Origin of the sequence: Sphingomonas sp. G-3-2-10 (assembly GCF_012927115.1) — a bacterium.
Taxonomy (GTDB): Bacteria; Pseudomonadota; Alphaproteobacteria; order Sphingomonadales; family Sphingomonadaceae; genus Sphingomonas.
In genome coordinates this window covers 219,868-274,208 of record NZ_JABBFY010000002.1, presented here as the reverse complement: position 1 = coordinate 274,208, position 54,341 = coordinate 219,868, and the positions used below count along the sequence as shown (strand labels likewise).

The window sequence follows — 54,341 nt, the reverse complement described above, 5'->3', positions numbered from 1 at the left end:
TCCTTCCCCAGCGCCCGCATCCTCGCGCCGTAATCGGGATGCTCGGGCGGCGCCGTCCGCACGAGTTCGGCGCGGGCGCGGAAGAAGGCGGCGAAGTCGCCCGGGACCAACGTCGTCAGCAGGACCGTGTCGGACGCGGTCAGATTGCCCTGCGCATGCGGCGTTCCGCGCGGGATGAAGACATAATCGCCCGGCCCGAGCGTGATCGTCCTGCCGTCCGCGTGAAAGGTGAGGCTGCCCGCCAGCACATAGAAGCTCTCGTCTGTCCGTTCATGGACGTGGAGCGGGGTGCGATAGCCGGGGTGCTCGACCAGCTTTATCTGCGCGATCTTTTCGGCGGACGAAGGGGAGAGTGGTACGATGTCACCCACGCCGAGCGACGTGCGGTCGCCGCCAGCGGCTCGTACTATGGTGGATTGCGCACAGGCCGGCGTCAGGTTGGCCAGAAGCAGTGCTGCACACGCTATAAGGATCGGCCGCATCCTACCGCGCCTTTTGCGGGTAGATCGTCTCGCCGCGCCGGAGCATCTCGACGAAGCTCTCGATCTTCTTCTTCCGGCCCGCCTCGGTCTTCATATTGTGGGTGCGGAAGGCGAGGGCGAACCGGTTCTGTTCGGTGAGTTTAGCCAGCATCGCCTTTGCCTCCGGCACGCCATCGATTGCGGCCTGAAGGTCGTCGGGGATCTTCATGTCCTTGCCGCTGCCATAGGCGCGGTCCCAGCGACCATCGGCCTTGGCGGCATCGACTTCGCGCAGGCCATGCTCGGTCATGCGGCCCTCGGCGATGAGCCGGGCGACATTGTCGATGTTGATCTTGCTCCAGATGCTCTTGCGCGTGCGCGGCGTGTAGCGCTGGAGGAAGCTTCTTTCGTCAAGGCTCTTGCGGATCGCGTCGATCCAGCCCCAGCACAGCACGACGTCGATCGCTTCCTTCGGCGTGATCGATTCGAGGCCCGAGGCGACCTTGTGGATCTTGATCCAGACTTCGTCCTCGCTGGCGTGATGCTTGCCCAGCCAGTCGTAAAAGGCCGCCGCATCCGCGAATTCGCGGACCTTGGCCGGATCGACGATCACCGCCGCCATGTCAGCGCCGGACCCAGAGCTTGAGCACTACCCAGGCGGCGAAGGCGGCGACGATGCCGGCGGCCGAACTCACGCCGAGCGCGACGGCGATCTGCGGCCCCATGTCCGGCATCCAGCCGTAATAGCCGATCACGAGCAGGACCGACTGCAGCCCGGCACCCGCGATGCCGGCGGTGAGGCCGGCCGAGAGCCAGCGGACCAGCCGCAGCGCCGGATCGCGCAGGCGCTGCATCGCAAAGGGCATGACGATCCCGGTCAGGACGAGCGCGGAACTGGCGCTGCTAATCCCGACGCGCAAGCCGAGCTCGAGCATATTGGGGTCGCCATAAGTGGCGAGCATCCCGAAGATCGAGAAGGGCACGGCAAGGAACAAGGTGCCGATCACGATCGCGGCGGCGAGCTTTACCGGATCGAGGGGTTCGGCGGGCTGGGTCATGGCGGCGAGGATGCGGCGCGGCTGGCGGGCTGGCAAGCGTTCAGAGGCTGAGGATCATCACCGCGCCGGCAAAGATGCCGAACACGCTGAACGCGCGCAGTCGCGTCACCCGTTCGTGCAGGAACAGCGCCGAGATCAGCAAGGCGGTGATCATCCCGGTCTCGCGCAAGGCGGCGAGCGGCGCGGTGGGGCCGAGCGAGAAGGCGTAGAGCGCGAGGCCATAGGTGACGATCGACAGCGCCCCCGCCACCACGCCTGGCCGCCATTGCGCGCGGGCGGCGGAGAAGATCCGGCCGCGCGAGATGAGCCCGAACAGGGTGACGATCGCGGTGCCGGACGCGACGAACGACCAGACGATATAGCTGGCGGGGACCGGGGCGGCGCGCACGCCGTTCGCATCGGTCACGGTATAGCAGCCGATCATCGCGGCGGTCAGCAGCGCCCAGCCGACGCCCGCCCGGCCGATATGCCTGCCGAAGACCAGCGCGGCGACCGCAAGCCCGATGACCGCGATTCCGGCAAGCTCGCCCGTGCTTGCCGCTTCGCCGAACAGGCCGATCGCGAGAATCGCGGTGAGCAGCGGCGCCGCGCCGCGCATGATCGGATAGGCGGCGGAGAAATCGCTCGTCTCGAATGCGCGAACCAGCGCGTAGAGATACAGGCAGTGGATCGCGGCGCTGGCGGCAAGCCAGCCCCATGCGCCATGCGGCAGCGGGACGAACAGGGTCGCCGGCAGCAGGATGACCGCGCTCGATCCGTCGATCATCGCGCGCCCGGCCATCTTGTCCTTGCCGCCCTTGAGGATGGCGTTGACCACGGCGTGGATCGATCCCGAAGCGATCATCATGGCTGGCGCGAGCCAGAGTGCCGGCTGGCTCATTCGGAGTCGGTCTCCAGCGGCAAGGCAAGGCTGAACTTGCGCTTCCGCTTGACGAAACTGGTCTCGTAGCGGCGCACCACCGGATCGCCCGCGAGCTGGGCATCGGCGAATTCGTTGAACGCCTCCATGCCCGTCACGGTGACCAGCAGGACCAGATCGAACGCGCCGGAAATCTCCATATAGAGCTGGACGTGCGGGCTGGCGGTGAGGCGGCGGCGCAGCGCCTCGACCGCGGCCAGCGCGTGCCGATCGAGCTGGATATGGATGAAGGCCGACAGGAACGGGCCGACCGAATCGGACAGGACCGCAACATCGCCCGCGATCACGCCGGTCTCGCGCAGCTTGCGGATGCGCCGGGCGATCGCGGAGGCGGACAGCGGCAGCTCGGCCGCCAGCTCGTCGGCGGTGAGCAGCGCATTGACCTGAAGCCGTTCGAGGATGCGCAGATCCATCTTGTCGCGCGTTGCGCTCATTTGCTGCCGTCCCCTGCTCGATATGCGCCAATATTATGCGCATCTGTCGCCAACAATGCCTCCGGGATGCGCATCGCGCCAGCCTAGATTGGTGCCGAGGGGCGAAGCCGGGAAACCGGCGCGTTGGGAGGACATGAATTGAACAGATTTGCCTGGCTGATCGCGGCGGCGCTGGCCGTCGCACCATCGGCATCCGCGCAGAATGCGCCGCCTCAGGCGGCGGCCCCGGTGCAGGGCCGGACGGTCGCCGAGGAAGCCCGCAAGGTGCTGGCCGCCAATTACGTGGTGGTCGATCGCCGGCCCGCGCTGGACAAGGCGCTGGCCGACGGGATCGCTTCGGGCCGGTACGACAATGTCGGGCCGGGCGAACTGGCCGAGCGGATCAATGCCGACCTGACAGCGGTGGCGCACGACAAGCATCTGAACCTGCGATACGATCCGCCGCGCGCCCCGCCGCCCGGCGCGGGGCCCGCGGCGCGCGGCGGTCCGCCCGACGAAGCGGCTTTCCTGGCGCAGGCCCGCAGCCTCAATCACGGCATTCGGGACCTGCGCGTGCTGCCCGGCAATGTGCGGGTGATGAATTATACCGGGTTCTTCTGGACCGGGCCGGAAAGCGCCGAGGCGCTGGACGGCGCGATGAAGTTCCTGATGGGCGGCGATGCCGCGATCATCGATCTGCGCGGCAATGGCGGGGGCAGCCCCGAGGCCGTGCAGCATCTGGCGCGCTATTTCGTCCCGCCGAATACCGAACTGGTGCGCTTTCACATGCGCAGCGATCCCGTCACCTCGTCGAGCACGGGGGCGGCGGCTCCCGCGCTGGGCATGTGGCCGAAAGACAAGCCGATCTACGTCCTGATCAGCGGGCGCAGCGCTTCGGCGGCGGAGGAATTCGCCAGCCATGTCGCGCGTTTCAAGTTCGCGCCGCTGGTGGGCGAAACCACCGCCGGCGCGGCGTATCGCAACGAATTGTTCCGGCTGCCGGGCGGCTTTGCGCTGAGCGTGTCGGTGGGGCGGCCGGAGATTCCGGGCGTGGGCGACTGGGAAGGCAAGGGCGTGCCGCCGTCGATCGCGGTTCCGGTCGATCTGGCACAGGCGCGGGCGTTGCAGGAGATCTACCGCGCGATGGGAAAAGCGAAGCCCGAACGCAGCGCGGACTATGAATGGATGGCGGCGGCGCAGGGCGGGCTGATCGCACCGGCGCCGCTGGCGCGCGCGCCCGAAGCCTATGCCGGGCGTTACGGCGTGCGCACGGTGAGCGTCGAGAAGGGCGGTCTCGCCTTCCGCCGCGACGGCGCGATGAGCGTGGTGCTGGTGCCGCTGGGGCCGGACCTGTTCGGCCTGGAGAATGAGCCGTTGCAGCGGATCCGGTTCCCGGTCGAGGGCGGCGTCGCGACGGGGATCGAAGTGCTGAATGCCAATGGATCGGTGGCGTCCTATCCCAAGGGGCCGGCGCGGTAGTCAGGTCGCCAGGTTGCGCAGGCCGGCCACCGTGTCGGCCTCGCTTGCGGGCTTGTCGGTGCGGATGCGGCTGATGCGGGGGAAGCGCATCGCGAGGCCCGATTTGTGGCGTTTCGATTCGTGGATCGAATCGAACGCCACTTCGAGGACAAGGCTCTTCTCGACTTCGCGGACCGGGCCGAAGCGGTTGAGCGTGTGGTTGCGCACGAAGCGATCGAGCCATTTCAGTTCCTCGTCGGTGAAGCCGAAATAGGCCTTGCCGACGGGGAGCAGCTCGCCCTCCTCGGTCCATGCGCCGAAGGTGAAGTCCGAATAGAAGGACGATCGTTTGCCGCTGCCGCGCTGGGCGTACATCAGCACGCAATCGGCGTTGAGCGGATCGCGCTTCCATTTGTACCACAGCCCCGCGCGGCGGCCCGCGACATAGGGCGATGTGCGGCGCTTGAGCATCACGCCCTCGATCGCGGCATCGCGCGCGCCGGCGCGGATTTCCTCCAGCGCGGCGAAGTCATCGGCTTCGATGATCGACGAGACGTCGAAATGGTTCGGGTCGAGCTGGGAGGAGAAGGTTTCGAGCCGGGCGCGGCGGTCGCTCCAGGGGAAGGCGCGCAAGTCTTCGAGGCCGTCGAACAGAATGTCGTAGAGCCGGACGAAGGCGGGGTATTCGGCAAGGGTCTTCGCGCTCACGACCTTCCGCCCAAGCCGCTGCTGGAGCGCGTTGAAACTGCCCGCGCCGCCTTCGCCGCCCTGCGCTTCGCCCTTCACCAGCAACTCGCCGTCGAGCACACCGGGGGTGCGGTATGCCGTCGCGACTTCGGGGAAGCTGTGAGTGATGTCGTCGCCCGCGCGGCTGTATAGCCTGGTCTCGCCCGCGACATGGACCAGCTGGGCGCGGATGCCGTCCCATTTCCATTCGGCGGCATAGTCGGTCAGGCTGACCTGCGCCTCCTCCAGCGGGTGCGCGAGCATGAAGGGGCGGAAGACCGGGATATTCTCGGCGGTGGGCTGCGCGCCCTTGCCCTCGGCCCAGTCGAACAGGGGCGCATAGGGCGGGACGAGGCCGTGCCAGACTTCCTCGACCGCATCGACATCGAGATCGAACGCCTGCGCCAGCGCGGTCTTGGCGAGGCGGGCGGAGACGCCGACGCGCAGCGCGCCGGTGGCGAGCTTGAGCAAGGCGAAGCGCTCGTCGGCGTCGAGCCGGTCGAGCATCGAAGCGAGGACGGCGGGGGCATCGGATTTGGAAAGGGTGGAGAGGGTGTCGACGACCTGGGAGACGGTGAGCGGTTCTGTTTCCTTCGGCGGCACCGTCGGCTCGGGCCAAAGGAGGGCGATCGTCTCCGCCGAATCGCCGACGAAATCGCGGCTCATCGCGAACAGCACCGGATCGACGCGTTCCTCGACCATCGCGCGGATCAGTGCGGGCTTGATTGCGGGGAGATCGAGTCCGCCGGTCAGCGCGGCCATCGCCCAGCCGCGATCGGGATCGGGCGTGGCCTTCAGATACTCGCCGATGCGCCGCAGCTTCGCGTTGCGCGAGCGGGTGTAGATCAGCCCATCGAGCAGGTCGGCGAAGGCGCGCATTATCGGAAGATGGCCGTCATGGCTGCACTACGCTAGTCTGGAGGCGATGTTCCTCCGCATACTCGGCTTCGTCTTCCTCCTGATCCTGGCGCTGGCCGGATGGGGCTATGCCAATTCGGCCGCCGATCCGGTGCTGCACCGGATCGAGGTGACGATGCAGGACTGGCCGGCGGAGACCGGGCCGCTGCGCGTCGCGCTGCTCAGCGACCTGCACGTACAGGGGCCGGACATGCCGCCGGCGCGGCTGGCGCGGATCGTGGAACAGGTGAATGCCCAGCATCCCGATCTGATCCTGATCGCGGGCGACATTGCCGGGGACCGCGAGCTTTCGACGCGGCAATATTCCGACGCCGAGCTGGCCGCGCCGCTGGGCAAGCTGCTTGCGCCGCTCGGCACCTTCGTCGTGTTCGGCAATCACGACCATTCGCGCGACGTGAAGAAACTGCGCGCGGCGCTGGAGGCGGTGGGCGTGCGCGTCCTTTCCGACGAAACGACGCGGGTAGGCGTGGTTACCCTGCTCGGCATCGACGACGGGCCGAGCGGGCACAGCAACCTGCGGCACGTCCTCGAACTGGGCAAGCGCGCCTCCGGTCCGGCGATCGCGCTGGTCCACAGCGCCGAAGTCGCGACGCGGCTGCCGAGGAATGTCAGCGTCGTGCTGGGCGGGCACACCCATTGCGGGCAGATCATGATTCCCGGCCGCGACAATTTCGATTTGCCGGGCAAGGGGCGGTTCCGGTGCGGCGCCTATGTCGATCGCGGGCGCGCGGTGATCGTTACCGGCGGGCTGGGCACCAGCCTGTTGCCCATGCGATTCGGCGCGCCGCCGGACTGGTGGATGATCACGCTGCGCGGGCGCTGAATCCGCCTCGCGAGCGCCACGAATCGAGGGTACGACTCGCGGTGCGTGGGGCGGGGGCTCCACATGATTGGAGAGATTCCCGATGAAGCTCGTTCTTGCCGCCGCAGCGGCTCTCGCTTGCCTGATTCCCGCCGCCGCTTCGGCCCAGAGCGCGCCTGCACCCTCGCCCGCCGCCGCAGCGGCTGCGAAGTTCAACCTCGACACGCCGATCGAAGCGCTGGTCGCCGACGAGAAGGCCAAGGCCGTCGTGACGGCCGGGCTGGGCGGGGACCCGAGCCAGCATCCGTCCTACGAGATGTTCAAGGGCATGAGCCTGCGCCAGGTGCAGCCGATGTCGGGCGGCGCGATCACCGAGGAAATGCTGACGACGATCGAGAAGGGCCTCGCCGCGATCAAGTGAGCGAGCCTCGACGAAGAAGGAAAGGGCCGGGGCGCGATCCCCGGCCCTTTTCCGTATCAGCCCTTGCGGCTGGCTTCGAACAGGAACCAGGCACGCTCCTCTGCCTGATCGGTCCAGTCGTCGACGATGCCCGAAGTGGCGTTGTCGCCGGCCGAATCGGCAGCCTCCTTCACCGCGCGGAAGCTCTCGACCAGCTTGAGATTATCGTCACGCAGTTCGGCCAGCATGTCGCCGGGGGCGACATAATCGGCGTCATTGTCCTTCAGCGTCTGGTGCCGCGCGATGTCGCCGATCGAGCGGAGCGTGACGTTGCCGGTCTTGCGCACCCGCTCGGCGATGGCATCGGTGATGCCGAGGATCTGCGCGGCCTGATCGTCGAGCAGCAAATGATAGTCGCGGAAATGCGGGCCCGAGACGTGCCAGTGGAAGTTCTTGGTCTTGAAATACAGCGCGTAGCTGTCCGCCAGCGCGCTGTTGAGCGCTTCGGCGACGGACTTGGTCGCGTTGCGGTTCAGGTCGGTCGGCGTCTGGAGCGCCTTGCTGTCTGCCATCGTCATTCTCCGTGCGAATCGGTTCGCCTTCACAACGACGAGATAGGGTGTTGGCTCCGCGCCAACTCGCGACGAATCCCGATCACAGCAATCGAACAAAGCTATTGTTGTCACGGTATCGGCCCGCTCCCCCACCCGGCCACCCATAGAATAGGCTGCCGTTGGGTGGCCGGGTGGGGGAGCGGGCCGGTACCATGATATCAAATAAGTCGCAGCGCCCCCGCGCCGATCACGGCGCCCGCGACGATGAAGATGGCGGCCATCAGCCAGCGGAACGCGCGGAAGGGGATTCGCGCCCACATCGCCTCGCCCAGCACCGCCGCGACGAAAGCGACGCCGAACGCGCCGGCAACGGCGCCGGCAAAGGCGAACCAAGGCTCGCCGCGCACCGCGAAAGCGAGAGTGAAGAACTGGGTCTGCGATCCCAGCGCGAGGCTGAACACGCCGAGAAAGGCAGTGAAGAACGATCCCAGGCCCCAGCTTTCGAGCCGGTCGGGCGTCTTTGCCGGGAACAGCGCGCCGATTCCGCCGACCACCAGCGCCACTGCGAGGAACAGCGCCTGCGCGTTCGGCGTCAGCGTCGGCGCGATGACGATGGCGCCGAGCGCGGCCAGCGCGTTGAGCCCGGCATGGGCCAGCCCCGCCGCGAACGCGACCGTCAGCGGCCGTCCGTAGCGGTCGGCGAGGATCGCGGTGAGGATCGCGGGCCGCTCGCCAAGCTGGGTCAGCAGCGCGGCGATGAAGGCGGGGACAAGGGCTTCCATGACAAGTGCGAGCCTAACCCAACATTGTTAAGGGCGCATGAGGCCCATTCGCCTTGACTTTTGGAGTCGTCTGTCGCATCCGCCGCGCCTGATAGCGGTGCGCTTGCGCGCCGCTTTTCCTTTTTACCAATTCAAGGGTTTCGGGTCATGGCCAAGCCGACCACTGTCAAGATCAAGCTCGTCAGCACGGCGGAGACCGGCTTCTTCTACGTCACCAAGAAGAATCCGCGCAACACGACCGAGAAGATGTCCTTCCGCAAGTATGACCCGGTCGTGCGCAAGCATGTCGAGTTCAAGGAAGCCAAGATCAAGTAAGCCAGCGCGCTTCGGCGCGACGGCTCTGCGGCGAATCGGCCGGGATGCGAATCCCGCCGCGCTGACCCTCTTCCCGCGCGGGGAGAGGGTTTTTCAGTTTGCGGGTGGCGTTTTCGTTCCGCTGACGTGGAAGCGGTACGGCCCGCACCCAGCGAAGCTGAATTCAGCCGGCAGGCACCAGCCCGCGCACTTCCTCCATGAAACGCGCCAGGCTGATCGGTTTGGAGACATAGGCGTTGGCGCCCGCGGCGCGGATGCGGTCCTCGTCCTCATGGCCGGCATAGGCGGTCACCGCCATGATCGGGATGCGGCGCAGATCGGCGTCGAGCTTCATCTGCTGGATCAGCTCCAGTCCGGTGACGTGCGGCATCTGGATATCCATCACCACCAGATCGGGCGCGAACTCGCGCGCGCGCGCCACCGCTTCCCGCCCGTCGGTCAGCGGCGACACTTCGAACTCATGTGCGCGCAACAGATCGCAGAAGAGCTTCAGATTGAGTTCGTTGTCCTCGACAACGAGCACCCTTTTTGCCACGCGCAGAACCTCATGATTTCGGGGACGTTCTAGGCGATGGCGGCGAGCGAGACAAACTCTGACGCCGAGGCGCTGGCGCTTTCCGCGCTGGTGTGGACGCTGGGCGATACGGCGCGGGCCAACCGGCTGCTCGACCTGACCGGGCTGAACCCGTCCGAGCTGCGCGAACGGGCAGGCGATCCGTCGCTGCTGGCCGCGACGCTGGGCTTCCTCGAATCCTACGAACCCGATCTGATCGCCTGCGCCGACGCGCTGGGCGTGAAACCCACCGAACTCGTCGCCGCGCGCGCGACGCTGGAGCATGTATGAAGCCCCTGCTGATCACCGATTGCGATGAGGTGCTGCTGCACATGGTCCGCCATTTCGGGGTGTGGCTGGACGAGGCGCACGAGATCGACTTCGCGATGGAAGGCGGTCATTTCGAGAATTCGATGACGCGCCGCGCCGATGGCAGCCGGGTGGTGCGCGAGGATATGTGGGGCCTGATCAACGGCTTCTTCCCCGCCGAGATGGGCCGCCAGACACTGGTGCCGCATGCGCGCGAAGCGCTGGCGGCGCTGGCGGAGGTGGCGGATATCGTGGTGCTGACCAATCTGGGCGATCATTGCCGCGAGCATCGCATCGCCCAGCTGGCGACGCATGGCATCGCACACCGGGTGGAGTGCAACCAAGGCGGCAAGGGCGATCCGGTCGCGCGGCTGATCGCCGAATTCTCGCCCAGTGTCGCGGTGTTCGTCGACGATCTGCCGGTGCATCACGAATCGGTCGCGAAGCACGCGCCGGAAGTGTTCCGGCTGCACATGGTATCCGAACCGGATCTGGCGCCGCACGTGCCGCCCGCGCCGTTCGCCCATGCCCGGATCGACGACTGGCAGGATGCGCAAGGCTGGATCGCCGCACGGTTCGCAGCGGGGTTGACCGCCGACGCGCAGGATGGTTGACCGCTGACCATGACGACCCAGATCGATGCGAAGCTGGCCGAACTCGGCCTTACCCTCCCCGAAGCCGCCGCGCCCGTCGCAGCCTATGTTCCCGTGGTGGAGATTGGTGGCCTGCTCCACGTCTCCGGCCAGTTGCCGTTCAAGGACGGTGCGGTGATGACCGGGCGCCTGGGCGAGGACCGTGACGTCGAGTACGGCGTCGAAGCGGCGCAGCGCTGCGGCCTGATGCTGCTGGCGCAGATCCGCAAGGCGCTGGGCGGCGACCTTCACCGCGTCGAGCGAATCGTGAAGCTGGGCGTGTTCGTGAATTCGGCGGGCAGCTTCTCGGATCAGCCCAAGATCGCCAATGGCGCGTCGGAGCTGATGGTCGCGGTGTTCGGCGAATCGGGCAAGCACGCGCGCAGCGCGGTCGGCGTGCCGGTTCTGCCGCTCAACGCCGCGGTGGAAGTGGACGCGATTGTGGCGGTTCGCCCGGTCTGAGAATGGACGAGTCGGGTCCGGCAAGCTGGACCGGCCTATGGAAACGGCCCGTTTTCCAGCCCTGCTATCCCAGGATTGCGGGCGGGAGAGCGGGCCGGCTTCGTTTTGGCGACTGCCGCATACCGGCCACATTCTGTTGCGGTGCCGCAACACTTTCGGGCTTCCTGACGTGGGACAGCATATTTTGTTGTGCGCCGCAGCGCGTTTCGGCAATGTTGCCGTGTCTGCGAAAGCGTCGCAACAAGCCCCCTCGAGGGTGCTTTAGACAGTTCGCATCGCAGGCAGCAGGCGGGAACCATCGAAATCGAACCGAAAGGACTACGATGCGTTTCTCGAAAATCATGCTCGGTGCGCTTGCGCTCGCCGGTGCTACCCCCGCGCTCGCTCAGGACGAAACCGATCCTCCCAGCGAGTTCACCATCGCCGGCGGCGCGACGGTCGTCACCGACTATCGCTTCCGCGGTTTCAGCCAGACCAGCGAAGAGCCGACGATCCAGGGCACTTTCTCGGTCACCCATGACAGCGGCCTTTACGTCGGCGTCTGGGGTTCGGGCATCTCGTTCGCCAACGGCACCGAGATCGATCTCTATGGCGGCTTCGCCAAGGAAATCGTCCCCGGCCTGACCGGCGACATCGGCGCGACCATCTATCTCTACCCGGGCGCTTCGAACAGCACCGTGATCGAGCCCTATGTCGCGCTGACCGGCACGATCGGACCGGCGACGGTCAAGGGTTCGGTGGCCTGGGCCCCGTCGGGCCAGGATTCGCTGGCCGGCTTCAGCGGCGTCTATGCCTATACCGACGTTGCGGTTGCGATCCCGTCGACCCCGCTCAAGCTGAAGGGCCATCTGGGCTATTCCGACAGCGACAGTTTCCTCGGCGGCGCCGATGGCGAAGTGCTCGACTATTCGGTCGGCGTCGAAGCCAGCTACAAGAACTTCACGCTGGGCGTGTCGTATGTGAACACCGACGAGCCGACCGCGTTCGGTTACAAGGATGCGATCGGTGCGGACGGCACCGTGCTGGTCTCGTTCGGCGCGGCTTTCTGAGCCTCGCGATAGCGTAACCTGACAAAGGGGTCGCGGAGCCGGTTCGCCGGTTTCGCGGCCCCTTCGCTTTGTGGTTCGCAGCCGGTGAAGCGGGACGGGAAACGCGGATACGAAAAGGGCCGCCCCCGGGAGGGAGCGGCCCTTTCGATTCGCAGATGCCGACGCTTATTGCGGCGTCGCGGCCTGCGCGTCCTGGCCGTCGCCTTGCGGCGCGGCGACGATGTCGCGGGTGGTCTGGCCCTTGTCGACCACGTTGGTCGTCGGGCTGCCGGCGGTGGTGCGAGCGCCCGGCTCGGCCGAGGTGCGGCCCGCCGCGTCGAGCGTGGCGTTCTCGCTCGGGCTGCGTGCAGCCGAGCCGCCGAACATCGCTTCGAGCGCCTGATTCTGCGCGCTGCCATCCTGCGGGCGCGGCGCACCGGGGGCCGGCGGGACAAGCGCGAAATCGGGCGGGATCACCAGCGGCGCGGCGCGGGCGACGGCGAACTCGTCGGGACGGGCGCGGTCGTAACCGTTCTTGCCGCAAGCCGAGAGCGAAGTTGCGACGCCCAGGGCGGCGACGATCAGAACAGACTTACGCATTGAGATTCTCCACAGGATCCTGGGTCGCACGGGGCTTCTCCCCGAAAAAGAGCGCGCGGATCAACAGGATCAGCACGCCGATGGTAATCGCGGCGTCGGCGACATTGAAGACCAAAAAGGGACGCCATGTTCCGAAGTGCAGATCGGCGAAATCGACCACGAAGCCGAGCCGGATGCGATCGAGGATGTTGCCCAGCGCGCCGCCGAGGACGAGACCGAGCGCGGCGACGTCGGGCAGCTTGCGCTCGCGCAGCATCCACCACACCACGCCGGCGGCGATCGCGCTGGTCAGGGCGACGAGGCCCCAGCGCATCACTTCGTTGCTGGCGCGCATCAGGCCCAGCGACACGCCGATATTCTCGACATAGCGCAGGTCGAAGAAGGAGAAGACCTCCTGATAGGCGCCTTCCCACGACAGGCCGAGCGTGTTCGTGACGAGATACTTCGTGCCCTGATCGATCAGGAACACCAGCACGGCCACGAGCAGCCCGATTCCACGAGTCACGTTCATTCAGTCACCACCCCGGAACAGCGGTCGCACAGAGCGCCGTCGTTCGCAACTTCGGGAAGATGCCGCCAGCACCGGCCGCATTTAAGGCGCTCGGTGGGCTGAACCGTGACCGAATCGCCGCCCTGCGTCACCTTCGAGACGATGAACAGTTCGGCCAGCGCTTCGGCGGAAAGCGGCAGCGCGGGGACGGTCACTTCGGCTTCGAGCGAAGAGCGAATCGTCTTTTCGCGGCGATAGGGCTCGATCGCTTCGGTCACCTTCTCGCGCAGGGCGCGGACCTCGGCCCAGTCGGCGCTGAGCGTGCCGGCCAGTTCGGGCAGGACGGGCCATTCGAGCATATGCACCGAACCGTCCTCGCTGGGATAGCGGGCCTGCCACACTTCCTCGGCGGTGAAGCTGATGATCGGCGCGGCATAGCGGACCAGCGCGTGGAACAGCGTGTCGAGCACGGTGCGATAGGCGCGGCGCTTCGGATCCGTGGGGGCGTCGCAATAGAGCGAATCCTTGCGGATATCGAAGAAGAAGGCCGACAGGTCTTCGTTCGCGAAATCGGTCAGTGCGCGGCTGTAGCGGTTGAACTCGAAATCATTGACCGCCTGCTTCAGTTCGGCGTCGAGCCCGGCGAGCTTGTGGAGCACATAGCGCTCCAGCTCGGGCATTTCGGCGACCGGCAGCTTTTCGGTATCGGTGAAGCCGTCGAGCGCGCCGAGCAGATAGCGGAAGGTGTTGCGCAGCTTGCGATACGCATCGCCGGTGCCCGCCAGCACTTCCTTGCCGATGCGGACATCCTCGAAATAGTCGGTCTGCGAGACCCACAGGCGGAGGATGTCCGACCCGCTCTCGCCGATGATCTTGAGCGGATCGACAACGTTGCCGAGCGACTTGGACATCTTCTTGCCCTGACCGTCGAGCGCGAAGCCGTGGGTCAGCACCGCATCATACGGCGCATGGCCGCGCGTGCCGCAGCTCTCCAGCAGCGAGGACTGGAACCAGCCGCGATGCTGGTCCGATCCTTCGAGATACAAATTGGCGCGGACGCCTTTGCCGTAGCGCTGTTCGACGACGAAGCTGTGGGTCGAGCCGGAGTCGAACCACACGTCGAGGATGTCGTTGACCACCTCATAATCGTCGAGGCTGTAGTCCGCGCCCAGCAGCTGCTGGTGATCGGCCGCGAACCATGCGTCGGCGCCGCCCGAACGGAAGGCGTCGAGGATGCGGGCGTTGACCGCCGCGTCGCGGAGATATTCGCCCGACTTGCGGTTGACGTAGATCGGGATCGGCACGCCCCATGCGCGCTGGCGGCTGATGACCCAGTCCGGGCGGCCCTCGACCATCGCGCTGATGCGGTTACGGCCCTTTTCCGGGACCCAGCGGGTTTCCTCGATCGCGGCGAGCGCGGCCTGGCGCAGCGTCGCGGTGTTCGAGCCCTGACGGGTGAGGATCGTTTCTTCCTCGGCACAGCGCGGGGCGACGCCGTCCGCGACGTTCTTGTCCATCGGGATGAACCATTGCGGAGTCGCGCGGAAGATGATCTTCGCCTTGGACCGCCACGAGTGCGGATAGCTGTGCGCGAAATCGTCCGACGCGGCGAGCAGACCGCCCGCCTCGCGCAGATCGGTGCAGATCGGGCCGTCCGACGCGGTGAACTTCTTGTTGATCACGCTGCCCTGACCGCCCAGCCACAGCCAGTCGGCGCGGTACATGCCGTCGCCCTCGACCGCGAAGACCGGATCGATCCCGTGCGCTTTGCACAGCAGGAAATCGTCCTCGCCATGATCCGGGGCCATATGGACAAGGCCCGTGCCCGCATCGGTGGTGACGAAATCGCCGGGCAGGAATGGGCGGGGCCTGGCGAAGAAGCCGCCGAGATGGTGCATCGGGTGGCGGGCGGTGGCGCCGGCGAGGTCGGAGCCTTTGAAGCTCTTCCAGTCAACTTCGCTATAGGCTTGCAGGCCCGGATTCTCCCGGCTGCACCGCGCAAAGAAGGCGCTGGCCAGTTCCTTGGCGACCAGGAAGTTTCGAGGACTGCCTCCCTCGGGCAACAGCACATACTCAACCTCCGGCCCATAAGCCAAAGCCTGGTTCACCGGGATCGTCCACGGCGTGGTCGTCCAGATCACCGCATGCGCGCCGACCAGTTCGGGGGCGTTCGGCGCCTCGGTGATCTCGAACGCCACGTCGATCTGGGTCGAGACCACGTCTTCATATTCGACCTCGGCTTCGGCCAGCGCGGTCTTTTCAACGGGCGACCACATCACCGGCTTGGCGCCGCGATAGAGCTGGCCGCTCTCGGCGAACTTCAGCAATTCGCCGGCGATGATCGCTTCGCTTTCGAAGTTCATCGTCAAATACGGGTCTTCCCAGTCGCCCATCACCCCGAGGCGCTTGAACTGCTCGCGCTGCACGCCGACCCATTTGGCGGCATAGGCGCGGCATTCGGCGCGGAACTCGGCGGGCGGCACCTCGTCCTTGTTGCGCTTCTTGTCCTTGTACTGCTTCTCGATCTGCCATTCGATCGGCAGGCCGTGACAATCCCAGCCGGGGACATACGGCGCGTCCTTGCCGAGCAGGGTCTGCGATCGGACGACGATGTCCTTGAGGATCTTGTTCATGGCGTGGCCCATGTGAATGTCGCCATTCGCATAGGGCGGACCATCGTGCAGGATGAACCGCTCGCGCCCCGCCCGCTGCTCGCGCAGCTTCTGGTAGAGGTTAATTCGCGCCCAGCGCTCGAGGATCGCCGGTTCCTTGGTGGCAAGGCCGGCCTTCATCGGGAAATCGGTCTTCGGGAGGAAGACGGTGTCGCGGAAATCTGGTGCGTCGGTCATGGAACCGCGCGGATTAGCGGGTGTGCGGTCACATTCAAAGCGCTTGTTCTCAGGAACCTTCACGGTTTCGCGCGTTTGATGTGCCAAAGGAGCCGTGACGATGCACACAGCCAGCCGCGATCGTGGCGATATGCCGAATCTGTGGGTCAACATCGCCGCGCTGGTCGGCGCGGTGCTGATCGGCAATGCGCTGATCTTCTCGCTCGGATTCGATGGCGGTTCGCTGTCGCCCGCGAAGGAAGCATGGCTCCCGCCCGGCCCGCTGGTCGGGATGATCTGGGTGGTGCAGTTCGCGCTGATGGGTGCTGCCCGCTGGCTCTATGTGCGGGATGCGCGCGATCATGGCTGGCGCGGATGGTTGCCGGTCGGGCTTGCGCTGATCTGCCTGGCCTTCCCGGTCTATACGAGCGGGCTGGCCGACCCGGCGACCGGGGCGATCGGTACGCTCGTCACGCTGGTTGCGACGCTGGCGGCGATGCTCACGCTGGGACGCCGATCGAGCGCGGCGGCATGGGCGCTGGTGCCGCTGGCGATCTGGGGCAGCTACGTCGCCTGCGTCTATTATCTGGCTTAGTCCGCCAGCAACTCGCGCGCCTTGGCGGCGTCGGCATCCATCTGGACCGTCAGCGCCTCGAGCGAATCGAACTTCGCTTCGGGGCGGAGATAGTCGATCAGCTGGATCTCGACCGTCTGGCCATACAGGTCGCCGGAGAAGTCGAAGAAGAAGGTTTCCAGCAGTTCCTCGGGCGGATCGAAGCTGGGGCGGATGCCGAGATTGGCCACGCCGTTCAGCACGCGTCCGTCGGACAGGCGGCCGCGCACGGCGTAGATGCCGTAAGCGGGGCGGAGATAATTGCCGAGCAGCATGTTGGCGGTGGGATAGCCCAACGTCCGGCCGAGCTTCGCGCCGCCGATCACTTCGCCTTCGATGGCGAAGGGGCGCGTGAGGAGATAGGCGGCTTCGCGTGGGCGGCCCTCGCGGAGCAGATCGCGGATGCGGCTGGACGAGAAGGGCACGTCGCCTTCGCCGACCGGCAGCACGGTCTCGGCGGTGAAACCCAGCCGGCTCCCAAGTTCCGCCAGTACCTGCGGATTGCCGCCGCGGCCCTTGCCGAAAGTGAAGTCGCCGCCGGTGACCACGCCCGATGCGCCGATCAGGCCGGCGAGCCGTTCCCGCGCAAATGCCTCCGCCGTCAGGCTGGCGAGTTCGGCGTCGAAGCGGAATACCAGCATCGCCTGCGCACCCGCCGCCGCGAACAGGCGCTGGCGCTGGTCGAGCGTGGTGAGACGGAAGGGCGCGGCGTCAGGCTGGAAATAGCGGCGTGGATGCGGATCGAAGGTCGCGACGATCGCGGGCACGCCGAGGGTGCGCGCACGCGCCACGGCGCGGGCGACCACCGACTGGTGCCCCAGATGAAACCCATCGAAATTGCCGAGCGCGACGATCCCGCCGCGAAGATGCGCGGGGACCGCCGAGCCGCCGTCCAGCCGCTCCATGAGCGGGGCTATAGGGGCAGCGAAGCGAAGCCGAAAGTCCCTCTCCCATTGGGAGAGGGAGGGAGCCGCCAAAGGCGGCGGGAGGGGTGAGGGCGACTGGGCGGTTCCTCCACCCTCACCCTTCCCACTCGGCTTCGCCGAGCGGGCCCCTTCCCTCTCCCAATTGGAGAGGGAAATTACATCGGCGCCAGTCCCGCGCGCAGGACGCGGAGGACATTCCCTCCCATCACCTTGCGGATCTCGTCCTGCTTGAAGCCGGCGTCCACCAGCGCTTGCGTGATCGCGATCAGCTGCGACGTGTCCCAGCCCGTCGTCACCGCCCCGTCGAAGTCGGAGCCGAGGCCGACATGATCGATGCCGACCAGCGCGCGGACATGGGCGATGGCGCGGACCACGTCGGCGGGTCTGGTCCCGCAGACGGCGGCGTCCCAATAGCCGATGCCGATCAAGCCGCCGGTCCTGGCGATGCCGCGGATTTCGTCGTCGGTCAGGTTGCGGTTGACGTTGCAGGTCGCCTGCACCCCGCCATGCGAGGAGACCAGCGGGCGGCGCGCGACGCGGAGGATGTCGGCCAGTGCGGCATGGCTCGAATGCGCCACGTCGACGACCATGCCGAGCTTTTCCATCCGCGCCAGCACCTGAAAGCCGAGCGGGGTGAGGCCGGTCTTGGCTTCGCCATGCATCGATCCGGCGACATCATTGTCGAAGAAATGTGCTAAGCCCGCCATGCGGAAGCCTGCGGCGTAGAGCTTGTCGAGATTGCCGATCTGTCCTTCGAGATCCTGCAGCCCCTCGATCGACAGCATCCCGCCGACCAGCTTGCTGTTGGTCGCGCGCGCGGTGAGCAGGTGATCGAGATCGGCCGGGGTGCGGATCACGCGAAGCTGGCCGCCCGAGCGTTCGGCGGCGCTGTGCAGCTTCTGCGAATGGTAGAGCGAGCGTTCGAGCAGCGAGTTCCACGTGCGCGGTGGCTGGAGCTGGGCGACGGTCAGCAGGGTTATATTGTCGGTCTCGCCGCTGTTCGCGTCGTAATTCTGGCCCTTGGGCGTCTTGGTGACCGACGAGAAGATCTGGAGCGCGACATTGCCTTCCTGAAGGCGCGGCAGATCGACCTGGCCACGGCTGGCGCGGTCGAGCAGGTCGCGGCGCCACATCAGCGTGTCCGAATGCATGTCGGCGATCTGGAGGCTGGCGTGGAGCTTGCGGGTGTCTTCGCTGATCCTGGGCAGTTCGGCGGGCTGCACGATGTTCATGCTGCCTTCGACATAGGCAGGCGCGACGCCGAAGAACCCGATTGCGCCGAGCGCGAGCACGCCCCCGGCGATCCACGGCCATTTTTTCATGCTTACCCCTCCCGGCGTTCCAGTCGCACGAAGCTATAGGCCGGGCGGCCCCCTTCGCTGGCGTGATCTTCGCGTGAGACTTCGCGCCATTCAAGGGGATCGAATGCGGGGACGGTGGCGTCGCCTTCGACGTCGCCATGCACTTCGGTGAGTTCGATCGCGCCGGTTTGGGACAGGAAGATCGCGAAAACCTCCGCGCCGCCGATGATCGCGATATCGCCGGGACCGGCAAGGGCGAGGGCTTGCTCGGGCGTGCGCGCGACTTCGGCACCTTCGGCCTGCCACGCGGTATCGCGCGTGAGGACGATGTGACGGCGGCCGGGCAGGGGGCTGGGAAAGCTCTCGAAGGTCTTGCGGCCCATCACCATCGGCTTGCCCATCGTCTGGGCCTTGAACCGCTTCAGATCGGCGGGGAGCCGCCACGGGAGCTGGCCGTCGCGGCCGATCACGCCGTTATCGGCGCGGGCAAGGTGGAAGGTGAGGGTCATCTAGTCCCCCTCCCGCAAGCGGAAGGGGAGATCATACCGCCACCGGCGCCTTGATGTGCGCTTGCGCGACATAATCGTGGATCGCGAAATCCTCATAGTCATAGCCGTCGATCGAGTCGGGCTTGCGCAGGATTTCGAGGCGGGGCAGCGGGCCGGGGTCGCGGGACAGCTGTTCGCGGGCCTGTTCGAGATGGTTCGAATAGAGATGGCAATCGCCGCCGGTCCATACGAAGTCGCCGACTTCGAGGCCCGCCTGCTGCGCGAGGATATGGGTTAGCAGGGCGTAGCTGGCGATGTTGAAGGGGACGCCTAGGAAGATGTCGGCCGAGCGCTGATAGAGTTGCAGCGACAGCTTGCCATTGGCGACATGGGTCTGGAACAGGCAGTGGCACGGGGCCAGCGCCATCGCGTGGAGTTCGCCAGGGTTCCACGCGCTGACGACCTGACGGCGCGAGCCGGGATTGTTGCGAATCGTGTCGAGCAGCTCCGCGATCTGGTCGATATGGCGGCCGTCCGCCGCCTCCCAGTCGCGCCATTGCTTGCCATAGACCGGACCGAGATCGCCATTCTCGTCGGCCCATTCGTCCCAGATCGAGCATTTGCGCTCCTGCAGCCAGCGGACATTGGTGTCGCCGCGCAGGAACCACAGCAGCTCGACGATGATCGCGCGGGTGAACAGCTTCTTGGTGGTGAGCAGGGGGAAGCCCTTGCCCAGGTCGAAGCGCATCTGGTGGCCGAACACGCTGCGCGTGCCGGTGCCGGTGCGGTCCATCTGTTCGGCGCCGTCGTTGAGCGCGCGGGCCATGAGATCGAGATACTGACGCATTGCTCCAGCCTAGCCGCGGCGCGCAATCGCGCCAAGCGGGGCGGATGCATCCGTTGTGGATGAAAGTGCGTCCAAACCGGTCGTCCGGGGTCCGAAATCGAGCAGACTGTCGACGACGCCGGACCTGACTCTGGCAGTCCGTCCCGATGGACGAGCCGAGACGTATCCGTGACGCGAATGCCGCGTCGTCACTGTTCGCGCCGATCGCTGACGAAGCGATCGAAGTTGCGATGTTCGCCTATCTCGGGCCGGGGCAGGAATTGCTGGGGATGCGGCAGGCGCGCTCGGCTTCGCGCGATATGATGGACCTGCCGATCCGCGAGGTGGTCAAGGATGCGCTGGCGTTCGGCGCGACGGGCGTGGTGATGGCGCACAACCATCCCGGCGGCGATCCGGAGCCGAGCGCGGGCGACCGCGATGCGACGCGGAAGATGGCGCGGGCGCTCGATCCGCTGGGGATCCGGTTGCTCGATCATCTGGTGATAACGCGCGACGGCGCGGTGAGCTTTCGCGAACTGGGGCTGCTCTAGGCTTCGGGCAGCCAGCGGGCGAGCAGCGGGAAGAGCGAAGGCGTGTCAGTCTGCGCCGAAGCGGCGAGGCCGATATAATGATGGCCGGGTTCGCTATTGCCCTCGAGCATCACCGGGCCGCCGGGCGTGAGGATGAACTCCCAGGCGACCATCGGCAGTCCGTCGAACATTGCCGCGCAGGCCAGCGCCATCCGCCGGGCCTCCTCATATCCGGGAACGGGCTTCCCGCTCCAGCCGGAGGCGCGGGCAAGCGGCTCGGGGAAGCGGAAGCCGAACTGCATCTCGCCCGAATCGATTGCGACGGGGATGATCCGCGAGTTGGGGCGCGCGCCGATGGAGACTTCGCGCGGGACCGAGGTCGACAGCACCGCCGAATGGATCATCGGCACGCCACCCTGCGGCCCGCGCAAGGTGTGGATGCGCAGCACAGGCGGGCGGAGCGTGGCGAATTCGGCGAGCTCCGGCGCGGCGGTCAGGCGCTCCTGCACGATCAGGTCGTCATTGCGCAGCGCGAGTTCGAGCAGCGCGGCGACGAAGCCCGCATCGCGATCGGTGCCGTTGATCCGCCACGCGCCGTCGTCGAGCCGGTCGAGCGCCAGGGTGAAGCGCGATGCGGCGCCGTGGCGCGGCTTTGCGAACAGGGCGTCCGGACCCGGCGGCAGGCTGCGCACCGCCGCACCGCGCGGGATCAGCGCGACTTGCTTCGGAAAGCGGATGCCGGCGGTGCTGAGGGCCTCGACGGTGGCGATCTTGTCGCCGAGCAGCTTGCGCTGATCCTCGACCGCGAGCGCGGCGAGAGTCTTGCTGAGGGCGCGCGACGATAGCGGCCGGGCGGGCGCGACCAGCAGGTAGCGCCAGCAATAGGCCTCCCATGGCGGCATGCCGGTAAGGCAGGCATCGGCGAACAGGCGGATCGTCCGGCCGCGCCCGATTCGGTTCCGGCCGGCAAAGGCGCGCGCCAGCGGGAGCGCCTTCGCACACCACAGGATGCGGGCGACCAGGATGCCGAACGGGCGGAGCGGCCAGGGAATGCGGCCCCAGATGCGGCGCGTGGCCCAGCGGTGCAGGCGGCGGGCATCTGCATCGCCCGGCTGCAGGAAACCGCGCCCGTCGATCGGCAATTCGCGCCAGAGCCGCTTGAACGGGGAATTCAGATTCGGGCGGCCCGCGCCCATGCTCGCCACTAGCCCTTGGGCGCCGGCGCGCGCCCACTCTTGCAGGGCTTGATCGTCTGCGGCTCGGGGCGTTCGCCGCTGGCTTCGAAGATGGCGAGATAGCCGCCCGCAGAGGGCATCTTCTGCATCGCGACCTGGACATAGCCGACCGCGGCGAACTCGCATTTGAGCAGTTCGGGCGGGGTGCCGTGTTCGTCGGTGGGTCGATTGGCGTCGACCACGATCACCTGCCCGCCGGTACGCAGCGAGGGGCGCATCCGCCACAGGAACTCGTAGGGGCTCTCGATCTCGTGATACATGTGCACCATCAGCACCCGATCGAAGCTGTTTTCGGGCAGGCGCGGATCGGCGGGGAGACCGAGCCGGACGCTGACATTGTCGAGCCGCTCGCGCGCGACGCGGGTGGCGAGCGTGTCGCGGACCTGCGGCACGATATCCTCGGCCAGCACGCGCCCATCCTCGCCGACGCGAGCTGCGAGACGGATCGTATAATAGCCCTCGCCTGCGCCGATATCGGCGACGGTCATGCCTTTCTTGATGCCGGCGCGGTCCATCACCGTCTCGGCTTCGTTCAGCCGGTCGCGCGATTCCTCGTCTGACCAGCGCGCGGAGACGATCGTGGCGACCGGACGGTCTGCGGCGGGGAAGCCGTATTTGGGTTCGGCCGGCTTGCGTACGTTGCCCGGCCCGGCGTCACAGGCGCCGAGCGTCAGGATCGTCAGGCAGAGTGCGGCCGCGCCACGAATCAATCGACATCCTCCACATCGACCTTCTCCCCGGTCACGCGCTGCGAGAGCGCGGCCGCCATGAACGGATCGAGATCGCCATCGAGCACATCGGCGGGCGCAGTGGAAGTGGCCCCGGTACGAAGGTCCTTCACCAGCTGATAGGGCTGGAGGACATAGGAGCGGATCTGGTGGCCCCAGCCGATATCGGTCTTGGTCGCGTTCTCGGCATTGGCGGCCTGTTCGCGGATCGCCAGTTCGCGCTCGTACAGACGGGCGCGAAGCTGGTTATAGGCTTCGGCCTTGTTCTTGTGCTGCGAGCGCTGGTTCTGACACTGTACGACGATGCCGGTCGGAATGTGCGTGATGCGCACCGCCGAATCGGTGGTGTTGATGTGCTGGCCGCCCGCGCCGGACGCCCGGTACGTGTCGATGCGCAGGTCGCTTTCGTTGTACTCGACCTCGATATTGTCGTCGATCACCGGATAGACCCACACCGACGAGAAGCTGGTGTGGCGCCGCGCCGCGCTGTCGTACGGCGATATCCGGACGAGGCGGTGCACGCCGCTTTCGGTCTTGGAATAGCCATAGGCATTCTCGCCCTTGATCAGCAAAGTCGCCGACTTGATGCCCGCCTGCTCGCCGGCGTGATAGTCGATCAGCTCGACCTTCATCCCGTGACGCTCGGCCCAGCGCGTGTACATGCGCTGGAGCATGCCGGCCCAGTCCTGGCTTTCGGTGCCGCCCGCGCCCGAGTTGATCTCGATATAGGTGTCGTTGGCATCGGCTTCGCCCGACAGCAGCGCCTTCACCTTGTCGCCCTCGGCACGCTTTGCGAGTGCATCTAGCGCGGCGATCCCTTCGTCGATCATCTCCTGATCGCCTTCGGCTTCAGCCATCTCGATCAGTTCGGCGGTGTCGTTCAGCTCGCTCTCGATCGCGCGGGTGGCGGTGATCGCTTCGTCGAGGCGGCGGCGTTCGCGCATCACGTCCTGCGCCGCCTTCGCATCGTTCCACAGGGTCGGATCCTCGACGCGCGCGTTCAACTCGTCGAGCCGGCGCAGCGCACGGTCCCAGTCGAGAAACCGGCGCAGCAGCGCGAGCGCGGCGTTGATCTTGTCGGCATTCGCCTGCGCTTCGGCGCGCATGTCTATTCTCCAAAACGATACTTTGCGGACGCGCCTCTACGTCCGCGCATCGCACATATGGCGACGTCGGCTGCCCCCTACCAGCAGCATGGGCGTTTAGGAAAGGGCGGCGTCAGGCCGCGCGGAGGATTTCCGCGGGCAGCGACGAGGGCGGCGGCGGCGCGACGGTCACGAATGTGGCCGACGGCGGCGGCGGCGCAGCGGTGACCGCCAGCGAGGAGGGCGGGGGCGGCGCTGCCGTCACCAGCTCGAACAGCGGCTGCGGCGACGAGGGCGGCGGCGGCGCCGCGACAGCCGAAGGCGGAGGCGGCGCAGCGCCCGGTGCGACGACGTCGAGCATCGTGATTTCTGTCAGTTCGTAAAGTCGGGTCGTCATGCCAGTTCCTCCCCTTGGAGATCAGTAGATACCACCTTCGCGCTGCAGGAACTCGCTGTCATCCTGTTTTTCTTCGCGGCGCTCGGTTTTCTTGACGGTTTTGGGCGCTTCTTCCTCTTCGGGACGGTTGCGGCGAAGCTCGTCGTCATTCTGCGGCTTGAAGGCTTCCCAGATCACGGCGGCCTTGGGATCGCTGCCCGGCCAGCTGCCATAGACCCGCTTGCCGCTCATCCGGTCGATGCGGACCATGCGGACGCCGGCGGGCGCGATGAAGGGCAGGGGCTCGAGATTCTCGTACGCCTTGACCGCGAACTGCTTGAAGATCGGCGCGGCGATCGAGCCGCCCTGCGCATAGCCGCCCAGGTTGGTCGGCGTGTCGTAGCCGATATAGAGGCCGGCCATCAGCTGCGGGCTGCCGCCGACGAACCACACGTCGGTCGGGCCCGAGGTCGTGCCGGTCTTGCCCATCAGCGGGCGGTTGAGATCGCGCAGCACGGTCGCGGTGCCGCGCTGGATCACGCCCTCGGCGATATGGACCATCTGATAGGCGCTCATCGCCTCGACCACCTGTCGCGCGCGGCTGACCGGACGCGGCATCGGCTTGCCGTCCCAATCGGGCATGTTGCAGCCGTCGCAGGCGCGCCAGTTATCGGGCCAGATCACTTCGCCGCGGCGGTTCTGGACGAAATCGATCAGCGACGGATTGAGCGCACGGCCATTGTTCACGAGGATCGAATAGGCGTTGACCATGCGGATCACGGTCGTCTCGCCCGCGCCCAGCGCATAGCTGAGATAGGGCGGGAATTTCTGCTTCGAGACGCCGATCCGCTGGATCAGGTCGACGACATTGTCCATGCCGACTTCGTTGGCGATCTGCACGGTCATCAGGTTGCGCGACTGTTCGAGGCCCCAGCGCATCGTTTTCGGGCCCGCGCCCGCAGTGCCGCCGAAGTTTCGGAAGCATTTCTTGCCGAGCTGCGCGCCCTGCCAGACGCAGAAGGGGGCGTCGTTGATGATCGTGGCGGGGGTCATCCCCTGTTCCAGCGCGGCGGCATAGACGATCGGCTTGATCGTCGATCCCGGCTGGCGCTGGGCCTGTGTCGCGCGGTTGAACGACTGGATGCGCGAATCGAACCCGCCCTGCATCGCGAGGATGCGGCCGGTGCGGGGATCCTCGACCACCATGCCGCCCGACACCTTGGGCACGCTGCGCAGCGCGAAGGCGCCGCCCTGGGGCGCGACGGCAAGGATGTCACCGGGCTTGATCGCGTTGAAGGCTTCGCCGCCCTGGCCGCGCACGGGCATCGAGGCGAGGCCGCGCGGCATGATGCCGGTCTGTCCGTTCTCGAAGCCGAGCTTCCACGAATCGCCGGTGCGCGAGATCGCGATCGCCGACCGCCAATCCTCGTAATCGAGGCCGATATTGGTGTTGAGCAGCGCCTGTTGCCAATTGTCGCCGCGAATCTCGGTCTTGCCGATCGCGCCGGACCAGCCGCGGCCGCGCTCGAAGCGGATCAGGCCGTCGCGAAGCGCCTTCTGTGCCTCCAGCTGGAGCACGGGATCGAGCGAGGTGCGCACCCACAGGCCGCCCGAATAGACGCTGTAGGGGCTGTTGCCGTTTTCGTTGGTCTCGCCAAACTTGTCGATCAGCTGGCGGCGGACTTCCTCGACGAAATAGCCGCCGACGCGCTCGAACTTGGGGGTCTGGCGCGGCACGGTGCCCAGCGGTTCGGCGACCGCCGCGTCACGCTCGGCCTTGGTGATGAAGCCGTTGTCGAGCATCTGTCCGAGCACCCAGTTGCGGCGATCGAGCGCGCGCTGGGTGTTGCGATCGGGATCGTAATTGGCCGGCCCCTTGGGCAGGATCGCCAGATAGGCCATCTGGGCGAGCGAGAGCTGTTTCAGGTCCTTGCCGAAATAGGCATGGGACGCGGCGTCGACGCCGCCCGCGTTGCGGCCCAGCTCGATCGAATTGAGGTACAGCTCGAGGATCTGCGGCTTGGTCAGCGTGCCTTCGATCCGCCACGCCAGGATCGCTTCGCGCAGCTTGCGGACATAGCTGACTTCGTTGCCGACCAGCAGGTTCTTGGCGACCTGCTGGGTGATGGTCGATGCGCCGACCTGGCGGCCGCTGGTGGTCAGGTTGCGGAAGACCGCCGAGATGATGCCCGGATAGTCGACGCCGTGATGCTCGAAGAAGGTACGGTCCTCGGCGGCGAGATAGGCGTTGACCAGCTGCTTGGGATATTCGGCATAGCTCAGCTGGACCCGGCGTTCGCGGGCATAGCTGTGGATCGGCACGCCCTCGACCGAGCGGACATAGGTGGGCAGCGGCGGTTCGTAATTCTTGAGCGTCTCGACCGAAGGCAGATGCCGCGCGACGAGCAGCCAGACGAGGAACCAGAAAATCCCCGCGAGCAGCGCGAGAATCGCGATCGTGCGGAACCACCAGCGATTGTGGACGCGAAGGTACCAGCCCCTGATACCGCCGATCTCACGCGTGATTCGCAGCTTTACGTTGGAAAGATCGGTGTCGGCCATGCGAGGGGCGGTTTAGCAAGATTCGCGCGCGATGAAAGCGGGTCCGGAACCGGTATGATGGTGGAAGGGCTTCGGGACTGGCGCGCCGCCGAATGGAGAAGGCGCCGCATTCGTCCGTTTCACCCTTCCACCATCACTGGTCATTCCCCGGTTCAGGCAAGGAATCTCGGTCTATCGTGATGCGAGTCGTGTCGCGTTGCGCGTGGCGAAATGGATGTCGACCGCGCGCCGCACCGTCTGCGCCACCTTGCGCTGGCCCTCGGGCGAAGCGAGGAACGCGGCGTCGGACGTGTTCGAGATATAGCCGGTCTCGAACAGCACGGAGGGCAGGTCCGGCGCCTTGAGCACCAGCAGCGACGCGAAGCGGTGATAGTTGGCGCGCACCGGGATCAGCGGCTGGGCCTCGCGGCCGAGCAGCCGGGCGAAGCCCGCGCTGGCGTTCATCGTCTCGCGCTGGGTCAGGTCGATCAGAATCGACGAGATGTCCGGATTGGTGTCGCCCAGATCAACGCCGGCGAGGATGTCCGACTTGTTCTCGCGGGCGGCGAGGCGGGCGGCTTCCTTGTCGGATGCCGTTTCGGACAAGGTATAGACGGTTGCGCCCGAAGCGGTGGCGTTTCCGGCGCTGTCGCAATGGATCGAGATGAACAGATCGGCGCCAAGCTGGCGGGCGACGCCGAATCGCTCGCGATGGATCAGATAGCGGTCGTCGTCGCGAGTCAGCGCCACGCGGACCTTGCCCGAAGCGACCAGCGCGTCGCGGATGGCGAGCGCCACCTGCAGCGTGATGTCCTTCTCGCGCAGCTTGCCATCGGGCGAGATCGCGCCGGGATCATGGCCGCCATGACCGGCATCGATCACCACCAGCGGGCGGCTGGCGTCGTTGCCATAGATTCGCGGCAGGCGGGCAGGCGCGGCGCGGGCGGGCACGGTCACGCGCTCGCTGTAATTGTGGCGCGACGAGGCCTGGGTGTAGCTGAACGGCGGCAGGAAGCTCATCCGGCCTTCGGCTGCGGCGCGAGCGAAGCGGGCGTCGTCCACGGTGCGCAGGGCAAGCGTGAGCGTACGGCCATCGCTGCCGAAGCTGCCGTCGGCGACGATCGCCGGGCGCGCGAGATCGAGCACGATTCGCGCATTGCTGCCGTCGGGCGAACCCTGGCGGATCGACGCGACCGCGCCGCCGGGGCGGTGCGCCGCGCCGGGAGTCGCGCCATCGACATCCACCGCAATGCGGTTCGGACCGGCGAGCATGAAGGCGCTCGCCTGGCGGACAGGTTCGTTGAAGCGGATGACCACGCGGTCACCCTGGACCTTCACGTCCTGCACGGCTCCCGCCCAGCTCGGAGCGCCGGTCATCCAACCGGCGAGGAGGGCGAGAAATAATAGCACCCGCGCGATATGCCGCGCGGACTGGCGGGGGGTCCAGTCCAAATGCATGATAACGATACTCGGCTTAAAGCCCTGACCGCACCGCTCTAGAGGTCAGCCTCTCAAGTCGCGGTGAAGCGATGCGGTTAATGACAGGGTAGCCATGAATTCATTCTGATCGGCTCGGTCAGGACCGCGTCAGAATCGGGTTCGACTTCGTCGAACGCGGCACCGGCCCGCATCCCCACCCGGCCGCCCATAGAATATACTTCCGCTGGGTGGCCGGGTGGGGGTGCGGGCCGGCGCCGCAACCGTTTCGGCTTTTGCCGAAACCGAGGGCGCCGGCGTAACAATTTGTCGCAAAATCGGTGTTCTGGTTGCTGCATCTAACAGGGGGTGCTAGTGCCCGTTCAGCTTCCGGTCCTTGTACCGGAACGTGTCCGCGGCCACATCCGCCGCGATAGTTCAGGTTGACGCTGCAATGACGCAATTTTCCCACCAATCGCATCGCTTGGGCCTGATGGCCGGGCGCGCGACGGTGGCGAAGCTTCCGGACCACGCGTCCGGACGTGCGATGGCAGCAGAGGCATTTTTCGAAACCCGCGGGACCCTCTTCGGCACATCTGCCGAGCGGGACCGCTCACTATGTCGCGCAGCCATGACCCGGCTCCCAAGGGAGCCCGGCCGGCGCGCACGGAGAATATTCAATGACCATGCGTATGCTGATCGACGCACGCCACCGGGAGGAAACCCGGGTGGCGGTCGTCAAAGGGAACCGGATCGAGGAATTTGATTTCGAGTCCGCCGAGCGCAAGCAGCTCAAGGGAAATATCTATCTAGCCAAGGTTACCCGGGTCGAGCCGTCGCTGCAGGCGGCGTTCATCGACTATGGCGGCAATCGTCACGGCTTCCTCGCCTTCTCGGAAATCCACCCCGACTATTACCAGATCCCCAAGGAGGACCGCGATGCGCTTCTCCGTGAAGAGGCCGAGCACGCCGCCGAAGAGGCAGCGCTGCGCGCCGAGGAGGATCACGACGAGGATCATGAGGACGGCGACGTCGAGGTGCTCGAGCGCCCCGTCGACGAAGACGATCATGGCGACGAGGATCATGACCACGATCATGATCACGACGAGGAGTCGGAATCTTCCGAAGGCGAGAGCAGCGAAGGTGACTCCGGCGGCGATCGCCGCCGTGGCCGTGGCCGCAAGGGCGGCGGCAAGGAAAGCGCCGCCGACCAGCTGCGCAACAAGCGCATGAACCTGCGCCGCCGCTACAAGATCCAGGACGTGATCCGCCGCCGTCAGGTGCTGCTGGTTCAGGTCGTGAAGGAAGAGCGCGGCAACAAGGGCGCGGCGCTGACCACCTATCTGTCGCTCGCCGGCCGTTACTGCGTGCTGATGCCCAACACCGCGCATGGCGGCGGCATCTCGCGCAAGATCAGCTCGGCTGCCGATCGCAAGCGCCTCAAGTCGATCATGGCCGACATGAAGCTGCCGCCGTCGATGGGCTGCATCGTCCGCACCGCCGGCCTTCAGCGCACCAAGGTCGAGATCAAGCGCGACTTCGATTATCTCGCCCGCCTGTGGGACGGCATCCGCGAGGAGACGCTGCGCTCGTCCGCGCCGGCGCTGGTCTATGGCGACAGCGACCTGATGAAGCGGGCGATCCGCGACATCTACAACAAGGACATCGACGAGGTGATCGTCGAGGGCGAGGACGGCTATCGTCAGGCCAAGGAGTTCATGAAGCTCCTGATGCCGAGCCATGCCCGCCGCGTGAAGCATTATGCCGACACGGTGCCGCTGTTCCAGCGCGCCGGAGTCGAGGACCAGCTTTCGGCGATGTACCATCCGGTGGTGCAGCTGAAGTCTGGCGGCTATCTCGTCATCAACCCGACCGAGGCGCTCGTCTCGATCGACATCAACTCGGGCCGTTCGACGCGCGAGCATTCGATCGAGCAGACCGCGACCGCGACCAATCTCGAGGCCGCGCACGAGATCGCCCGCCAGCTGCGCCTGCGCGACATGGCCGGTCTGGTCGTGATCGATTTCATCGACATGGATCACGGGTCGAACGTCCGTAAGGTCGAGAAGGCGATGAAGGAGGCGCTGAAGAACGATCGCGCCCGCATCCAGGTGGGCCGTATCTCTGCGTTCGGCCTGATGGAAATGAGCCGCCAGCGCCTGCGCACCGGTGTGCTCGAAGCATCGACCCGCCAGTGCCCGCATTGCGAAGGCACCGGTCTGGTCCGTACGGCATCGTCGGCCGGCATTTCGGCGCTGCGTATGATCGAGGACGAGGCCGGCCGCGGCCGTGGCAGCCAGCTCCTCCTGCGCGCGAGCCAGGAAGCTGCCTTCTACGTGCTCAACCGCAAGCGTTCGGAACTGGCCGAGATCGAGGACCGCTATGGCGTCACGATCGAAGTCGCGCCCGATGGCGAGCTGGAAGGCGCGCGCATGTCGGTCGAGGTGGGCGGTCCGCCGCCGACCAAGGTCCCGCGCGTCACGCAGCTGATCGAGGAACCCGAGGACGACTACGTCGAGGAGATCGACGAAGAGGAAATCGAGGAAGATGCCGAGGAAGAGGCCGAGGAGCGGCCCCGCCGCGATCGCGGCCCGCGTCGCGAGGCCGAAGGCGAAGCTGACGGCGAAGGTCGTGGCAAGCGCCGTCGCCGCCGCCGTGGCCGTCGTGGCCGGGGCCGTGACGAGGAAGGCGGTCCGGAAGGTTCCGATGATGCCGATGAAGGCGCCGAGGATGCCGAGGGCGTCGACGCCGAATCTGCCGAGGGCGAGGAAGCGTCTGCCCGCGAGGGTGATGGCGAAGGCGAGACCGGCGAGGGCCGCAAGCGCCGCCGTCGCGGTCGCCGTGGCGGCCGTCGTGGCGGCCAGGGCGGTGGCGATGCCGCTGCCGAGAGCGAAGCCGAATCGGAAGCGCCGGTCGAGGACGCGGTGACGGCTGAAGCCGAAGCGCCTGCCGAGCCCGAAGCCGAAGCCGAAGCGCCCAAGCCGAAGCGTTCGCGCAGCCGCAAGAAGGCCGAGCCCGAAGCGGCACCCGTAGCCGAGGCCGTCGAGGCTCCGGCCGAAGCCGCCGCCGAGCCGGAAGCCGAAGCACCCGCGCCGAAGAAGCCGCGCAGCCGCAAGAAGGCAGCGCCGGTCGAGGCCGCCGTCGAGACCGCCGTCGAGACAGTGGTCGAATCCGCTCCGGTGGCTGAGCCGGTCGCCGAAGTGGTGGCAGAGCCGGTTGCCGAGGAAGCGCCGGTGAAGAAGCCGCGCAGCCGCAAGAAGGCAGTTGCGGCGCCGGCTGAGCCGGTTGCCGAAGCGATCGAAGAAGCGCCTGCCGTCGAGGCTGGCGCAGAAGCCGGGCCGGTTGCCGAGGATGGCGATTCGGAAGGCGGTCCGCGCCGCGGCTGGTGGCAGCGCACCTTCGGGGCGTGATCCGCTGCGCCTGATGTGATCGGGCGGCTTCCGGGGCATGACTCCGGGAGCCGCCAGTCACCCGGCGTTCATCCGGCACGCCCGAAAGCGCACCGGAAACCGGGGCGTTGCGAGCAGGGGATTTTGAGACGATGATGCCGGGCATGAAGCGTCTAGCAACACTGCTCGCCTTTCTGTGTCTCGTCGCACTGACGGCGCGGCCCGCCACGGCGCAGGTGATGCTGCGCGATGCCGAGACCGAAACCCTGCTCAACGAAGCGTCGCGCGGGCTGATCTCGGCGGCGGGGCTTTCGCCCAACAATGTGCGGATCGTGCTGATCCAGGATCCGTCGATCAACGCGTTCGTCGCGGGCGGGCAGGTCGTCTATCTTCACACCGGCCTGATCGACAAGGCGGGCAACCTCAACGAAGTGCAGGGCGTCATCGCCCATGAGCTGGGCCATATCGTCGGCGGCCATGCCGTGTTCCAGCGCGACGGCGGCTATGGCGGAATCTCGCTGCTCAGCCTTGCACTGGGCCTTGCCGCCGCCGCCGCCGGATCGCCCGACGCCGGCATGGCGATCATGATGGCCGGCCAGCGCGCCGCGATCGGCAAATATCTGTCCTTTTCGCGCAGCCAGGAAAGCTCGGCCGACGCAGCGGGCGTCCGCTTCCTCAATACCGCGGGGATCAGCGGCCGCGGGATGCTGGAATTCTTCAAGCGGCTGCAGAATCTCCAGTTCAGCTACGGCTTCTACAGCACCAATCCCGAAGTCGATCCCTTTGGCCAGACTCACCCGATGTCCGGCGAGCGGCTGGCGACGCTGACTCAGGATCTGCAGAAGCAGCCTTCGTGGAACACCCCGACCGATCCGGCGCTCGAAGTGCGCTTCAAGCGCGTGCAGGCCAAGCTGCGCGGCTATGTCAACGAGCCGGAGCAGACGCTGAAGCTCTATCCGCCGAGCGATCAGTCGGTGTACGCGCACTATGCCCGCGCTTATGCCTATCACCGCAAGGGCTTCCCGGATCAGGCCCGGTCGGAGACCGAGGCGCTGGTAGCGGCGCATCCCGCTGATCCCTATTTCCTCGAGCTCGAAGGGCAGATCATGCTCGAGAGCGGCGATCCGCGCGGCGCGCTGGTGCCGCTGCGCAAGGCGACCGAGAGCACGAACTTCCAGCCGCTGATCGCCTCGACCTTCGGCCATGCGCTGGTGGCGACCGACGATCCCGCGCATCTGCCCGAAGCCGAGCGCGTGCTGCGCCAGGCCGTCGCGCGCGATCGCGAGAACCCCTATGCCTGGTATCAGCTCGGCATGGTCTATGAACGCAAGGGCGACGAAGCGCGCGTGGCGCTGGCCACTGCCGAACGCGCCAATCTGATCGGGGATGTCGGCGTCGCCTTGATCAGCTCGCGGCGAGCGATGGGCGGGCTGCCGCAGGGATCGCCCGACTGGATCCGGGCGCAGGACATCATGATGGTCTCGCAGACCGCCGTCGAAGACCAGCGCAACAATCGCCGCAACCGGATGAGCCTCACCCCCCGATGATCGACCGACTGACCCGCAATCCCTGGCTGTTCGCCGGGGCGTTCGTCCTTTCCGCCCTGCTCGGCGCGGCGCTGTTCGCGGGCGGCCAGCGGCTTGCCGGGGGCGGGGCCGACAAGACGAAGATCGAACAGGTGGTGCGCAACTATCTGCTCGAGCATCCCGAGATCCTGCCCGAAGCGATGGAGAAGCTGCAGGAGAAGGAATATGCCAAGGCGATCGCGCCGAACCGCAAGGCGATCGAGACGCCCTATCCCGGCGCAGAATGGGGCAATGCCAAGGGCGACGTGACCGTCGTCGCGTTCCTCGACTATGCCTGCGGCTATTGCCGGGCGAGCCTGCCCGCGCTGGCGCAGCTGGTGAAGAACGATCCCAAGGTGCGGATCGTCTATCGCGAATTCCCGGTGCTGGGCGACAATAGCGTGCTGGCCGCGCGCTGGGCGCTGGCGGCGGCGGAGCAGGGCAAGTTCAAGCCGTTCCACGAAGCGCTCTATGCCGGCGGGCAGGTGAGCGAAGCGAGCATCGCGGCGGCGGCGGCGACTGCGGGGCTCGACCTGAACCGCGCGCGTCAGGCGCTGAACGCGCCGCGTGTCGAGACCGAACTGGCGACCAACCATCGCCTCGCCCAGAGCGTGGGCGGCACCGGCACCCCGGTGTGGGTGATCGGCGACAAGGTGATCCCGGGCTATGTCGAATATTCGGTGCTGGAAGCCGCGGTGAAGAAGGCGCGCGCCCGAAGTTAATTTTCTTTACCAGCCTTGCCGCAAGCCCCGGGCGATCCTACGTTACGCGAGCGTTCCGCTCCGGGGGCTTCATGCAATCCATTCTATCGGTCAATCAGGTTTCGAAGACTTATGCTTCGGGCCATAAGGCGCTCGATCATGTCGATCTGAGCATCAACCGCGGCGAGATCTTCGCGCTGCTCGGGCCGAACGGCGCGGGCAAGACGACGCTGATCAGCATCATCTGCGGCATCGTGACGCCCAGCACGGGCACGATCATCGTCGATGGTCACGACGCGATCCGCCAGCCGCGCGAGGCCCGGACGAAGATCGGGCTGGTGCCGCAGGAATTGTCGGTCGACATGTTCGAGACGGTCTGGTCGACGGTGCGCTTCAGCCGCGGCCTGTTCGGCAAGGCGCCGAACCCGGCGCATCTGGAGCAGGTGCTGCGCGACCTGTCGCTGTGGGACAAGAAAGACAGCAAGATCATGGAGTTGTCAGGCGGGATGAAGCGCCGCGTGCTGATCGCGAAAGCGCTGAGCCACGAGCCCGACATCCTGTTCCTCGACGAGCCCACGGCGGGCGTCGACGTCTCGTTGCGGCGGGACATGTGGAAGCTGATCGGCAAGCTGCGCGAGCGCGGCACCACGATCATCCTGACTACCCACTATATCGAGGAGGCCGAGGAAATGGCCGACCGGGTGGGCGTGATCAACAAGGGGCAGCTGCTGCTGGTCGAGGAGAAGTCCGAGCTGATGAAGAAGCTCGGCAAGCGCGAGCTCGATCTGTCGCTGGTCGATCCGCTGACCGCGATCCCGGCGGAACTGGGCGAATGGCACCTGACTCTCGAAGACGAAGGCCATCGCCTGCGTTACGTGTTCGACGCCCAGGCCGAGCGGACCGGCATCCCCTCGCTGCTGCGCAAGCTGGCCGAGCTGGGCATCGGGTTCAAGGATCTGGATACGTCCAAGTCGAGCCTCGAGGACATCTTCGTCGACCTTGTCGAGCATCGTGAAGAGGGGGCCGCGGCATGACCGGCGTGAACTGGCGCGGCATCCTCGCCATCTATCGGTTCGAAATGGCGCGCACCCTGCGCACCCTGTGGCAGAGCATCGCGACGCCCGTCATCACCACCTCGCTCTATTTCATCGTCTTCGGCAGCGCGATCGGCAGCCGGATCGATAGCATCGGCGATGTCGATTACGGGGCGTTCCTCGTCCCCGGTCTGATCATGCTGACGCTGCTGACGCAGAGCATCTCGAACGCGTCGATCGGCATCTACTTCCCCAAATTCACCGGAACGGTGTTCGAGCTGCTCTCCGCGCCGATCTCCGCGCTGGAGCTGGTGATCGGCTATGTCGGCGCGGCGGCGACCAAATCGGTGGTGATCGGGCTGATCATCCTCGCGACGTCCTTGTTCTTCGTCGATCTGCGGGTGGATCATCCGCTGGCGATGATCGCCTTCCTGATCCTCACTTCGGTCACTTTCTCGATGCTGGGCTTCATCATCGGCGTATGGGCCAAGGGGTTCGAGCAGCTGAACTTCGTCCCCGCGCTGCTGATCACCCCGCTGACCTTCCTTGGCGGCGCCTTCTATTCGATCAAGGACCTGCCCGAGCCGTGGCAGACGGTTAGCCTGTTCAACCCGGTGGTCTATCTGGTGAGCGGGTTCCGCTGGAGCTTCTTCGGCAGCGGCGACATCGCGGTGGGCTGGAGCCTGGGCTTTACCGGTGCGTTCCTGCTGATCTGCATGGGCGTGATCGTGGCGATTTTCCGGACCGGGTACCGGCTGAAGAATTAGGTCACTGCATCACCGGCAGCGTGACGTGCGACCCCGCGCAAACCCGCTGGGTCGCCTTCACATAATCGCCGGGCTGCGCCTTGTAGATGTTCGGCACGAACTTCTGCGGGTTGCGGTCGATCATCGGGAACCAGCTCGACTGGACCTGCACCATGATCCGATGGCCCTTTTTGAAAACATGGTCGTGGTCGCGCAGCGCGAAGTTCCACGCGACGACCCGGTCGGGGACCAGCGGCTCGGATTTTTCGTTGCTCTTGAGCCAGCGGCCGCGGCGGACTTCCATTGCGATCGGCCATTGATAGCCGTTGAGTGTCTTCGGATACTCGCCGATCGCGCCGCTGGGCGGCGCGGTGAAGTCGTCGGGCAGCACGTCGATCAGCTTGACCACGAAATCGCTGTCGGTGCCCGAGGTCGAGGCCATCAGCGTGGCGCTATACGCGCCGGTCACGGTCAGGTCGGCGTCGAGCGGCGCGCTGACATAGCTCAGCACATCGGGGCGATGATCGACGAAGCGCTGGTCGGCGGCTTCCCACCAGCGCCATTCCTGCGAAGGGTAGGTGCGGCTGATCGGGCGCTCGCGGAACGGCACCGGGTTGGCGGGATCGGAGACATAGTCGCGGCACGCTTCGCCCGCGGCGGGCGCGTCGAAGCTCAGGCTCCCATCGCCGCGAAGATACAGGCTGCGCGCGGTGGCGCCGGGCGCGGGCCATTTGGCGTAGGTCTTCCACTCCCAAGAGCCGCTCTGCAGCATCTTCGCTTCATAGCCGGGTTTGACCCCCTTGCCGTGGAGCCAATAGGCGAAGAACGGCGCTTCGATGTCGCGCATGAACTCGGTGCCGCCATCCTTGCCCATCGGGACATAGCCGACCTTGTCGCCCGTGGTGTGCCAGGTGCCGTGCGCCCAGGGGCCGCCGACGATGACGTTCAGGCCCCTGGGGTCCTTTTCCTCCATCCGCTCGTAGATCTTCCATGTGCCGAGCGGGTCTTCCTGATCCCAGAAGCCCGCGACATGGAGCGTGGGGACGTTGGTGACGCCGAGATGATCGGTCCAGCGCTGCTTCTTCCAGAAGTCGCTATAATCGGGATTCTCGATCATCGCGGTCAGCTGCGGCACGGTGCCCTTGAAATAGAGCTTGTCGAGATTCTCGACATTTCCGAGGCGCAGGAACCAGTCATAGGTGTCGACCGGGGTCTTGCCGCCATAGTCGAAATCATTGCCCTGATCGTTGTTCTGGAGACTGAACAGCCAGTCGGTGGCGTAGGACAGCCGCGCCGCGCCATAGCGGTGGAGATCGTCGTTCATCCACCAGTCGTTCCACGCCGCCTGCGGGCTGACGGCCTTGAGCGCGGGGTGCGGTTTGGCCAGCGCCACCGCCGCGGCATAGCCGGGATAGGACACGCCCCACATCCCGACCTTGCCATTATTGTCTTTGACGTTCTTCACCAGCCAGTCGACCGTGTCATAGGCGTCGGTGGCTTCGTCGACTGCCTTGGAGCCCTTGGGGCTCAGCGCCATCGACATGGTGAAATCGCCGTCCGACTTGAACTGGCCGCGCATGTTCTGGAAGACCATGATGTAGCCATCGGCCATCAGATATTTCCACTGCCCCGGCACGCCGCCGGGCGCGCCGCCCGGCACGCCATAGGGGCCGCGCTGAAGCAGGATCGGGAGTTTTCCCTTCGCGCCGCTGGGCCGGATGATGACGGTCTCCAGCTTCGCGCCGTCGCGCATCGGGATCATCACCGCTTCGAAGGTGAAGGGGGCTTCGCGCGGTGCGCCGGGCGGGGTTTGCGCGGTGGCGGTCGCGAGCGGCGCGGCAAGCGCCGTGAGGACGGCAAGGGCAAATATTCGACGCATCGGGACCTCCATCGGAAACCCGATCCTAAGGCGACTTTGCCCGCCGCATCAATCGGGTAAGGGTCGGGCGGACAACCAGTGCGTTCAGGTCGATCGCGACATGCAACAGAATGGGAAGCGCAAGGCTGCCGCTGAGCAAATAGGCGAGCGTGAGTGCCGCGCCGAGCACGCCGGTCGCCAGCACGCCGGCGGCGCCTTGATAAAGATGGACCAGCCCAAAGACGATGGCAGCGACGACGAAAGCGGCGACCGGATTCAGTCCGGCCAGGACCAGCAGCAGCGGCAGATAGAGGCGGAAGAACAGCTCTTCGGTCGCCCCCGCGTTGAGCGACAGAAGCGCGCCGCACAACGTCTCGCGACCGTTTCGCGGCAGTAGCGCCTCGACATCGCCCGCCATCGGCGCCTTGCCGTCCTTGCGGCGGCTGGCGATCAGCGCACCGAGGATGCCGCCGCCGATTGCCGCACCGATCATCAGGCCGGCGAGGAGCGGGAGTTCGCCCGCCGCGAAGTCCGGCTTCGGCAAGGCTGCGAGCGCGGGGCCGAACTCCGCGGGCAGGGTAAGGATCGCATCGAACCTGCCGAGCAACGCGAGCCCGATCAGCGCGGATCCGCTGAACAGACCGAAGGATTTCGCCACCCAGATCAGATAGCGGCGCTGACGCCCCTCACTGGTCGTCAGTGCCTTGAACAGCGCGAACTCGCGAACGTCGTCGCGGACGAAATAGGTCAGCATCGCCGCTGCGAAGACGAGCAGCGCGACGGCGATCGGCTGAGTCACGTCAGATCCGGTGCTCGCCCTTCACCCAGCGTACCGTGCCCGAACTGGCGCGCATCACGACGCTCTCGGTGGTCATCTTGCCCGGCAGGCGCTTCACGCCTTCGAGCAGCGAGCCATCGGTAACGCCGGTCGCGGCGAAGATGCAGTCGCCCTTGGCCAGTTCGGTCAGGTCGTAGATCTTGTCGAGATCCTCGATGCCCCATTTGCGCGCGCGGCTGCGCTCGTCGTCGTTGCGGAAGATCAGCTTGCCCTTGAACTGGCCGCCGACGCAGCGCAGCGCGGCACAGGCCAGAACGCCCTCGGGCGCGCCGCCCGAACCCATATAGACGTCGATCGTGGTCGAGGGATCGGTGGTAGCGATCACGCCGGCCACGTCGCCGTCGCCGATCAGCATCACGCCGCAGCCGATCGCGCGCAGTTCGGCGATCAGCGCTTCGTGGCGCGGACGATCGAGAACGCAGGCGATGATCTCGTTGGGCTCGACGCCCTTGGCGGCGGCAATCGCCTTGATGTTCTCGGTCGGCGACTTGGCAAGATCGATCACGCCATCGGGATAGCCCGGGCCGACCGCGATCTTTTCCATATAGACGTCGGGGGCGTTGAGCAGGCCGCCTTCCTCGGCGACGGCGAGCACCGCCAGCGCGTTCGGGCCGGCCTTGGCGCAGATGGTGGTGCCTTCGAGGGGATCGAGCGCGATGTCGATCTTCGGGCCGCTGCCGATCGCCGAGCCGACCTTTTCGCCGATGAAGAGCATCGGGGCTTCGTCGCGCTCGCCTTCGCCGATGACGACGGTGCCGTCCATGTAGAGATTGTTGAGCGCTTCGCGCATCGCTTCGACCGCGGCGTGATCGGCAGCCTTCTCGTCGCCGCGCCCGGTGAGGGTGGACGCGGCGATGGCGGCGGCTTCGGTGACGCGCACCATTTCGAGGACGAGAACGCGGTCCAGATGCTTGCTGGCAGTCGTCATTGAATCATCACCCCTCAACTTTTGTGGGGGCGATAGGGGAGGCGAGGCCTATCGGCAACCATCACCGTGGATGCGCGTTGGGTGGACATCACATCGAATGAAGGAAAGCCGTCGATGATTCTCCTGACCCTCGCGCTGAGTATCGCTTCGCCGGCCTATGCGATGCCGCCCGAACCGCAGCGCGCGCGTCAGTCCACCACCAAGAAACGCAGCGTCCGGACCCGCAAGCGCGCCCCGGTGCGCATGGTGCGCCTGACACCGAGATGCGGGGTGGCGTTCCCGTGCCGGACGGATCCGGGCCAGCAATACCGGTTGACCGGCGCAACGACGACGCTGGCCGATCCGAAGCAGCGTGAGCTGGAGCGCGCGCAGGGTATGGCCTGCGGCACCACCGGCGCGCCGGTTTGCCCCAGCAACGGCGCGACGCTGATCCGCACCAGCGACTGATTTCCAAAATTTCGCCACAAGCAGGGGCCACAAGCATCGTTCCGGGGGCGGAAGGAGGCTTGGGCCGTGCTGCTGATGTCGATGATGCTGCTTGCCGCTCAGGATGCCGATCTGGCCGCCGCGGTCAGCAAGGCGCGCGAAATGACGCGAGCCGACCGGCCCTGCCGCGCCGATGCGGACAGCGACGAGATCGTGGTGTGCGCGCGCCGCGATGCGGATCGCTATCGCGTGCCGTTCGTGCTTTCGGCCAATCCTGCCAATTCGGTGCCGGCCCAGACCGCCGAACTGCTCGAGGAACGCGGGCGGCTGCCGTGCGGGCAGGGTGCGTTCACCGCGCAATGCGGCGGCATGGTCGGCGTGTCGGTGACCGTGGGCGCCAACGGCGTCCGCTACGTACGGCGCGAACTGGCGCCCTGATCCCGCGAATTTAACCGAGAATGTGCATCCACATCGGCTCGCCGACGAGGCTGGACGAGCCGCGCAGCTTTTCCAGCGCATGGGCGACGGCGCGCTCCGGCCCTTCATGGGTGACGATCGCGACGAGGACGCTGCCGTCGGGATTGGCGCCGCGTTGCATCAGGCTTTCGATCGAGACGCCTGCGTCGCGCATGGCGGCGGCGATCTCGGCCAGCACGCCGACGCGATCGGCGACGGTGAAGCGGACATAGGCGCGGCCGCGGCGCTCGCCGCTGTCGGCTGCTGGCTGGGCCGCAAGCGCGTCGGCGGGCATCGCATAGGGCGGGCCGAATTCGCCGCGCGCGATGTCGATCAGGTCGGCGACTACCGCGCTGGCGGTCGGGCCATCGCCCGCGCCAGCGCCCTGGAACAGCAGACGGCCGACGAAATTGCCTTCGGCGACGACGGCGTTGGTCGATCCGGTGACATGCGCCAGCGGGTGGCTTTCATGGACCAGATGCGGGTGGACGCGCTGGAACAGCCCGCCATTGGCGGCGGAATCGGCGATGCCGAGCAGGCGGACGCGATAGCCGAGCGACGCGGCTTCGGCGATGTCGGCGGCGATCACGTGGCGGATGCCGGTGATGCCGACGGCATCGAACGCCGGCTGGGTGCCGAAGGCGAGGCTGGCGAGGATCGACAGCTTGTGCGCGGCATCGACGCCGTCGATGTCGAAGCTGGGATCGGCTTCGGCGTAACCGAGACGCTGGGCTTCGGCGAGGATGTCGGCGAAGTCGCGGCCTTCGGCTTCCATCTTCGACAGGATGAAATTGCAGGTGCCGTTGAGGATGCCATAGACGCGGCCGATCACATTGGCGGCGGCGCCTTCGCGCAGGCCCTTGATCACCGGAACGCCGCCCGCGACGGCCGCTTCGAACTTGAGCGCGAGATTGGCAGACTCGGCGGCCTGGGCCAGCTCGAGGCCGTGATGCGCGATCATCGCCTTGTTGGCGGTGACGACGCTCTTGCCCGCCGCCAGCGCGGCGCGGGCGAGGGTGAGGGCGGGACCGTCCGAACCGCCGACCAGTTCGACCACGACGTCGACATCGGGATGACGCGCGAGTTCGGCAGAATCGTCGACCCAGTCGAACCGGTTCAGATCGAAGCCGCGATCCTTGGTGCGATCGCGCGCGGAAACTGCGACGATCTCGATCGGCCGGCCGGCGCGGCGCGCGATCAGGTCGCCATTGGTGTCGAGCAGGCGAATGACGCCCCCGCCCACGGTTCCAAGGCCAGCCAATGCCACGCGCAGCGTTTCGCCCATATCGCTCATTCCTTCAGATTGCGGAGGTGCTGCCTAGGGCGTGTCGCCCCTGCCCGCAACGCTCTCGAAACGAGGGGCGCGTTTAGCTTTGCTTGTTGCGGGTCCGTTGGAGTGCCGCCTGCACCGCGTTGCGGCGATCGGCTTCGCGCAGATGCGGCGCCCATGCGCCCAGCGCGGACTCGCACTTGATGAGTACGGGCGCCAGCGCGGAGCGGGCGGCGCTGGCCGCGGCGGTCCCGGCGGCTGCGCGGACGTAACGAAGGCTGCCTTTCGGATCGGCCTTCACGATGCAATTGCCATAGGCGAGCGCTTGCGTTGCCCAGAACGGGCGAGGCGAGTTTTGCGCTGCCGCCGGAGCCGAAAGGCCCAGCGCCAGCAAGGTTGCAAGTATCGCGTTACGCATCCGCTTCGCTCTCGCCGTCATGCGTGCACAATAGCGGACGGGACGAATCCCGTCCACGCCCGCGATTGGCCGTTACTTCTTGATCAGTCCGATCTCGATCAGCCGTTCCATCAGATAATCGTGCGACGAAATCGGCTTGGGATAGCGGTTCGGATTGTCCGGGGTGATGCAGCCCGGCAGCGTCTCGATGACGAAATCGGGCGCGGGGTGCAGGAAGAACGGCATCGAATAGCGCGGCTTGTTACGGCGCTCAGGCGGCGGATTGACGACGCGGTGCGTGGTCGAGGGCAGGACATTGTTGGTCAGCCGCTGCAGCATGTCGCCGACATTGACCACCATCGCCCCTTCGGGCGGCTTGACCGGCAGCCAGTCGCCATTGCGATCGAGCAGTTGCAGCCCCGATTCCTCGGCGCCGAGCAGCAGGGTGATGAGGTTGATATCCTCATGCGCACCAGCGCGGACTTCGGGCGCGTCGGCGGGCACCGGCGGATAATGGAGCAGGCGCAGGACCGAGTTACCGTCCTTGACCGCCGGATCGAACCAGTCGGGCTTGAGGTCGAGATAGCGTGCAATCGCCGAAAGCAGCCGGTCGCCGGCCGCGTCGAACGCCGCGAACAGTTCGAGGAAGGTCTCGCGGAACCCCTCCGGCGCATCGGGCCAGATATTGGGAGTCATGACGCTTTCGAATCGGTGACCGGCGGCCAGCTGGCGGCCGATATGCCAGAATTCCTTGAGATCGACATGGGTCGCGCCCTTGGCGATCTCGGTCTTGTATGGCGTATAGCCGCGCGCGCCGCCGCCGCCTTCGACATAATAAGCGCGCTTGTCGGCTTCGGGCAGCGCGAAAAAGGCTTCGGTCATCTTCCATGCGCGGTCGATCAGCGCCTGATCGACGCCGTGATCGGCGACCATCGCGAAGCCGAAGCGCTGGAACGAGGCGCCGAACGCCTGGGCGAAGCCGTCTGGGTCCGTGGGCTGATCCTTCATCGAGATCAGCGGGACTTCGGCAAGAATGGTATCGGACAAAAGAAATCTCCGGAGGAGTCGTTACCCCTCAGATTAGCGCTTCTTGTGTGCCCGTGCCAAGCGCGGCGACCGTACCGGCGCGCTCCCGGTTGGAGAGGCGGGCCGGTACGGCGCCAACAAAATTACGCGCCGACCGTCAGCGTGCCCTTCGACTTGTTCGCGCCGTCCGCCTGCAATTCGAGCGTGACCGGCTCGCCCTTGTCGGTGGTGCCGGCGAAGCCGTCGCCCTGTGGCGAGACCTTGAAACCCTTCTTGGCCATTTCGTCACGATACCAGCCCTGGACCGTGGCGAGCGGAGCGGGGGCGTCGAACGAGATCGCGACATGGTCGCCGCCCGGACCTGCGCCGCCATTGCCGGCATCGACCTTGAAGTCGCGCGGCTTCGAGCCCGGATACAGCTTCAGCCCGCTGATATCGAAGTCCGCAGAATCCAGCGAAATCTTCGGCAGCTTCGCGGTGATGTCGACGCCCGGGGCCTTGATGCTGGTCTGCCCGTTGCCGTCGGTAACGATCGAGACGTTACCGTCCTTGTCGTTGATCGTGATGTTGCCGCCGGTGCCGCCGCATGCGGCGAGAGTCAGCGGGAGCAGAGCAGCAGCATAGCGGATCATGTAAGCCTCACACAGTGTATCACTTATACAATACACTAAGATCGAATTGACGCTGCGTCAAGCTGGGGGGTGACGCGGGCGTTCCGATCCGCCATTGGCTTCCGGAATCATGGACCAGCTGACGACCATCGATACCGAGCGGGAGAACCGCGCGCCGCTCGGCTTCAAGGAGTTTGTCGGGCTGGTCGCGGCGATGATGGCGCTGACCGCATTGGGCATCGATTCGATGCTGCCGGCGCTGCCCGCGATCGGCGACAGCCTCGACGTGGCGACGGCCAATCACCGCCAATATGTGATCACCTCATTCCTGATCGGCTTCGCCTTTGCGCAGCTGGTCTATGGTCCGCTGTCGGATCGGTTCGGACGGCGGCCGGTGCTGCTGGTGGCGCTGGGCGCCTATGTGCTGACCAGCGCGGTCGCGGCGATCTCGGGCAGTTTCGAGCTGTTGCTGCTCTCGCGCGCGGCGATGGGCACCGCTGCGGCAGGCGCGCGCGTGGTGACCGTGGCGCTGGTGCGCGATTGCTATTCGGGCCGGGCGATGGCGCGAGTGATGAGCCTGGCCTTCATCGTCTTCATGGCCGCGCCGATCGTCGCGCCCAATTTCGGCGAACTCATGCTCCTTTTCGGCAACTGGCGCCTGATCTTCTGGGGCGTGGCCGGCGTGTCGGGCCTGGTCATGCTGTGGTTCTGGCTGCGCATGCCCGAAACGATGAGCGCCGATGCGCGCCAGTCGCTCCATCCGGCGCGGATCGCGCGCGACTATGCGCTGGTGATGAAGGACCGCGCCGCGGTGGGCTATACGCTGGCGATCACGTTGCTTTCGGGGGGCATGTTCGGCTTTATCGGGTCGATCCAGCAGATCATGGCCGATGTGTTCCACCAGCCCAAGCTGCTCACGGTGATGTTCGCCGCGGTCGCCAGCATGATGGCGGTAGGGGCATATATGAACTCGCGGCTGGTGATGCGGCTGGGAATGCGGCTGATCTCGCACAGCGCGCTTGCGGTGCTGATCGTGCTGGCGGGGCTGCATCTGCTGGTCGCGTGGAGCGGCGCGGAGTCGCTGTGGACCTTCGGTATCCTGCAAGGCGCGATGATGCTGTTCATCGCGCTGGCCAACGCCAATTTCTCGGCGATGGCGATGGAGCGGATGGGCGACATCGCCGGCACCGCGTCGAGCCTGCAGGGCTTCACCACCACCCTGGGCGGCGCGTTGATCGGCGCGCTGATCGGGCAGGCGTTCAACGGGACGACCGTGCCGCTTTACGCGGGCTTCTTCATCCTGGGCGTGCTTGCGTTCGGAATCATCGCCGTGGCCGAGCGCGGGCGGCTGTTCCGCGCAACCTGAGGCGCTTTGGTCGGGCGGTACCGGCCCGCTTCCCCACCCGGCCACCCACAAGAGTAATCTGATTGGGTGGCCGGGTGGGGAAGCGGGCTGGTGCCGCTTCACCGGGTAGCGCCGGGCCGTTTGTCGCCCGGATTCGGAACGACTCCGCCCCAGCACCGTTCGCGCCTTGATGACAGGCGAGAATGGAGGTTCGCGATGGGCGGTTATCAGGTGACGGGACAGGGTTCCGGCGACGACGGCTATGACGAGGACGGCTATGACGAAAGCCAGCGGGCCGAGATCCTCGAGGCGACGCGCGACGGGCCGACCGACGGCATGATCCTGACCGACCTGCCGCCCGATCTGGGCGACGATCCCGATACGCTCGAAGACGATCTGCGGATGGTCGACGACGAACTGGGCGAAGAGGATGACGATGCCGAGCTGACGGCCGAAAGCCGCGCGGAGGACGAGGTTCAGGCCGATTTCGACGAGGACAATCTCGACGAGCTGGGCGAAGCCGACGAGGACGCGCTCGCACCTTGACCGGGTGACGCGTCGGGATAGCATGGCCTCCGAAGGGGAAGGCCATGACCAGAGACCCGCGCATCGACGCCTATATCGAGGCTCGCGCCGACTTCGCGAAACCGATTCTCGCCTGGCTCCGCGACCGCGTCCATGCCGCTTGTCCCGACGTGGTCGAGGCGATCAAATGGTCGAGTCCCTTCTTCGACTATAAGGGCAAGCCGCTGGCCAATATGGCGGCGTTCAAGACCCATGCGGCCTTCGGCTTCTGGTCGCGACAGGAACTGGCGACGGGCAAGGAAGGGGAAGCGATGGGCCAATATGGCCGGATCGCCTCGCTCGACGATCTGCCCTCCGCCGGGGAGATCGAGGCGCAGGTAAAGAGCGCGATGGCGCTGATCGACTCCGGTGCCAAGTCGCCCCGCGCCGGAAAGCCGCCCAAGCCCGAAGCCGAAGTGCCGCCCGAACTGGCCGAAGCGCTGGCGGCGGACGATGCGGCCGCCGCGACCTTCAACGCTTTCCCGCCGGGCTGCCGCCGCGAATATTGCGAGTGGATCGCCGAAGCAAAGCGGCCCGAGACCAAGGCCAAGCGCGTCGCCGAAGCGGTCGGCTGGATGCGCGAGGGCAAGCGCCGCAACTGGAAATACGAAGCCTGTTAGGGCTGCTTATTCGGGCGACATCGAGTTGACGAGTTCGGCGGCATTGTCCGGGATCGGCATGTCGCGCTCGCGCTTCGGGCGCGGCAGGTCGCCGGGTTCGAGGACGCCTGCCGGGATCGCGTGATCGACCTTGAACAGGGTGCTGCCGTCGCCGCCCTTCCAGATCGGCACGAGGCCCTGTTCCAGCCGCGTGTCGTAATGCGGCGGGCGGATCAGCCAGACATAGTCGAACGCATCGCGCGGGAAGAGCGCCAGCGCGCGGGCGACCGGGCGCCAATATTCGCGCGGGCACTGCACGTCGGTGACCAGTTCGGACGGATCGTGGATGAAGCTGCGCGCCAGCCGGTCGCGACCGCGCAGATATTTGACCGTCATCAGCTGCGCGCCGGCCATCGACCATTGATCGTTGGTGTAGGCCAGCCGCCGTTCCAGCGCGAGGCCGGGGATGTGCTGGAGGCGGGTCATCCGCCATTCGTTGTAGCAGGTCTCGCCGACAAAGCTGACCAGCCGCGCGCCGATCGGCACGTGATTGAGCGCCTCGAGTTCCTCGTCGTAGGAGGCGTCGTACTTGGCGAACGACCAGGTCGTGGAGACGATGCGCGCGGTGTAGAAGCTCAGGCCGAGCAGCGCGACGGTGGCCGCGCCGAGGATCGGCATGCCAGGCTTGGGCCGGATCGCGATGATCGCGATCGCGATCATGAACGGCACCAGCCGCATATCGGCATAGGCCGATCCGAACACGATGCGCGGCAGCAGCAGGAACACCGCCAGCAGGAAGATCGCCGACAGACCCAGGTTGCGCGAATATTGGATATTCGGATCGCGCACTGCCTTGAGCAGCAGCAGGAACAGCACGCCGACGCTGGCGATGTCGAACAGTTGCCAGCGATCGCGGAACACCTGCAACACCCACAGGATCTTGGCGCGGAAATTGAACCAGTCGCCGGTCTGGCCCGAAACGCCGCCGCCGCTGCGCCATGCCAGCATCAGCAGCACCGGCGGAGCGAGCGAGAGGCACTGGATTCCGGCCTTGAACCACGGGATCACCCAGGCCGTGACGAAATCCTGCCGCCAGCCGCCTTCGCGGCGCGGGCGGATGTCGTGCTGGCGGATCAGTTCGGCCGAGAAAGCGAGCACGCCCAGCACGCCCCAGCCGAAGGTGTGGGTCACCCAGATGATGCACGACAGCGGCACGAAGATGATCGCGCGAAGCCTGAGCTTGCCCAGCCGCGCAAGGCGCAGCCACAGCCCGAAGGCGAGCATCGCGAAGGCCATCGACAGCGCGAAATTGACGAAGCCGAAATGGAAGGGGAAGGCATAGGCCAAAGGCAGGGCGAACAATGCGGTGGCGGGAATGCGGCCATGTACTTCGCGCGAAATCCACAGCAGCCCGGCGACGGTCATCGGCGGGGTGGAAAGCACGATCAGCTTCACCGCCAGCTCGAGCCCGAAAATCTTCGACAGCGGAATGATGAGCAGGTCGACGCCCAGATTGCCCATCAGGCTCCACTCGAAATTATACCATTCCGAGAGCCAGGGATGCTGGGTGTATTCGAGCTGGACGCGATAGCGCCCCATATGGCCGGGCAGGTCCACCAGCGGCGGCACGTCGGGCCAGATCAGGGGGATCATCGCCAATATGGTGACGAACGCCACAAACGTTCGTGTCTGCCACCATTGCAGTGCTTCGCCCCTGTCCATCGGCTGGCTTGTAGGGCGAGCGGGGTAGGCGCCGCAAGCGGGGCGGGCGGGCATTTTTTACGGCTTTTCCGAGGTTACCGGACGATCCGGTAGAAGCGCAGCGGCGTGTCCTTCAGCGGCATCGGCTGGAGCCAGGCGGGCGCCTGCCCGTGCTGGAGCCGGGTGGCCATGCTGTCCGGGTAGTTCCGCGTCACGTCGATCTCGACGAAATCGCCGGGACAGAAGGCGACATAGTCGGTCTTCCACGCCGCCGCGATCGCTCGCGCTTCGTCGGGCTTGCTCAGGAAGAAACGGTACATCGCCATGTTGCCGGTGTTGTTGCGGTGATAGCCCGCGCCGATCGTCGAATGATGCGTCGCGCCCATCAGATAGGCCGCGACATTGGTGCCGGCCATGACCACGCCCGGTTTGAAGCGATCGACCTGAGCCCATGCGTCGCCGCCGCTGCATACGACCTGCAAGGTGGGGCGATTGACCATCGACGTGTCGCGCGCCACCCGCAGCTCGATCTGCTCGGGGATGGTGGCATAGGCCATGCCCGCGCCAGCCAGCCATGCGCCGATCACGGCGGGCAATTGCCACGTCGTCCGCGCGCGTGCCGCAACGACCAGCCCGGCGAGCACAGGCGCGCCAAGCGGTGCGCCGATATAGGCGCCGCGCACCTGAAGCAGCATGATCAACCCGGACATGAGGATCACCGCCGCGATCGGCAGCAGCACCGCCCAGCGTTTCGGCGCGCGCCAGATCATCCATGCCGAGGTGATGCACGCTGCCGCCAGCACGCCGCCGATGGCGATGATCCGGGCGAGGCGCGGCTGTTCGAAGACGCTGTTGGCCTCGTCGATATAGGGCATGAAGGCTTTGAGCAGGAACGGGTCCATCTCGCCATAGGGTCCGCTGATGCAGCTCGGGAAGAGATACAGCGTCAGGCCGAGCGACACAGCGCCGAGCAGTGCGCCGGTCGCGATCCGGACCTGCCAACTGGCCAGCCGGGGCGTGGTTGCGGCCAGCGCGCCGAGCGCCGCGGCGACGGCGAGCGTGCCGGTCGAGGAAGCGGGGGTGAAGGCGTCGCACAAGGCGGGCGACCAGAAGGTGGGGCGGAGGAAAGTCAGGAAGAACAACGTCGAAACGCCGAGGCCTGCCGCGAAGCCGGTGAGGCGCGAACGCTCGTTCATGCCGCGAACGACCCACAGCATCGCCAGCACCGCGACGAGGGCTGCGACCTGCGGCGCGGTTTCGAGGCCGATGACGAGGCTGAGTCCGGCTGCCAGTCCGGTCAGGATCCCGCCTTTCAACGTGGGCGTGCGCATCAGCAGCAGGACGAAGATCTGGATCAGCACGACCTGAAGCGCGTGATGATCGATCCGGCCGGGGATGAAGACGGTGGTGCCGGGATAGGCCAGCGCCATCAGTACCGCCGCGATCGGTCCGGCGGACGGTCCCCATAGCCGCCGCGCGATGCGGGCGGACAGGAAGAGGGCGAGCGCGAACAGCAGTGCCGGATAGACCAGCACCGCGAACATCTCGGCACCGGCCTGGCCCGCGAACGGTGTGGCGAGCAGGATCAGCGCGGCGATGCCGACATCGTTGATTCGCGACCAGTGCATCGGCGAACCTTCGGGCGGCGCCATGCGATATTGGGTCCAGTCGTTGATCCCCTGTCCGGCGATCCAGTCGCGCACCTGCGCGATGCGCATCATGTCGTCGGGATCGGGCAGCAGCATGCGGCTGAGCCGGCCCCAGTCGGTCAGCGTCCAGCCGATCGTCAGGATCAGCGCCAGCGCGACCGCCACGACCAGGTCGAGGCGGATCGCCCGGCGACGCGCTAGGGCGTCGTTCGGCTGGCCGGTCGTCATTTCCTCAGGTCAGCGCGACAGCACGGCTACGAAATGCAGCCCGCGATCGAAGAACCAGCTGAACGGACGCGGATAGAGTGCGAGATGCTTGGTGAACTTTCCGGTATCGAGATGGAGCTTGCCCCAGATCGACTTCCACTCGCGGTGCGACAGATAGTTGTACGGCAGGCGCACGCCATGCGCGGCGTTGCCGACCCAATCCATGAAGCGCAGCGTGATGCCCGCGGCGATGCCGTCGCGCAGATGGTCCTTGATGATCACTTGCGGCGCGACGCGAGCGATCTCGCCCAGCACGGCCTGCGGATCGTCGGTATGGTGCAGCACGTCGATCACCATCGCGGCGTCGAAATGATTGTCTTCGAAGGGGATATGATAGCCGTCATATTCGGTGACGGGGATCGCCGTATCCGGGCGGACCAGCACGTCGATCCCTTCGATCTTCACGTCCGGGCGCATCTGCATCACCAGCACGGCAAGGTCGCCGCTGCCGCAGCCCACGTCGATCACGCGTGCGTTCTGGGGCAGGCGATCGGCGATCGCGGTCGCTAGCTTCTGGATGCGGCGATTGAACACCAGCTTGCCATGAACGGAACCGAGCATCTTAACCTCCGGAGGCAGACCGCGTGAAAGGTTCGGCGGTCTTGTCGCGGGTCACGCTAGAGGGCGATCCGATGAGAAATGGTTAACGCGAACCCTTTCCGTGCGTGTTCGGCACGATTTATTTGGCCCTGTCGTTAACCAAAATTTGAAACGCGGCGGGGCACAGCGGGCAGGACAATCAGGACACTTTGGGAGCTTCCATGTCCGCTGCCCGCGCGCTCAAGACGTTTCACGCCCCCAACCGCCCGCCCGAAGCGCGGGAGGAAGCGATCGAACTGTCGATCGTCATGCCCTGCCTCAATGAAGCCGAAACGCTGGCGGTGTGCGTGAAGAAGGCCAAGGCGTTTCTCGCCGATCATGGCCTGAAGGGCGAAGTGATCGTCGCCGACAATGGCTCGACCGATGGGTCGCAGCAGATCGCCAATGCGCTGGGCGCGCGCATCGTCCACGTCCCCGCGCGCGGCTATGGCGCGGCGCTGATCGGCGGGATCGAAGCGGCCAAGGGCAAATATGTCGCGATGGGCGACGCCGACGATTCGTACGATTTCGGCGGGCTGATGCCGTTCGTCGAGCAGCTTCGCGACGGCGCCGAACTGGTAATGGGCAATCGCTTTCAGGGCGGGATCGAGGAAGGCGCGATGCCGCCGCTTCACCGCTATCTGGGCAATCCCGTGCTGAGCTTTCTTGGCCGCACCTTCTTCCGCATTCCGGTCGGCGACTTCCATTGTGGCCTGCGCGCGTTCAACCGGGACAGCATCCAGAAGCTGGGCCTCACCGCGCCGGGAATGGAATTCGCGAGCGAGATGGTGGTCAAGGCCGCGATCGAAAAGCTCGACATCCGCGAAGTGCCGACCACGCTGAAGCCCGACGGGCGCTCGCGTCCGCCGCATCTGCGCACCTGGCGCGACGGCTGGCGGCATCTGCGCTTCCTGCTGATCTTCGCGCCGAAATTCCTGTTCCTCTATCCCGGCGTCGCGCTTGCCGCTGTGGGCCTGTTCGGCGTGCTCGGGCTGATCGGCGGGGACGTGCATGTGGGCGGGGTCGAGTTCGGCATCCACACGATGATCTTCGCCGCGATGGCGGTGCTGATGGGATCGCAGCTGATCGGTCTCAGCGTGATGGCGCGGCGATACGGTACAATCGCGGGCATGTGGCCCGAAAGCGGGCTGATGCGGCGGGTGCGCAACTGGTTCTCGGTCGAGCGCGCCTGCATCCTTGGCGGTCTGATGCTGACCGGCGGCATCGCCGGCGCGGCGACCGCAACCGCGATCTGGGCGTCGAGCGGCTTTGGCGGACTGAACCCCGCAGCACTGATGCGCCTGACCATCCCGTCGATGCTGCTGGGCTGTGTCGGGCTTCAGATGGTGGTGACTGCCTTTTTCATCGGCCTGCTGGATCAGCCGCGCCGTTGACTGCCGATCGGCCGGTTCAGGATGCGATCTGGACCTTTCCGATCCGGTTGATCCCGAGTTCGCTGAACCAGATATTCCCGTCCGGCCCCTGCGTGATGCGATGCATCACCGTGCCGCGCGACGGCGCGCGGAAATAGCTGATGCCCACGCCGGACAGGTCGCCACGCTGCGCCAGCGCGATCTCGGCGCTCAGGCGCACGATATAATCGTCCGCTACCGGCCCGGTCGGCGGCGGGCTGACATATTGCTGGACCCACAGATTGCCGAGATTGTCGAAGGCGAGGCCCGCGAGGATCGCGCTCGACGCAGTCAGCGGCACCGGGAATTCGGTGATCGATCCATCCGCCTCGACCCGGCCGATCTTGCCGCCCGCTTCCTCGCTGAACCACATCCGCCCGTCCGGCCCCGCCACGATCGCGATCGGGCGGCTGTTGGCGGTGGGGATGACCGTTTCGACCGGTTGTCCACCGGCGGCCGGGATCCGTGCGATCCGGCTGCTGGTCAGCTCGGTACACCACATATCGCCATCGGGTCCGGCCGAAAGATAGATCGGCACCGCGCCCAGCGTCGGCAGCGCATAGTGGCGCACCTCGAACGTGACCGGATCGATACGCCCGAGGGTGTTGGTCAGCTTGCCGGTGAACCAGATTGCGCCGTCATGGCCGATGCCAAGGCCATGCGGGCGCGTGTTGATTGCCGGATCGATGCCCGGGCCGCTGATGCGCACGTCGATCCGCGCACCGATGCTGCCGTCGGGATGGATCTGCACGACTTCGCCCGAACCCTCGAAAGTGAGCCAGAGCCGGTGCTGCTGGTCGAACTTGATGCCGTGCGGTTTGCTGCCCGGCGGCATCGCGAAATAGGTTGCCATTCCGTCGAGCGTGACGCGGGCGATATGGTCATATTCCTGTCCCGAGACCCAGAAGACGGTGCCGCCATCGTGATCATAGACCAGTTCGTGCGTCGATCCGCCGCCGGGGGTGCAGCAATGGGTCGAGTCCGCCGCGGCGCTGCCGGTCGTCGGCTCGGCGCCGGGCCAGTCGAGCGGATATTCGGTCACCAGCCCCGCGACGTTGCCGCCATGCATGTGGCAATGATCCATGTCGTGCATCGCTGATCTCCCCCGCGTTCGGCCGTCGAGGATAGGTGGCGTGAAGGCGGACGCAAAGACTATCGCCGCCGAAGCGGGACGATCCCGCTTTCGCCGGACCAGCTTGCCGGATTATCAGGGTTCATGACCTGTCACGATTTCACCCATGCCATCCTCCGCACTCCGGGCCGCTCGGTCGTCGGCGGGCTTCACGCAGGCGATGGTCCCGCGCCCGATTATGATGCGGTACTGCGCGAACATGCCGCCTATGCCGATGCGCTGCGCGAGGCCGGGCTGACGCTCGATATTCTCGGGGCCCTGGAAGCGTTTCCCGATTCGATCTTCGTCGAGGATCCGGCTCTGGTGTTCGGGGAAGGCGCGATCCTGCTCAATTCCGGCGCTGATACGCGGCGCGGCGAAGTCGCCGAACTCGCGCCGGTGCTCGGTCGCCACTTCGGCGAGGTGCTCCGGATCGGCGAAGGTTCTGCTGATGGCGGCGATGTGATGGTGACGCCGGATCGGGCGTTGATCGGCCTGTCGGCACGGACCGATGCCGTGGGCGCGGCGGCGCTGGTGGAAGCGCTCGGCACGCTGGGGCGCAAGGCGGCGATCGTCGAGCCGCCGCGCGAGGCGCTGCACCTCAAGACCATCGCCACGCTGATCGACGAAGAGACGATCCTGACCACGCAGGCGGGGGCGGTGAGCGGGCTGTTCGCCGGGTTCCGCGTGCTGACGCTCGATCCCGGCGAGGAAGCCGCCGCCAATGCGCTGCGGATCAACGACACGCTGCTGTTGTCGGACGGCCATCCGCGCATCGCCGAGCGGCTGGATCGAGAAGGCTATCGGCTCAAGCTGCTCGACACGACGCACGTCGCGCGGATCGATGCGGGGCTGTCGTGCATGTCGCTGCGGTGGAACGCCGCGTGACGCTGCCGTCGCGGTTCGCCGCACCGGAGATGCGAGCGCGGCTGGAACTGATCGCGTCGAGCCATCGCCGGCTGACCGGGCGCGACCTCGTACCGTCGCCCGAAGCGTTATGGAGTGCGCCGCGTGTGATTCTCGCGCATGGGACCGAGACGGACCCGATCTTCTTCTTCGGCAATCGCGCCGCACTCAACCGGTTCGGCACCAGCCTCGAGGCGTTCGTCGCCATGCCGTCGCGCCTGTCCGCCGAGCCGATGCATCGCGACGAACGCAGCGCGCTGCTGGAGCGCGTGACGCGGGACGGCTTTATCGACGATTACAGCGGCATCCGCATCGCGGCGGATGGCAGCCGCTTCCGCATCGAACAGGCCATCGTGTGGAACCTGATCGATGCGGATGGTGCGATCCACGGTCAGGCAGCGAGTTTCGATCGCTGGACCGACCTTTGAGCTGACCTAGCCCTCGCGGCGGCCGAGCAGACGCAGGCGCAGCGCGTTGAGCTTGATGAAGCCCGCGGCGTCGCGCTGGTCGTACGCGCCCTGATCGTCCTCGAACGTCACGACCTTCTCGCTGTAGAGCGTATAGGGCGACTTGCGGCCGGTGACGATCACACTGCCCTTGTACAGCTTCAGGCGAACCGTGCCGGTCACCTTCTCCTGGCTGTGATCGATCGCGGCCTGCAGCATCTCGCGCTCGGGCGAGAACCAGAAGCCGTTATAGATCAGCTCGGCATAGCGCGGGGCCAACTCGTCCTTCAGATGCGCCGCGCCGCGATCCAGCGTGATCTGCTCGATCCCGCGATGGGCGAGGTGATAGATGGTGCCGCCCGGCGTCTCGTACATGCCGCGCGACTTCATGCCGACGAACCGGTTTTCCACGAGATCAAGGCGCCCGATGCCATGCTTGCGGCCCAGCTCGTTGAGCGCCGCGAACAGGGTCGCGGGCGACATCGCCTCGCCGTTCAGCGCGACGCCGTCGCCGCGTTCGAAATCGATCGTGATCGTCTCGGGCGCGTCGGGCGCGTCCTCCGGGTTCACCGTGCGCGAGTACACATAATCCGGCACTTCCTGCCACGGATCCTCGAGCACCTTGCCCTCGGACGAAGTGTGCAGAATGTTCGCGTCGGTCGAGAAGGGCGCTTCGCCGCGCTTGTCCTTGGCGATCGGAATCTGGTGCTTCTCGGCGAACTCGATCAGGCGTTCGCGGCTGGT

At 66.3% G+C, this 54,341-nt stretch carries 57 protein-coding genes (2 of these 57 only partly in view); 23 read left to right on the top strand and 34 right to left on the bottom strand.

Annotation, left to right across the window (positions count from 1 at the left end; translation table 11 throughout):
- The 5 genes in view from HHL13_RS17925 to HHL13_RS17905 are tightly spaced (at most 4 nt apart) and all read right to left on the bottom strand, a layout consistent with a single transcriptional unit that may run on beyond the window.
- Positions 1-482, bottom strand: the 5' portion of a protein-coding gene (locus HHL13_RS17925; protein WP_169557317.1) for a cupin domain-containing protein. Its footprint begins 37 nt before the window's first position; the window shows 482 of its 519 coding nt (coding positions 1-482); its start codon is at positions 480-482; its stop codon lies off the left edge, out of view.
- A gap of 1 nt (position 483) precedes the next feature.
- Positions 484-1,083, bottom strand: a complete 600-nt coding sequence (locus tag HHL13_RS17920) for a YdeI/OmpD-associated family protein (protein ID WP_169557316.1) — start codon at positions 1,081-1,083, stop codon at positions 484-486.
- Position 1,084: 1 nt separating this feature from the next.
- Complete coding sequence (locus HHL13_RS17915) at positions 1,085-1,555, bottom strand: hypothetical protein (protein WP_169557315.1); 471 nt, start codon at positions 1,553-1,555, stop codon at positions 1,085-1,087.
- Between the two features lie 4 nt (positions 1,556-1,559).
- Positions 1,560-2,399, bottom strand: a complete 840-nt coding sequence (locus HHL13_RS17910; RefSeq protein ID WP_169557314.1) for a DMT family transporter — start codon at positions 2,397-2,399, stop codon at positions 1,560-1,562.
- The gene (locus HHL13_RS17905; RefSeq protein ID WP_169557313.1) at positions 2,396-2,872 is read right to left on the bottom strand and encodes an Lrp/AsnC family transcriptional regulator; all 477 of its coding nucleotides are present in this window, start codon (positions 2,870-2,872) and stop codon (positions 2,396-2,398) included. The genes HHL13_RS17910 and HHL13_RS17905 overlap by 4 nt, the downstream gene beginning before the upstream one ends.
- 138 nt (positions 2,873-3,010) lie before the next feature.
- Between HHL13_RS17905 and HHL13_RS17900 the strand changes: the two genes are divergently transcribed.
- On the top strand, positions 3,011-4,330 hold the full coding sequence (locus HHL13_RS17900) for a S41 family peptidase (RefSeq protein WP_169557312.1): 1,320 nt from the start codon (positions 3,011-3,013) through the stop codon (positions 4,328-4,330).
- Here the strand turns inward: HHL13_RS17900 and HHL13_RS17895 are convergent, their stop codons facing one another.
- The gene (locus tag HHL13_RS17895; RefSeq protein ID WP_169557311.1) at positions 4,331-5,914 is read right to left on the bottom strand and encodes a cisplatin damage response ATP-dependent DNA ligase; all 1,584 of its coding nucleotides are present in this window, start codon (positions 5,912-5,914) and stop codon (positions 4,331-4,333) included. It abuts the gene before it with no gap.
- Positions 5,915-5,960: 46 nt separating this feature from the next.
- On the opposite strand from HHL13_RS17895, the gene HHL13_RS17890 reads away from it, so the two are divergent.
- Positions 5,961-6,776: a metallophosphoesterase gene (locus tag HHL13_RS17890; protein WP_169557310.1), complete on the top strand. Its 816-nt coding sequence runs from the start codon at positions 5,961-5,963 to the stop codon at positions 6,774-6,776.
- An 82-nt stretch (positions 6,777-6,858) separates the two neighbouring features.
- The gene (locus HHL13_RS17885; RefSeq protein WP_169557309.1) at positions 6,859-7,176 is read left to right on the top strand and encodes a hypothetical protein; all 318 of its coding nucleotides are present in this window, start codon (positions 6,859-6,861) and stop codon (positions 7,174-7,176) included.
- Positions 7,177-7,232: 56 nt separating this feature from the next.
- Here the strand turns inward: HHL13_RS17885 and HHL13_RS17880 are convergent, their stop codons facing one another.
- Together HHL13_RS17880 and HHL13_RS17875 are read right to left on the bottom strand one after the other, a co-directional pair.
- Positions 7,233-7,733 (bottom strand): DNA starvation/stationary phase protection protein, encoded by a 501-nt coding sequence (locus tag HHL13_RS17880; RefSeq protein WP_169557308.1) that lies wholly within the window; start codon positions 7,731-7,733, stop codon positions 7,233-7,235.
- 194 nt (positions 7,734-7,927) lie between these two features.
- A complete protein-coding gene (locus HHL13_RS17875; protein WP_169557307.1) occupies positions 7,928-8,491 on the bottom strand; it encodes a TMEM165/GDT1 family protein in 564 nt (187 codons plus the stop codon).
- 147 nt (positions 8,492-8,638) lie between these two features.
- Between HHL13_RS17875 and rpmG the strand changes: the two genes are divergently transcribed.
- A complete protein-coding gene (rpmG, locus tag HHL13_RS17870) occupies positions 8,639-8,806 on the top strand; it encodes a 50S ribosomal protein L33 (RefSeq protein ID WP_169557306.1) in 168 nt (55 codons plus the stop codon).
- A 163-nt stretch (positions 8,807-8,969) separates the two neighbouring features.
- Here the strand turns inward: rpmG and HHL13_RS17865 are convergent, their stop codons facing one another.
- On the bottom strand, positions 8,970-9,341 hold the full coding sequence (locus HHL13_RS17865) for a response regulator (protein ID WP_169557305.1): 372 nt from the start codon (positions 9,339-9,341) through the stop codon (positions 8,970-8,972).
- 36 nt (positions 9,342-9,377) lie between these two features.
- Between HHL13_RS17865 and HHL13_RS17860 the strand changes: the two genes are divergently transcribed.
- From HHL13_RS17860 to HHL13_RS17845, 4 genes are all read left to right on the top strand, one after another.
- Positions 9,378-9,650 carry a DUF3572 domain-containing protein gene (locus HHL13_RS17860; RefSeq protein ID WP_169557304.1) on the top strand — a complete coding sequence of 91 codons (273 nt, stop codon included), beginning with the start codon at positions 9,378-9,380 and terminating at the stop codon, positions 9,648-9,650.
- Positions 9,647-10,282, top strand: a complete 636-nt coding sequence (locus HHL13_RS17855) for an HAD family hydrolase (protein WP_169557303.1) — start codon at positions 9,647-9,649, stop codon at positions 10,280-10,282. The genes HHL13_RS17860 and HHL13_RS17855 overlap by 4 nt, the downstream gene beginning before the upstream one ends.
- Before the next feature lie 9 nt (positions 10,283-10,291).
- Positions 10,292-10,762, top strand: a complete 471-nt coding sequence (locus HHL13_RS17850; RefSeq protein WP_169557302.1) for a RidA family protein — start codon at positions 10,292-10,294, stop codon at positions 10,760-10,762.
- Between the two features lie 323 nt (positions 10,763-11,085).
- On the top strand, positions 11,086-11,811 hold the full coding sequence (locus HHL13_RS17845) for a TorF family putative porin (protein WP_169557301.1): 726 nt from the start codon (positions 11,086-11,088) through the stop codon (positions 11,809-11,811).
- Positions 11,812-11,976: 165 nt separating this feature from the next.
- Here the strand turns inward: HHL13_RS17845 and HHL13_RS17840 are convergent, their stop codons facing one another.
- The 3 genes from HHL13_RS17840 to ileS are packed head-to-tail and all read right to left on the bottom strand — an operon-like array spanning position 11,977 to position 15,729.
- The gene (locus HHL13_RS17840) at positions 11,977-12,390 is read right to left on the bottom strand and encodes a DUF3035 domain-containing protein (RefSeq protein ID WP_169557300.1); all 414 of its coding nucleotides are present in this window, start codon (positions 12,388-12,390) and stop codon (positions 11,977-11,979) included.
- Positions 12,383-12,901 (bottom strand): signal peptidase II, encoded by a 519-nt coding sequence (lspA, locus tag HHL13_RS17835; protein WP_169557299.1) that lies wholly within the window; start codon positions 12,899-12,901, stop codon positions 12,383-12,385. Before lspA ends, HHL13_RS17840 begins: the two co-directional genes overlap by 8 nt.
- Entirely contained in the window at positions 12,898-15,729 is a 2,832-nt protein-coding gene (gene ileS, locus HHL13_RS17830) for an isoleucine--tRNA ligase (RefSeq protein WP_169557298.1), read from the bottom strand. The genes lspA and ileS overlap by 4 nt, the downstream gene beginning before the upstream one ends.
- 100 nt (positions 15,730-15,829) lie before the next feature.
- Between ileS and HHL13_RS17825 the strand changes: the two genes are divergently transcribed.
- The gene (locus HHL13_RS17825; RefSeq protein WP_169557297.1) at positions 15,830-16,303 is read left to right on the top strand and encodes a tryptophan-rich sensory protein; all 474 of its coding nucleotides are present in this window, start codon (positions 15,830-15,832) and stop codon (positions 16,301-16,303) included.
- On the opposite strand, the gene HHL13_RS17820 is transcribed toward HHL13_RS17825, so the two are convergent.
- The 4 genes from HHL13_RS17820 to HHL13_RS17805 all read right to left on the bottom strand — a co-directional run bounded on the left by HHL13_RS17820 (position 16,300) and on the right by HHL13_RS17805 (position 19,883).
- Positions 16,300-17,226 carry a bifunctional riboflavin kinase/FAD synthetase gene (locus HHL13_RS17820; RefSeq protein ID WP_169557296.1) on the bottom strand — a complete coding sequence of 309 codons (927 nt, stop codon included), beginning with the start codon at positions 17,224-17,226 and terminating at the stop codon, positions 16,300-16,302. The genes HHL13_RS17825 and HHL13_RS17820 overlap by 4 nt on opposite strands.
- Positions 17,227-17,402: 176 nt before the next feature.
- Positions 17,403-18,569 (bottom strand): dipeptidase, encoded by a 1,167-nt coding sequence (locus HHL13_RS17815; RefSeq protein ID WP_169557295.1) that lies wholly within the window; start codon positions 18,567-18,569, stop codon positions 17,403-17,405.
- Positions 18,570-18,571: 2 nt separating this feature from the next.
- A complete protein-coding gene (locus HHL13_RS17810; RefSeq protein WP_169557294.1) occupies positions 18,572-19,057 on the bottom strand; it encodes a dihydrofolate reductase in 486 nt (161 codons plus the stop codon).
- A gap of 31 nt (positions 19,058-19,088) precedes the next feature.
- Positions 19,089-19,883: a thymidylate synthase gene (locus HHL13_RS17805; RefSeq protein ID WP_169557293.1), complete on the bottom strand. Its 795-nt coding sequence runs from the start codon at positions 19,881-19,883 to the stop codon at positions 19,089-19,091.
- Between the two features lie 146 nt (positions 19,884-20,029).
- Here HHL13_RS17805 and HHL13_RS17800 point away from each other — a divergent pair, with 146 nt between their 5' ends.
- Positions 20,030-20,413, top strand: coding sequence for a JAB domain-containing protein (locus HHL13_RS17800; RefSeq protein WP_169557292.1), 384 nt, complete (start codon positions 20,030-20,032; stop codon positions 20,411-20,413).
- On the opposite strand, the gene HHL13_RS17795 is transcribed toward HHL13_RS17800, so the two are convergent.
- The 6 genes from HHL13_RS17795 to HHL13_RS17770 form a co-directional block, all read right to left on the bottom strand.
- Complete coding sequence (locus HHL13_RS17795) at positions 20,410-21,588, bottom strand: hypothetical protein (RefSeq protein ID WP_169557291.1); 1,179 nt, start codon at positions 21,586-21,588, stop codon at positions 20,410-20,412. The genes HHL13_RS17800 and HHL13_RS17795 overlap by 4 nt on opposite strands.
- An 8-nt stretch (positions 21,589-21,596) precedes the next feature.
- Positions 21,597-22,337 (bottom strand): methyltransferase domain-containing protein, encoded by a 741-nt coding sequence (locus HHL13_RS17790; RefSeq protein WP_169557290.1) that lies wholly within the window; start codon positions 22,335-22,337, stop codon positions 21,597-21,599.
- Entirely contained in the window at positions 22,334-23,461 is a 1,128-nt protein-coding gene (gene prfB / locus HHL13_RS17785) for a peptide chain release factor 2 (protein ID WP_169557289.1), read from the bottom strand. Before prfB ends, HHL13_RS17790 begins: the two co-directional genes overlap by 4 nt.
- Positions 23,462-23,573: 112 nt before the next feature.
- Positions 23,574-23,837, bottom strand: coding sequence for a hypothetical protein (locus tag HHL13_RS17780; RefSeq protein ID WP_169557288.1), 264 nt, complete (start codon positions 23,835-23,837; stop codon positions 23,574-23,576).
- A gap of 21 nt (positions 23,838-23,858) precedes the next feature.
- Complete coding sequence (locus HHL13_RS17775; protein ID WP_169557287.1) at positions 23,859-26,378, bottom strand: transglycosylase domain-containing protein; 2,520 nt, start codon at positions 26,376-26,378, stop codon at positions 23,859-23,861.
- 171 nt (positions 26,379-26,549) lie between these two features.
- Entirely contained in the window at positions 26,550-27,734 is a 1,185-nt protein-coding gene (locus HHL13_RS17770) for an N-acetylmuramoyl-L-alanine amidase (RefSeq protein ID WP_240953891.1), read from the bottom strand.
- Between the two features lie 719 nt (positions 27,735-28,453).
- On the opposite strand from HHL13_RS17770, the gene HHL13_RS17765 reads away from it, so the two are divergent.
- From HHL13_RS17765 to HHL13_RS17745, 5 genes are all read left to right on the top strand, one after another.
- Positions 28,454-31,183, top strand: coding sequence for a ribonuclease E/G (locus HHL13_RS17765; protein WP_206377118.1), 2,730 nt, complete (start codon positions 28,454-28,456; stop codon positions 31,181-31,183).
- A gap of 134 nt (positions 31,184-31,317) precedes the next feature.
- The gene (locus tag HHL13_RS17760) at positions 31,318-32,709 is read left to right on the top strand and encodes a M48 family metalloprotease (protein WP_169557285.1); all 1,392 of its coding nucleotides are present in this window, start codon (positions 31,318-31,320) and stop codon (positions 32,707-32,709) included.
- On the top strand, positions 32,706-33,449 hold the full coding sequence (locus HHL13_RS17755) for a DsbA family protein (protein ID WP_169557284.1): 744 nt from the start codon (positions 32,706-32,708) through the stop codon (positions 33,447-33,449). Before HHL13_RS17760 ends, HHL13_RS17755 begins: the two co-directional genes overlap by 4 nt.
- A 71-nt stretch (positions 33,450-33,520) precedes the next feature.
- On the top strand, positions 33,521-34,462 hold the full coding sequence (locus HHL13_RS17750) for an ABC transporter ATP-binding protein (protein WP_169557283.1): 942 nt from the start codon (positions 33,521-33,523) through the stop codon (positions 34,460-34,462).
- Positions 34,459-35,229: an ABC transporter permease gene (locus HHL13_RS17745; RefSeq protein WP_169557282.1), complete on the top strand. Its 771-nt coding sequence runs from the start codon at positions 34,459-34,461 to the stop codon at positions 35,227-35,229. Before HHL13_RS17750 ends, HHL13_RS17745 begins: the two co-directional genes overlap by 4 nt.
- Position 35,230: 1 nt before the next feature.
- On the opposite strand, the gene HHL13_RS17740 is transcribed toward HHL13_RS17745, so the two are convergent.
- The 3 genes from HHL13_RS17740 to glpX are packed head-to-tail and all read right to left on the bottom strand — an operon-like array spanning position 35,231 to position 38,832.
- Entirely contained in the window at positions 35,231-37,087 is a 1,857-nt protein-coding gene (locus tag HHL13_RS17740; protein ID WP_169557280.1) for a CocE/NonD family hydrolase, read from the bottom strand.
- Between the two features lie 25 nt (positions 37,088-37,112).
- Entirely contained in the window at positions 37,113-37,865 is a 753-nt protein-coding gene (locus HHL13_RS22870) for a CPBP family intramembrane glutamic endopeptidase (RefSeq protein WP_206377117.1), read from the bottom strand.
- Position 37,866: 1 nt separating this feature from the next.
- Positions 37,867-38,832 carry a class II fructose-bisphosphatase gene (gene glpX, locus HHL13_RS17730; RefSeq protein ID WP_169557278.1) on the bottom strand — a complete coding sequence of 322 codons (966 nt, stop codon included), beginning with the start codon at positions 38,830-38,832 and terminating at the stop codon, positions 37,867-37,869.
- 114 nt (positions 38,833-38,946) lie between these two features.
- On the opposite strand from glpX, the gene HHL13_RS17725 reads away from it, so the two are divergent.
- The gene (locus tag HHL13_RS17725; RefSeq protein WP_169557277.1) at positions 38,947-39,279 is read left to right on the top strand and encodes a hypothetical protein; all 333 of its coding nucleotides are present in this window, start codon (positions 38,947-38,949) and stop codon (positions 39,277-39,279) included.
- 75 nt (positions 39,280-39,354) lie between these two features.
- Entirely contained in the window at positions 39,355-39,696 is a 342-nt protein-coding gene (locus HHL13_RS17720; RefSeq protein ID WP_169557827.1) for a hypothetical protein, read from the top strand.
- A 10-nt stretch (positions 39,697-39,706) separates the two neighbouring features.
- On the opposite strand, the gene HHL13_RS17715 is transcribed toward HHL13_RS17720, so the two are convergent.
- The 4 genes from HHL13_RS17715 to HHL13_RS17700 form a co-directional block, all read right to left on the bottom strand.
- The gene (locus tag HHL13_RS17715; RefSeq protein ID WP_169557274.1) at positions 39,707-40,999 is read right to left on the bottom strand and encodes a homoserine dehydrogenase; all 1,293 of its coding nucleotides are present in this window, start codon (positions 40,997-40,999) and stop codon (positions 39,707-39,709) included.
- Between the two features lie 82 nt (positions 41,000-41,081).
- A complete protein-coding gene (locus HHL13_RS17710; protein ID WP_169557272.1) occupies positions 41,082-41,423 on the bottom strand; it encodes a hypothetical protein in 342 nt (113 codons plus the stop codon).
- Positions 41,424-41,474: 51 nt separating this feature from the next.
- Positions 41,475-42,428 (bottom strand): isopenicillin N synthase family oxygenase, encoded by a 954-nt coding sequence (locus tag HHL13_RS17705; RefSeq protein ID WP_169557271.1) that lies wholly within the window; start codon positions 42,426-42,428, stop codon positions 41,475-41,477.
- Positions 42,429-42,550: 122 nt separating this feature from the next.
- The gene (locus tag HHL13_RS17700) at positions 42,551-43,039 is read right to left on the bottom strand and encodes a hypothetical protein (RefSeq protein ID WP_169557269.1); all 489 of its coding nucleotides are present in this window, start codon (positions 43,037-43,039) and stop codon (positions 42,551-42,553) included.
- 109 nt (positions 43,040-43,148) lie between these two features.
- Here HHL13_RS17700 and HHL13_RS17695 point away from each other — a divergent pair, with 109 nt between their 5' ends.
- The 3 genes from HHL13_RS17695 to HHL13_RS17685 all read left to right on the top strand — a co-directional run bounded on the left by HHL13_RS17695 (position 43,149) and on the right by HHL13_RS17685 (position 45,547).
- Positions 43,149-44,384 (top strand): multidrug effflux MFS transporter, encoded by a 1,236-nt coding sequence (locus HHL13_RS17695; RefSeq protein ID WP_169557267.1) that lies wholly within the window; start codon positions 43,149-43,151, stop codon positions 44,382-44,384.
- A 195-nt stretch (positions 44,385-44,579) separates the two neighbouring features.
- Positions 44,580-44,909, top strand: coding sequence for a DNA primase (locus tag HHL13_RS17690; RefSeq protein ID WP_206377116.1), 330 nt, complete (start codon positions 44,580-44,582; stop codon positions 44,907-44,909).
- Positions 44,910-44,953: 44 nt separating this feature from the next.
- Positions 44,954-45,547 carry a YdeI/OmpD-associated family protein gene (locus tag HHL13_RS17685; RefSeq protein ID WP_169557265.1) on the top strand — a complete coding sequence of 198 codons (594 nt, stop codon included), beginning with the start codon at positions 44,954-44,956 and terminating at the stop codon, positions 45,545-45,547.
- Between the two features lie 6 nt (positions 45,548-45,553).
- On the opposite strand, the gene HHL13_RS17680 is transcribed toward HHL13_RS17685, so the two are convergent.
- The 3 genes from HHL13_RS17680 to HHL13_RS17670 form a co-directional block, all read right to left on the bottom strand.
- Positions 45,554-47,248, bottom strand: coding sequence for a hypothetical protein (locus tag HHL13_RS17680; RefSeq protein WP_169557263.1), 1,695 nt, complete (start codon positions 47,246-47,248; stop codon positions 45,554-45,556).
- A gap of 74 nt (positions 47,249-47,322) precedes the next feature.
- On the bottom strand, positions 47,323-49,104 hold the full coding sequence (locus HHL13_RS17675) for a hypothetical protein (protein WP_169557261.1): 1,782 nt from the start codon (positions 49,102-49,104) through the stop codon (positions 47,323-47,325).
- Between the two features lie 9 nt (positions 49,105-49,113).
- Positions 49,114-49,704, bottom strand: a complete 591-nt coding sequence (locus HHL13_RS17670) for a methyltransferase domain-containing protein (protein WP_169557259.1) — start codon at positions 49,702-49,704, stop codon at positions 49,114-49,116.
- A 200-nt stretch (positions 49,705-49,904) separates the two neighbouring features.
- Between HHL13_RS17670 and HHL13_RS17665 the strand changes: the two genes are divergently transcribed.
- Positions 49,905-51,116 carry a glycosyltransferase family 2 protein gene (locus tag HHL13_RS17665; RefSeq protein WP_169557257.1) on the top strand — a complete coding sequence of 404 codons (1,212 nt, stop codon included), beginning with the start codon at positions 49,905-49,907 and terminating at the stop codon, positions 51,114-51,116.
- Positions 51,117-51,132: 16 nt separating this feature from the next.
- On the opposite strand, the gene HHL13_RS17660 is transcribed toward HHL13_RS17665, so the two are convergent.
- Positions 51,133-52,227: a hypothetical protein gene (locus tag HHL13_RS17660; RefSeq protein WP_169557254.1), complete on the bottom strand. Its 1,095-nt coding sequence runs from the start codon at positions 52,225-52,227 to the stop codon at positions 51,133-51,135.
- A 123-nt stretch (positions 52,228-52,350) separates the two neighbouring features.
- Between HHL13_RS17660 and HHL13_RS17655 the strand changes: the two genes are divergently transcribed.
- Together HHL13_RS17655 and HHL13_RS17650 are read left to right on the top strand one after the other, a co-directional pair.
- Positions 52,351-53,133 (top strand): arginine deiminase family protein, encoded by a 783-nt coding sequence (locus HHL13_RS17655; protein ID WP_169557252.1) that lies wholly within the window; start codon positions 52,351-52,353, stop codon positions 53,131-53,133.
- Positions 53,130-53,579, top strand: coding sequence for an MEKHLA domain-containing protein (locus tag HHL13_RS17650; RefSeq protein WP_346775584.1), 450 nt, complete (start codon positions 53,130-53,132; stop codon positions 53,577-53,579). The genes HHL13_RS17655 and HHL13_RS17650 overlap by 4 nt, the downstream gene beginning before the upstream one ends.
- Before the next feature lie 6 nt (positions 53,580-53,585).
- On the opposite strand, the gene HHL13_RS17645 is transcribed toward HHL13_RS17650, so the two are convergent.
- Positions 53,586-54,341, bottom strand: partial view of an argininosuccinate synthase gene (locus HHL13_RS17645; protein WP_169557250.1) — the 3' portion only. It continues 462 nt past the right edge of the window; only the last 756 of its 1,218 coding nucleotides appear in the window; the start codon falls outside the window, past its right edge — the gene reads right to left on this strand; it ends in the stop codon at positions 53,586-53,588.

Coding starts and splice junctions, on each gene's coding strand:
- HHL13_RS17695 (WP_169557267.1), top strand. CDS start 43,149: ATGGACCAGCTGACGACCATCGATACCGAGCGGGAGAACCGCGCGCCG.
- HHL13_RS17805 (WP_169557293.1), bottom strand. CDS start 19,883: ATGCGTCAGTATCTCGATCTCATGGCCCGCGCGCTCAACGACGGCGCC.
- HHL13_RS17740 (WP_169557280.1), bottom strand. CDS start 37,087: ATGCGTCGAATATTTGCCCTTGCCGTCCTCACGGCGCTTGCCGCGCCG.
- HHL13_RS17815 (WP_169557295.1), bottom strand. CDS start 18,569: ATGAAAAAATGGCCGTGGATCGCCGGGGGCGTGCTCGCGCTCGGCGCA.
- rpmG (WP_169557306.1), top strand. CDS start 8,639: ATGGCCAAGCCGACCACTGTCAAGATCAAGCTCGTCAGCACGGCGGAG.
- HHL13_RS17765 (WP_206377118.1), top strand. CDS start 28,454: ATGACCATGCGTATGCTGATCGACGCACGCCACCGGGAGGAAACCCGG.
- HHL13_RS17860 (WP_169557304.1), top strand. CDS start 9,378: ATGGCGGCGAGCGAGACAAACTCTGACGCCGAGGCGCTGGCGCTTTCC.
- HHL13_RS17795 (WP_169557291.1), bottom strand. CDS start 21,588: ATGGGCGCGGGCCGCCCGAATCTGAATTCCCCGTTCAAGCGGCTCTGG.
- HHL13_RS17655 (WP_169557252.1), top strand. CDS start 52,351: ATGACCTGTCACGATTTCACCCATGCCATCCTCCGCACTCCGGGCCGC.
- HHL13_RS17920 (WP_169557316.1), bottom strand. CDS start 1,083: ATGGCGGCGGTGATCGTCGATCCGGCCAAGGTCCGCGAATTCGCGGAT.
- glpX (WP_169557278.1), bottom strand. CDS start 38,832: ATGACGACTGCCAGCAAGCATCTGGACCGCGTTCTCGTCCTCGAAATG.
- HHL13_RS17670 (WP_169557259.1), bottom strand. CDS start 49,704: ATGCTCGGTTCCGTTCATGGCAAGCTGGTGTTCAATCGCCGCATCCAG.
- HHL13_RS17680 (WP_169557263.1), bottom strand. CDS start 47,248: ATGGACAGGGGCGAAGCACTGCAATGGTGGCAGACACGAACGTTTGTG.
- HHL13_RS17825 (WP_169557297.1), top strand. CDS start 15,830: ATGCACACAGCCAGCCGCGATCGTGGCGATATGCCGAATCTGTGGGTC.
- HHL13_RS17855 (WP_169557303.1), top strand. CDS start 9,647: ATGAAGCCCCTGCTGATCACCGATTGCGATGAGGTGCTGCTGCACATG.
- HHL13_RS17885 (WP_169557309.1), top strand. CDS start 6,859: ATGAAGCTCGTTCTTGCCGCCGCAGCGGCTCTCGCTTGCCTGATTCCC.
- HHL13_RS17750 (WP_169557283.1), top strand. CDS start 33,521: ATGCAATCCATTCTATCGGTCAATCAGGTTTCGAAGACTTATGCTTCG.
- HHL13_RS17800 (WP_169557292.1), top strand. CDS start 20,030: ATGGACGAGCCGAGACGTATCCGTGACGCGAATGCCGCGTCGTCACTG.
- HHL13_RS17760 (WP_169557285.1), top strand. CDS start 31,318: ATGCCGGGCATGAAGCGTCTAGCAACACTGCTCGCCTTTCTGTGTCTC.
- HHL13_RS17770 (WP_240953891.1), bottom strand. CDS start 27,734: ATGACCGGCGCTCCGAGCTGGGCGGGAGCCGTGCAGGACGTGAAGGTC.
- HHL13_RS17875 (WP_169557307.1), bottom strand. CDS start 8,491: ATGGAAGCCCTTGTCCCCGCCTTCATCGCCGCGCTGCTGACCCAGCTT.
- HHL13_RS17710 (WP_169557272.1), bottom strand. CDS start 41,423: ATGACGGCGAGAGCGAAGCGGATGCGTAACGCGATACTTGCAACCTTG.
- HHL13_RS17820 (WP_169557296.1), bottom strand. CDS start 17,226: ATGGAGCGGCTGGACGGCGGCTCGGCGGTCCCCGCGCATCTTCGCGGC.
- HHL13_RS17665 (WP_169557257.1), top strand. CDS start 49,905: ATGTCCGCTGCCCGCGCGCTCAAGACGTTTCACGCCCCCAACCGCCCG.
- HHL13_RS17715 (WP_169557274.1), bottom strand. CDS start 40,999: ATGGGCGAAACGCTGCGCGTGGCATTGGCTGGCCTTGGAACCGTGGGC.
- HHL13_RS17845 (WP_169557301.1), top strand. CDS start 11,086: ATGCGTTTCTCGAAAATCATGCTCGGTGCGCTTGCGCTCGCCGGTGCT.
- HHL13_RS17905 (WP_169557313.1), bottom strand. CDS start 2,872: ATGAGCGCAACGCGCGACAAGATGGATCTGCGCATCCTCGAACGGCTT.
- HHL13_RS17685 (WP_169557265.1), top strand. CDS start 44,954: ATGACCAGAGACCCGCGCATCGACGCCTATATCGAGGCTCGCGCCGAC.
- HHL13_RS17895 (WP_169557311.1), bottom strand. CDS start 5,914: ATGCGCGCCTTCGCCGACCTGCTCGATGGGCTGATCTACACCCGCTCG.
- HHL13_RS17780 (WP_169557288.1), bottom strand. CDS start 23,837: ATGACGACCCGACTTTACGAACTGACAGAAATCACGATGCTCGACGTC.
- HHL13_RS17720 (WP_169557827.1), top strand. CDS start 39,355: ATGTCGATGATGCTGCTTGCCGCTCAGGATGCCGATCTGGCCGCCGCG.
- HHL13_RS17745 (WP_169557282.1), top strand. CDS start 34,459: ATGACCGGCGTGAACTGGCGCGGCATCCTCGCCATCTATCGGTTCGAA.
- HHL13_RS17675 (WP_169557261.1), bottom strand. CDS start 49,104: ATGACGACCGGCCAGCCGAACGACGCCCTAGCGCGTCGCCGGGCGATC.
- HHL13_RS17880 (WP_169557308.1), bottom strand. CDS start 7,733: ATGACGATGGCAGACAGCAAGGCGCTCCAGACGCCGACCGACCTGAAC.
- HHL13_RS17690 (WP_206377116.1), top strand. CDS start 44,580: ATGGGCGGTTATCAGGTGACGGGACAGGGTTCCGGCGACGACGGCTAT.
- lspA (WP_169557299.1), bottom strand. CDS start 12,901: ATGAACGTGACTCGTGGAATCGGGCTGCTCGTGGCCGTGCTGGTGTTC.
- HHL13_RS17850 (WP_169557302.1), top strand. CDS start 10,292: ATGACGACCCAGATCGATGCGAAGCTGGCCGAACTCGGCCTTACCCTC.
- ileS (WP_169557298.1), bottom strand. CDS start 15,729: ATGACCGACGCACCAGATTTCCGCGACACCGTCTTCCTCCCGAAGACC.
- HHL13_RS17725 (WP_169557277.1), top strand. CDS start 38,947: ATGATTCTCCTGACCCTCGCGCTGAGTATCGCTTCGCCGGCCTATGCG.
- HHL13_RS17910 (WP_169557314.1), bottom strand. CDS start 2,399: ATGAGCCAGCCGGCACTCTGGCTCGCGCCAGCCATGATGATCGCTTCG.
- prfB (WP_169557289.1), bottom strand. CDS start 23,461: ATGCGCGCCGAAGCGCAGGCGAATGCCGACAAGATCAACGCCGCGCTC.
- HHL13_RS17840 (WP_169557300.1), bottom strand. CDS start 12,390: ATGCGTAAGTCTGTTCTGATCGTCGCCGCCCTGGGCGTCGCAACTTCG.
- HHL13_RS17700 (WP_169557269.1), bottom strand. CDS start 43,039: ATGATCCGCTATGCTGCTGCTCTGCTCCCGCTGACTCTCGCCGCATGC.
- HHL13_RS17660 (WP_169557254.1), bottom strand. CDS start 52,227: ATGCACGACATGGATCATTGCCACATGCATGGCGGCAACGTCGCGGGG.
- HHL13_RS17755 (WP_169557284.1), top strand. CDS start 32,706: ATGATCGACCGACTGACCCGCAATCCCTGGCTGTTCGCCGGGGCGTTC.
- HHL13_RS17810 (WP_169557294.1), bottom strand. CDS start 19,057: ATGACCCTCACCTTCCACCTTGCCCGCGCCGATAACGGCGTGATCGGC.
- HHL13_RS17775 (WP_169557287.1), bottom strand. CDS start 26,378: ATGGCCGACACCGATCTTTCCAACGTAAAGCTGCGAATCACGCGTGAG.
- HHL13_RS17890 (WP_169557310.1), top strand. CDS start 5,961: ATGTTCCTCCGCATACTCGGCTTCGTCTTCCTCCTGATCCTGGCGCTG.